Below are 57,671 nucleotides of genomic sequence, written 5' to 3' on the forward strand. Positions count from 1 at the left end.
ATACCCGAGCAGTCACGATCAATGATCCAGCCCCGTGCAGCGGCGCCATCGTACCGGTGTATACAACGGTGCCAGATGGCATATCCTGCCATAGCTCCGATCCTATAATTTATACATTGACCCTTTATCTTTTACAAGCTCGACGAGTCCGATCAACGTGGAGCGAGGGGTTTGCCTGCAGTGTGACAGACAGGGCATTTTTAAGCGCGTATCCCAGTCGATCTGGCGCGCGGGAAGCCCCTTGAGATCTACACTGCTCTAGAATGATCTGGGCTTGCGCTTCGGGTCGTTGGGCATGGATTTCGATCCGAGCTAAGCATCATCGCTCGCGCCATGTCGGACCGGTCATTGGCGCATTACAAAGAGGCTGAGTCTGCAAAGCCGGCGATCTGGCGGCGCTCAAACGCTGTTGCGAAGCCTTCAATGCTCAGCTTCCCGTTAGCGAAGGCTGATGCCACGTCGATCGCTATGGCTACGTAAGCGCCGACGCGATGTATCAGACCATCTTCCGCTGGGATGGACCATTCTGAAGATGACCAAGCATCGACAGCGTGCACGGAGATCAGCATCCTCGCGTGCTGGTCAGCCTCCGGCGCCGCCTCAATCCCCGATCGGGCTCTCACCGTGCTTGCGCAGCACGTCGTTGAACGCCTCGGCCATCAGCGCCTGCAGGCTGCGGCCCTGCCGCCGCGCCAGGGTATGCATCGCGAACGACATCTCGGGGCTGAAGAAGCCGGCGATCTGCTTGCGGCCCTGGCGGCTTGCCGGCCCCTGCCCTGCCGCGCCGACGGGCGGCGGGGGAGCGGCGACCGGTGCCGGCGCCGCGACGGTGGCAGGCGGCGCGCTGACGGTGCGCAGATTCGCGAAACTCGGCTTGCGGCTCATGCAGGTACCTTCTTGCGGGTCTTGATCTTAGCAACCGGCATGCCGACCTGTCGACATGTCCACGCGTAGAGCTGTCGAATATCCTCGGCAGCCTTGCCGTCAGGCTCATATTCCATGACGGTGCGCCCCTCCCCGCTCGCGTGGCGATAGGCGGCGCGGTCGGGGATCTGCACCGGGCAAGGCGGCGTGCCGAAGCCTTCGACCAGTTCGCCCGCCTCCTGGTAGACGCGCGGCGCATTGGGGGCGCCGGCGGTGAAGACGACATAGGCGGGCTTGCGCAGCAGCTGCACCAGCTTGGCGGTGGTCTGGATCGCCGACAGGTCGAAGGCGCTCGGCCGGCATGGGATCAGCACGAGATCGGCGACCTCGACCGCGGCGCGGGCGGCGCTGTCGGCATGGGGCGGCGTATCGATGACGATCAGCTCGGCCCCCTGCCCGCGCGCTGCCTCGACCTTGGCGGCGAGCCGTGGCGGCGGGCTGTCGATCACCTCGGGCGGCGCCTCCCCACGCCAGGCCGCCCATTGGCTGGCGGTCGCCTGCGGGTCGGTATCGATGATGAGCGCGACGCGGCCGGCATCCTGCGCGGCCGCGGCGAGGTGGAGCGCGAGCGTCGTCTTGCCCGCGCCGCCCTTCTGACTGATGATCGCGATGGTCGCCATGTCGTCCTCCCTACATGTCTACATGCCGACGTGGCAAGTCCTCGACGTATAGACATATAGACGCGTCGAGCCCCCTGCCCGACCGGACGATCAGCGGAATCGACGAGCACGATACGGCCGTCGATCCGTCGACACCTCGACAGATCGACGCACGCTGCCAAAGGTGAGGATTACCGCCCTGAACCGCTTGCTCCTTCTAGGGAGCATGTGACGGCGTAGCCGGCACTCCGGTCTTTTCGTCTTATCGTCGGGTCGTTTTGGTTCGTCGTTTGTCCTTCCTCGTCGTCAGACGGCTGTGTTGGCCGTCTAGGCCAACCCTCTTGTTCTCATTCAAATGGAATCCATGAGCGGTTGCGGATGTTTTTGAGACTCGCACGCTGACGCCATATCCCGATCGATCGCCGCGCCGAGCGAGGCGAGCACCTTGCCCAGCATGCCGCCGACGCTGGCCGTGGCGCGCTCCCGGCAGGACAGGCTGGCCAGCATCCTCTCATGTGCCTCCGCCTCGACCGCGCGATGCTGCTCGTGATCGACCGGCAGCGGCGCCGGACGCATCCAGCGCGGCAGATAGGCGAGCACCCGCGCCGGCAGCAGCGGGCGATAGGCGTTGGAGGTCTGGCGATAGCGCGGCCCCTCCCCTTCCACCCGCTTGAACCGGCGCTGGCGGACGAGGAAGCCGCAGCGTTCGAGCGCGTGCAGCGCGCGGGCGACGGTCGCCCGGCCGAGCGCGGTCGCCTCGGCGAGCCAGTCATAGCTCGGATAGACGCGGCCCTGGTTGAGCCGGGCGAGCGTGCACAATTCCTCGAACACGCGCACCGCGGCCGCGGTCAGCCCGGCGATGCTGCGCTCGGTGGCGCTCAGCGTGCGGGTACCGGCGCGTTCCTCGCGGCGCAGGCGCCGACCGGCGTCGAGCGTGCGGCGGCAGGCGCGCAGCAGCCGGTCGGTCTCGCCGGGGGCGGGCGTCGCGAAGAACAGCTCCTCGAACGTCCCCGCCTCGATACTGTCGCGCAGCACCGGCGCACCGGTGCGGTGGGGTGCGCGAGTACGTGCCGGGGCCCGCGATCCAGCACGCAGCCCGTCGCCCGCCCGCGCGAGCACGCGGGCGCTCGCCTCCCCGAGGGTAAACGCCGTCATCTTCCATCCCCTTGCGGGGCCGGGACCGAGGACAAAAAAGACCGTGGCGCGAAACGCGCATCCTTGAACCGGAACGGGTTCGGAGCTATTCGGGAGACGTGAGCTGTTGAAAAGTCACCGATCGACGTTTGGCGACGCCGGTCTCTCGAATATTTCCTTGGGATGCCCGGCCTTCGTGCCGGGCTTTCCTTTATGTGGTCACGGCCACTCCATGAACATCGCCGCGGTCGACATGACCGCGCGTCATTCTTGTTGCAGCAATGATCCAACAGCGGAAGCGCTTACGATTCGTGCTTTCGAGTATTTAACCTGAAAAAAGTTCGTGCTTTCGAGTAGAATAGGCGTTTCTATTCGTGCTTTCGAGTAACAATGGCGCGCTGCCATTCGTGCTTTCGAGTAGGAATGCACCGCATTCATTCGTGCTTTCGAGTAACAATTCGCAGCCGCCGGCGAATCACCCGGCCGGATTGGTTCCCTCTGCCGCGGCCGATTCGACGATGGTGCGATGCTCGCTCAGCACCGCCTGCCCCGGCTGCGGCCGCGGCGTGATCACCACCCGGTTCTGCGGCGCCTTACGGCCACGACGCGGGGCGGCGCCCTCCTCCTCGGCCGCCTCGCTCTCGACCAGTTCGAGATGGTAATCGGGGATGCCGTCGGTCGCGACGATCTGCTTGAGCGCCGCCTTGAAGTTCGACAGCGGGTTCTGATAGCCGATCTGCAGGCGGAAGGTGGCGAGATCGAGGTCGAGCCCGCCCTCCTCGCAGGTCGAGCGCGCCACCTCGTAGATGCGCCGCTCGATCGGCCCGAGCTGGAAGTAAGCGGCGGCATAATCGAGCACGTGGCGATCGAGCAGGATCGCGCGGAACAGCCAGTCGCACAGCCGCACCTTGACCGCCTTCAGCCGCCGCTCCCCACTTTTCGTCTTGGAATAATGGAGTTTTGCTTCGGAAAGCCATGAGAAGAAGCCCTCCTCCCCCTCCCCGCCCGCTTCGATATTGGTCTTGATCTGCGTGCCCTGCAGCCGTTCCAGCGCCTCCGACAGCCGGCCGTAGGAGCGCGCGCTGTGGTTGGAGCCGGTGACCGAGAACAGATCGTGCGCGGTGAAGATGAAATCCTGCTCGACATGCTCGCCCGCCTCGAGCTTCGCCGCCATCAGGCTGGCGATATAGAGGACGATCTCCTTGTCGTAGATCGTCGCGACGCCGCTCGCCGAGGGGCGCACCTCGATCGACACGGTGGCGTGATCGTAGGTCAGCGGCTTCATCCAGGCGTTCTTGGACAGCGCGAAGAAGGGAAAGGCCATCAGCGACCGCTCGCCGCGGATCTCGCCGTGCAGCGGGCTGTCGAGCGTGAACAGGTCGCGGTGCGGCACGGTACCGGCGCTGGCGGACGGGCGGGTCGGGGCAGGGGAACGGGCCATGTTCATTTCCTACTCGAAAGCACGAACTTTTGGCACCCCACACGGGATTCCCGAGGGAAAATGGGCTTGGACGCCGCCCCATTCGTGCTTTCGAGTAGGAAATGGCGCGCGAGCGGCGGGTCTCGCCGGCCCATGGCGGGCTCCGGCAGGCGCGGACGCCGCGCCCGGCATCCGCCGTACGACAAGTCGGATTGTCGACATGTCTATGCCTCGACCCGATGGTGCCAAGTCGTTCGAATCCCTGCAGTGCCAGACGCGACGAGGTCGATCTGTCGACATGTCGATAGCTCGACAGGATGGAACGGGCGCGTGCGGCGCCCTTGACCGGTAGCGGGGCGATGATACCGTCCGCGACGTCGATCAGGGAGAGACCGGGCTGGCCCCGGCGCCGAAGGAGCAACCGCCCCGGAAACTCTCAGGCAGAAGGACCGATCGACGACGACATCTGGAGAGTGGCGCCAGCCGGTGCCCGCCGACGGGATAATGATCTCAGGCGCAAGGGACAGATGGGGCATGCAGGCCGGCAGCGACCGGCGGAAGGACCGCATGCACACCGATCCCGTCACCGCGCCGCTCGACCGCAACCTCGATCGCCCGATCAGCGTCGCCGAATTGTTCACGATCGGCATCGGCCCGTCGAGCTCGCATACCGTCGGCCCGATGCGCGCCGCCTTCGACTTCGGGCAGCGCGCGCTCGGACAGGGCGCCGGGCAGGGGGCAAGGCAGGGGATAGGGCAGGGGGCTCCGGTCGGCGTCACCTGTAATCTCTACGGCAGCCTCGCGCTCACCGGGCGCGGCCACGCCACCGACACCGCGACGATCCTCGGCCTCGGCGGCTGGGAGCCCGAGCGGCTCGATCCCGATGCCGCGCCGGCGATCCTCGCCGATATCCGCGACAACCGGCGGCTGACGCTCGCCGGCCGCCACGCCATCGTCTTCGCGCCCGACGACGTCGTCTTCCACCCGCGCGACTTCCTGCCCGAACATCCCAACGGCATGACCTTCACCGCCCGCTATGCTGATGGCGCGACCTATGCCGAGACCTATTTCTCGATCGGGGGCGGCGCGATCCTGCGCAAGGGCGAACGGCTCGCCGCGGGCAATGTCGCGGTGCGCCACCCGTTCGGCTCGGGCGCCGATCTGCTCGTGCTCGGCGATGCCACCGGCCTGTCGATCGCCGAGCTCGTTCGCGCCAATGAGGAGGCGTGGCGCAGCCCCGCGGAGACCGACGCCTTCCTCGACGCGGTCCGCGCCGCGATGAGCGCGTGCATCGACCGCGGCATCGCGCAGGAGGGCATATTGCCCGGCGGCCTCAAGGTGCGGCGCCGCGCTCGCGTGATCCAGCAGGGCCTCACCGGCGACGCGCCCGGCCGCAACCCCGCCGAGGTGTTCGAATGGGTCAGCCTGTGGGCGCTCGCGGTCAACGAGGAGAATGCCGCCGGTGGCCGGGTGGTCACCGCGCCGACCAACGGCGCGGCCGGCGTGCTGCCCGCGGTGCTGCGCTTCTACGAGACGCTGATCGAGGGCGCCGACGACGAGGGCGCGCGCCGCTTCCTGCTCACCGCCGCGGCGATCGGCATGCTCTACAAGAAACGCGCGTCGATCTCGGCCGCGGAGATGGGGTGCCAGGGGGAGGTCGGGGTCGCCTGTTCGATGGCAGCGGGGGCGCTTGCCGCAGTGCTCGGCGGCAGCAACCGCCAGATCGAGAATGCCGCGGAGATCGGCATGGAGCACAATCTCGGCCTCACCTGCGACCCGATCGGCGGCCTGGTGCAGATCCCGTGCATCGAGCGCAACACGATGGGCGCGGTGAAGGCGATCAACGCCGCCTATCTCGCGCTGCGCGGCGACGGCAGCCACGTCGTCAGCCTCGACGCGGTGATCGAGACGATGCGCCAGACCGGCGAGGACATGCGCTCGAAATACAAGGAGACGAGCCTCGGCGGGCTGGCGGTCAACGTGGTGGAATGTTGACGTGTCGGGGTGTTGGGGTGTCGGCGTGTCGACAGCCCTATATTCAAGCGTGGCACGACTTGAGCAGAATGCACATCGACAAACCTAATCGTCGATTCCTATGCAATCCGACATGTCGACACGGCGACATGTCGTAGCCTAGATATGCCTGTTAACCCTTTGCAGCTAGGCACAAGCCATGCGTATTCTCGTCACCGGGGGAGCCGGCTTCATCGGCTCGGCGTTGGTCCGCCACCTGATCTGCAACACCGGGCACGAGGTGCTGAACCTCGATGCGCTGACCTATGCCGGTACGCTGACCGCCCTCGCGCCGATCGCCGACGATCCCCGCTATCGTTTCGTCCATGCCGACGTGTGCGATGCGGCGGCGGTCCGCACCGCGATCCACGACTTCCGCCCGGACGTGATCACCCATCTGGCCGCCGAGAGCCATGTCGACCGATCGATCGATGGCCCTGGCGCCTTCATACAAACCAACGTCGTCGGCACCTTCACGATGCTTACCGCCGCGCGTGCCTATTGGCAGGACCTGTCACAAACCGAGCGCGCGGCGTTCCGCTTTCATCACATTTCGACCGACGAGGTGTTCGGTTCGTTGGGGCCTAGCGGCGCATTCACCGAAGAGACGCCCTATGACCCGCGCTCGCCCTATTCGGCGTCAAAGGCGGCATCCGATCATCTGGTCAGTGCCTGGGGCCATACGTATGACCTGCCGGTGCTCGTCACCAATTGCTCGAACAACTACGGCCCCTATCATTTTCCCGAAAAGATGATCCCGTTGATGATCGTCAAGGCCTTGGCGGGAGAGACCTTGCCCGTCTACGGGCGCGGCGAGAATGTGCGCGACTGGCTGTTCGTCGAGGATCACGTCCGCGCATTGCAAGCGGTGTTCGAACGTGGCGTCCCGGGGCGCCGCTACAATATCGGCGGCAGCGCCGAGCGACGGAATATCGACGTGGTCGAAACACTCTGTGCGACGCTTGATCGACTGCGGCCGCGCGAGAAGGGGGGCTCCTACGCCGAACAGATCGGCTTCGTCGCCGATCGTCCGGGTCACGATCAGCGCTATGCGATCGACGCTACCCGCATCCACGCTGAACTGGGCTGGGTGCCACAGGAGAGTTTCGAAAGCGGCCTGGAGAAGACGATCCGCTGGTATCTCGACAACGCAGCTTGGTGGCAGCCACTGGTCGATAGGCAAGCGGCAGACGTGCGACGCGGGCTGAATGGACAAATGGAGCGTTCGGCATGAAGGGCATCATTCTCGCCGGCGGCACCGGCACGCGGCTCCATCCCGCAACGTTGGTCGTCAACAAGCAGTTGCTGCCGGTCTACGACAAGCCAATGATCTATTACCCGCTATCTGCGCTGATGCTCGCGGGCATCCGCGAGATCTTGATCATCTCGAGTCCCGAATATCTATCGCATTATCGAACACTGTTCGGTAATGGGTCTCGGCTTGGCCTACAGATTGCCTATGCCGAGCAGCAACGTCCCGAAGGCCTGCCCCAGGCGTTTACCATTGGCCGCGAGTGGATTGCAGGCAAGCCGGTTACACTGATTCTTGGCGACAATATCTTCTTCGGCAATGGTTTGGGACCAATGCTGCGGCGGGCGGTCGCCCGTGCGGAGGCAGGCAAGGGCGGTGCGACGATCTTTTCGTATCGGGTGGAGGATCCCCAACGCTACGGCGTCATCGCCTTCGACGCGGACGGTCGCGCTGTTTCCATCGAGGAGAAGCCGGAACGCCCGCGCTCCAACCATGCGATCACCGGGCTTTACGTCTTTGATGCCCAAGTTTGCGATCATACCGTCGGCCTAACCCCTTCACCACGCGGGGAGCTGGAAATCACCGATCTGGCGCGTCGCTATATGGAGGCCGGCACGCTCCATGTCGAACCGATGGGCAGAGGCTTCGCCTGGCTCGACACCGGCACCCACGACAGCCTGCTGGAGGCGGCCGAATTCGTCCGCACCATTCAGCATCGCCAAGGCATCCAGATCGCCTGCTTGGAGGAGATCGCTTTCCTGCAAGGATTCATCACGGCCGAGGCAGCCGCGGAACAGGGCAGGGCGCTTGCCAAAACAGCCTATGGTCGCGCGATCCTGACGGCGATCGAAGAGGAAGCGTACGCGCCGCTACCGTTTGGCGAACGCCGCGCCGATGACAGACGCAGAGGCTAAGCCGGAAAACACATGATCGACAGGCCGACATGTCTACACGTCGGCCTGTCGATCATCTTACTTGGCGAGCAGACCCTCGGCGAAGCTGCGCACGCTCGGACCGATGTCAGCGCGGGCGAGGGCGAGGGCGAGATTGGCCTGGATATAGCCCGCCTTGTCGCCGCAATCGTAGCGCTCGCCGTCGAAGGTGAAGCCGTGGAACGGCTGCTGGCCGATCAGCTGCGCCATCGCGTCGGTGAGCTGGATCTCGCCGCCCGCACCCTTTTCCTGGCTCTCGAGGATGCGCATCACCTCGGGCTGGAGGATGTAGCGGCCGGGGATCATCAGATTGGACGGCGCGCTGCCCTGCTTGGGCTTCTCGACCAGCGCCTTCACCTCGGTGAGGCGGCCATCGATCGCGCCGGGCGAGATGATGCCGTATTTGTCGGTCTCGCTGTCGGCGACCTCGAGCGCACCGACGATATTGCCGCCGACCTGATTATAGGCCTCGACCATCTGCGCGATGAAGCCGGGCTTGCCGACCATCAGCTCGTCGGGGAGCAGCACCGCGAACGGCTCGTCGCCGACGATCTCGCGCGCGCACCATACTGCATGGCCGAGGCCGAGCGGCTCCTGCTGGCGGACGTAGACCGGCGAGCCCGGCTTCTGGCGGATGCCCTCGATGACGCTGAGCGACTTGCCGCGCGCGCGCATCGTGTCCTCGAGCTCGTAGGAAATGTCGAAATGGTCCTCGAGCGCGCCCTTGCCGCGGCCGGTGACGAAGATGATCTGCTCTATCCCCGCCTCGAGCGCTTCCTCGACCGCATATTGGATCAGCGGCTTGTCGACGACGGTCAGCATCTCCTTGGGCATCGCCTTGGTCGCGGGAAGGAACCGCGTGCCGAGCCCGGCTACCGGAAACACCGCTTTGCGTACGCGCTTGATCGTCATGACTGGTCCCATCGATTGCTGTGGAGGCGGTCGAGACCACCCGTCGCCCGGGGGTCTAGAATGTTATGAAGACAGAAGAAATACAGTCATCCACCCATTCGTACCGGATCGGTCGCGACCCGGCGCCGGCGGGATGCCGGTTCAGCGCAGCCGGCCGGCGGCATCGTGCGCGAGCAGGCCGCGGACCTCCTCGGCATAGGCCGGGCGACGCATCCATTGATGGCGGATATGGTCGAAGGTGCGGCGGAACGCCCTGGGCGTCGGCGTCCGGAAGGGCAAGGTCAGCAGCGCCAAAACGCGCCAGGCAAGTCCCCAGCGGCCGACCCTTTGTCCCGCAGCGGTCACGCCCGAGGTAGCGACCAGGCTCGGCCAGGGCATCGTGAAATGGCCCAGCGCCGCGTCGATATCCGATTCATAGCCGCGGTTGATGAAGCCGTTCGCCTCCTTCAGCGCGCCGACCGGGCGGGTGTGGCGGATCGGGATGGCGTCGACGATCGCGAAGCGCCGGTCCTCGGGCGGCAGCGCGCTGCCCCAGACCAGGTCGATGCCGCTTTCCCAGCCGTAGTCGAACAGCGGCGCGACCTCACGCAGCGCGCGCGCGGCGAAAAAGGGCGCCATCATCTCGATGTAATTCACCTCGCGGAAGGTGAAGGACGGATTGCGCGCGGTGCCGGCATAGGTGAAATAGCTGTCCCAGGTCAGGCTCGGCTGGAAGATCGTGAACCCTTCCGCCGCGCCGAGCGCGAACAGCCGGCTGAGACTGTCGGCATCGGTGTCGATGTCGTCGTCGATCAGCGCGACATAGTCATATTGGGCGATGAAATCGCTGTTGTCGGACAGCGTCGCACGCCAGCCCTGGACCTTGGTGCCGGGGATGAAGCGGTGGAACGTGCCCGCCGCGTCGAGCGGGCGGCTGTTGGGATCGAAGGAGGCGACGAGCAGATCGAAGTCGCGCGCGGAAGCCGGCGCGAGCCAGCGCTCGTGCAGACTTTTCGGTCCCGCCCGCGTGATGACCAGATTTTTCGAATGTGCCGGGCCAAGCATCAATGGGCAGTCCTGGAATGCATGATGCTCCCGTGTCTCCGCAGGGCGTACGTCGCGGCAATTCCGCCGGGGTCGGGCGCTTTATCGGCGTCGGGTAGCGCATTTCATCGTATCAATCCAGCATCCTGACGCATGCCAACCGTCCCACTTAAGCATTCCGGCGGGACGATGGCCGCATTGCCACACTGCACGGCGAATTGTGTGATATGATTGCTGAACAGTCGCGTCTTCGCCATGGCCGCATCGTCTTGCCGGTGCGGCGATCAGACCGCGGCCTGCAATTCCAGCCGGCGGATATGATCCAGCAACTCAGGCTCGTTCCACAGCCGCCGTTCGAGATAGGATTTGGCGATCTGCTTGACTTTGTAGGCGGCGCGCCGGCGCAGATCTAGCGCCGCACAATATTCTCTGATCTCGGGGAACTCGCGGGCGATGGCGAGATAGGGCTTGTGCCACGACCGTCCCCACGGCGCATAAGCGCCCTGCCACGGGCGTGGATTAGACATGAAATGGACGATCGCCGGGGGCGCAATGGTGTCGATGCCGTAACCAAGTACGAACCCCGGGAAATTCCACCGGATCGAGGCGTAATCACGGCGCCCGTCGGTGACCCGGTTGATGATCGTCTGATCCTCGAAGTGCAGCGCGCTCGACGCTTCACCGATCTGCGCCAGCGCGTCGCGCGAGATTGCCGCCCAGCTCGCCCGGTTGACCCGGAACACGCCGCTGTTGACGTAATTCTCGCCAAATGCGGTGATCTCATCCTCGAAATCGCCGCGCAGCCGGGCGATGCCGCTGAGATAGATCATCGGGTCGCGCACCGCGCACAGCCCGCCGTCCTGCGGCTGGAAGTCGAGCAGCGGGGTCAGGTCGCCGACGACCTGCGTATCGCCGTCGAGATAGAGGATCTCCGCATAGTCGGCCGGCAGCAGCTGATCGAGGAACAGGCGTGCGTTCATGATGTGCAGATCGCCGAGGAAGGCCGGGTCCTCCCAGCGATACGCAATCCCCTTGGCGGCGCAGACATGCGCGATGCGGCGGCTTTCCTCACCCGGTTCGCGGGTCAGATCGTAGACGATGACGTCCCAATGCGCCGGCGAAAACTGCCGCGCCTGTATTGCGCTGACCAGCGATTGGAACAGATACCCCTGGTTCGCTATGTAGCAAATGCACGATCGCGGCGGGGAAGAATTGACAGTCACGTAAATTCCTTTGCGGCCACTCTGTGTGACGGACGACCGACCGCCGTCAATACGTTCGTGGAACCGATGTCCGTGCCGCGCCGCTGGTGACATTTTTCGCAGTCACTCAAGACGCTAGCCTCCTCCCTCAGTGCAACCGGCATAACGGATGTCGCGACCCGCGGTAAGGGAGGGAAGGGAACGACGTGGCTCATCGAGCCATCATATTGGCGTATTATTTTCCGCGGCCGGCGGGAGATAGCGGATAGGTCAATTCTCCTGTGCCAAAATCGGACGCGGGGCGCGATGGGTAGCGCCGGACCGCGGACTGGCTTAAAGAAAGTCTGACCGCTGCGTTAACCGTCGGATCGACTGGCGCGGTGGTGCGTAGACGCGCGGCGCACCGGACGGTGGCGCCGACCGCGACGACGATGCGGCGTATCGAGGTTGCCAGCCGGGCAAGAGACCCGGCGATGGCCCGCAAAGGGCCGGCACGCTGCTCCCCAACGATGGAAGGCAAAGGTGGCTATGATCCCATTCCTGCCCAGGACCCGCATCGACCGCACGCGTTCGGTCCGTACGCACGCCGAGCGCAGCCGCCTGCTGTCGGCCGGCATGACCGGCTGCGCGGCGCTGACGCTGGCCACCACCGCCGCCTGTACGCCGCTGCCCAGATGCGCCGCGACGATCGATTTGCGCCAGTATCGCCAGACCTTCGACGAACCGTTCGACACGCTCGACGTCTCCGCGCGCGGCCCGGGCACGCGCTGGACCGCGCATACGCCGTGGAACGGCGATTTCGGCTCCTCGACCTTCGTCGACCCGCAGCCGGGCTTCCCCTTCTCGGTCCGCGACGGTCTGCTGACCATCCACATGAAGCGCGACGCGCAGGGTAAATGGCATTCGGGACTGTTGTCGTCGAGCGACGCACAGGGCCGCGGCTTCCTGCAGCGCACCGGCTATTTCGAGATGCGCGCGATCCTGCCCAAGGGCGACGGAGTCTGGCCGGCGTTCTGGCTCGGCTCGCTCGGCAAGAAGGGCGAGACGACGCCGGAGATCGACGTGCTCGAACATTACGGCCGCGATCCCGCCACCTTCCTCGCCACCACGCATCTGTGGACCGACGGCAAGAGCCGCGACCAGGGCCCCAAGGTGGTGCGGGTGCCGCCGGATTCGCTGACCACGGGGATGCATCGCTATGGCGTCAGCGTCGAGAAGGATGCGATCAACGTCTTCCTCGACGGCCGCTCGGTCGCGTGTTTCGCGTCGGCCCCCGAGTATCTGAAACCCAAGATGCTGCTCCTCAACCTGGGCGCGGGTGGCGGCTGGCCGATCGACAAGATGCCCGACGATCGCGCGATGACGGTCGATTACGTGCGCGCCTACGTCAAACGCCCCCGCCCGTGAGCTCCGTCAGTGATTTGCAATGTCGCGATGGTAAGTTCGCTGCCAAGAGATTGAGATAGGACGATGATCATGAAGGTTCATGTCCACCTGGCCTATGGCTTCGGCGAGGATCGGTGGGGTCGCAGGTTCGACAGCGGTGAGCTGATCGGCGTCAACGAACGCGACCCTTATGGCTATCGCCATGCCATGCCGATGGTCGAGGCGATGACCAAGTCGGTCGATCATCCCGAAGGCCGATTGGGCCGGCTGGTGCGGCTCGGGCTGCGCGCCGTGCTCGGCTTCGATATCCTGCACGCCTGGCGCAACCGCCGGGCGATGCGCGCGGCCGATGTCGTCTGGACGCACACTGAATCGCAGCATCTCGCGGTCAGCCAGGTGTTCGCGCTGCAGCGGCTCACGCCGGCGGAGCGGCCCAAGCTGCTCGCGCAGAGCGTCTGGCTGATGGATGGCTGGGACCGGTTGTCGGGTCTGCGCCGTGCCTATTACCGCCGGCTGATGCGCAGTGCCGACATGCTCACCTTCCATTCGCAGGAAAATCTCGAAATGGCGCGCCAGCGCCTCGCCGACCGGCCGAGCGAATTGGTGCTGTTCGGGATCAACGCGAGCGAGCAGACGCCGCCCGTGCGCGGTCAGGCGGGCGATCCGCAGCGGATCATCGCGGTCGGCAACGACGTGCATCGCGACTGGCCGACACTGATCCAGGCGGTGGCGCGCCATCCCGACTGGCGGCTGCGCATCGTCTCGACCAAATGTCCCGCGGCGCTCGCCGAGGGGATCGCCAACGTCGAGATCGCCGGGGTCGACAATAACGACGACCTCAAGGCGCTGTATCGTCAGGCGACGATCGCGATCGTGCCGCTGTCGCCCAACGCCCATGCCTCGGGGATCACCGTCCTGCAGGAGGCGGCGCTCAACGGCGTCGCCGCGATCGCCAGCGACGTCGGCGGGCTGCGCGATTATTTCGATGCAGATGCGGTCACTTATTATGCCAGCGGCGATGTCGACGGGCTCGAGCAGGCGATCGACAAGCTCTTGTCGGACCCCGAGAAGCGCTACGCCCAGGCGGTCGCCGCGCAGCGCCGGATGGGACCGGACGGGCTCAGTTCCTACGCCTTCGCACGCCGCCATGTCGAGATTTCCCAATCACTTGTCGGTGAGACTCGATCGCCTGCCGGGCGTCGGCAAGCGGCGGTCGCATGATTGGGCACGGGACCGCGCATTTCCCGACATGAGACGGGCCGCATCGGCCATCTGTGCCGATCTGGGCACACTTGTGATGGAATTATCTACCGTTATCAGGATGGTATGATGTAGCGCCGGCAAAACCGGCCATGATGCCGAGTGGCGCGCGAATTATTTCGGCGGTATTAACCTTACCGCAACGGGCGCGGTGCGATTGGGCTGGTGAAGGGGTTGTCGTTATGTATCTAACCCAGGAAAGGGGCGGTGAACCGCGCGTGTCCGATCGCCCATCCGAAAATCACGTCAACGAATTGATCCTGCGTCTGCTGGATCTTGTCGTTGGCATCATCGCCATCATCGTCTTCGCTCCTTTGCTGATCGGTCTGGCGATCGCGATCTATGCTAGCGATCCCGGACCGCTGATCTTCGCGCAGCCGCGGATCGGGCGGAACGGGCGCGAATTCCGCTGCCTCAAGTTCCGCACCATGGTGGTCGACGCGACCGACCGGCTCGAGCAATTGCTCGCCAACGATCCCGCCGCGCGCGCCGAATGGGCGCGCGACCACAAATTGCGCAACGACCCGCGCATCACCCCGCTCGGCCGCTTCCTGCGCAAGAGCAGCCTCGACGAGCTGCCGCAGTTCTTCAACCTGATCAACGGCACGATGAGCATCGTCGGACCGCGGCCGATCGTGAACGCCGAAGTGGTCCGCTACGGCCGCCGCTTCCAGGATTATTGCCGGGTGCGGCCGGGCATCACCGGCCTGTGGCAGGTCAGCGGGCGCAGCGACACGACCTACCGGCGCCGCGTCGCGCTCGACGTCGCTTATTCGAAACATCGTTCGCTCGGGCTTAATATCAAGATCATGATGATGACGGTGCCTGCGGTGCTGGCGGCCAAGGGCAGCCGCTAGAGCCGCGACGGACGCGAAAAGGGGGAACGGATTGCGCAAGGACATGACCGGCGGACCCGCGGGGGCGGGGCGGCTGCTCGTCAACGGGCGGTTCCTCTATGCCCGGCCGACCGGCGTCCAGCGCGTCGCCACCGCCTTGCTCCACCAATTGGGCGCGCGCCGCGACGAGCTGCTGCGCCTGTTCCCCGCCGGGGTGCAGGTCGAGGCGCCGCGCGGCGATGCCGCGGCGACGATCGCGGGCCTGCCGGTGCATCAGGCCGGTCGTCGCGGCGGCCAGATCTGGGAACAGTTCACGCTGCCGCGGCAGGGGAGGGGCGACGTCATCCTGTCGCTCTCCAACGTCGGGCCGCTCGCCGCGGCGCGCGGCATCACGATGATCCACGACGCGCAGGTCTATACCGCGCCGCAATCCTATTCGTCCGCCTTCGTGCGCTGGTATCGCTTCCTGCTGCCGCGGCTCGGCCGCCGCAACCTGCAGATCCTGACCGTCTCGCATTTCTCCAAGCAGCAGCTCGTCGATCACAAGGTCGCGCGCGCCGAGACGATCACGGTGATCCCCAACGGCGTCGACCATATCCTCGGCTTCGCCAGCGATGCCGGCGCCGTCCGCCGCCTCGGTCTCACCGAGCGCCGCTATGTCGTCGCGCTGGCGACGACGCAGCCGCACAAGAACATCGCGGTGCTGCTGCGCGCCTTCGCCGACGGCGCGATGGGCGACGTCCGGCTGGTGCTGCTCGGCAAGGCGAGCGCCGACGAGATGCGCGCTGCCTATCCCTTCCTGCCCGACGACGTGCTGTTCACCGGCATGATCGACGACGGCGAGCTGCGCGGCTTGCTCGAGACCGCTTTGTGCTTCGCGATGCCCTCGACGACCGAGGGCTTCGGCCTGCCGCCGCTCGAAGCGATGATCCTCGGCACCCCGGCGGTCGTCGCGCCATGCGGCGCGCTGCCCGAGGCCTGCGGGGAGGGGGCGCTCTACGCCGACCCCGACCAGCCCGACGCATGGCGGACGCAGATCCGCAGCCTGCGCGACGATCCCGCGTTGCGCGCGCGGATGAGCGAGGCCGGCGCGGCGCAGGCCGCCACCTTCACCTGGGCGCGCGCAGGCGACCTGCTGGTCGACGCGCTGCGCCGCTGCCTGCCGGGGCAGCGCGCATGAGCCCGCACACCCTGTTTGGCCAGTCAAGGAACGCCCGATGAAGGTCGCCATCGTCATCGCCAGCGTCGGCCGCCCGGTCGAGCTCGCCCGCTGGGTCGACCACGCCCGCCGCCAGACGCTGACGCCGAGCGAGATCATCTTCTCGATCGCCTCGGACGCCGACATTCCGGCGGGCTTCGCCGATCCGTCGGTCAAGGTGCTGCGCGGGCCGAAGGGCTCGTGCCACCAGCGCAATTCGGGGCTCGATGCGCTGACCAGCGCGCCAGACGTGGTCGCCTTCTTCGACGACGATTACGTGCCGAGCCGGCGCTGCATCGAGGGGATCGCCGCGGTGTTTACGGCGCATCCCGATCTGGTCGGCACCAGCGGGCAGCTGCTCGCCGACGGCATCCATAGCGCCGGCGTCGACTACGAGACGGCGACGACGATGGTCGAGGCCTATGATGCCGAGAATCCGCCGATCGATACCACGCTGATCAAGGCCATGGGCACCTATGGCTGCAACATGGCGTTCCGCTGCGCGGCGATCGGCGACGTCCGCTTCGACGAGAAGCTGCCGCTCTATGCGTGGCAGGAGGATGTCGACTTCTCACGGCGGTTGCGCAGCCGCGGCCGCGTGGAACGCACGCATGGCTTCGTCGGGGTGCACCAGGGGGTCAAGGGCGGTCGCAGCCCGGGTATGCGCCTCGGCTATTCGCAGGTCGCCAACCCGCTCTATCTCATCCGCAAGGGGACCATGGCGCCAAGCGACGCCTTGTGGCTGATGATGCGCAACGTCGGCAGCAACCACGTCAAGGCGTTCACCCCCGAGCCGTGGGTCGATCGCAAGGGCCGCGTCGCGGGCAATTGGCGCGCGGTGAAGGACCTGCTGACCGGCAAGCTGCGCCCGGACCGGATCCTCGACTTCTAGGGACGGCGAGCGGCGGCTCAGTCGCTGCGGATGGCCGTGCCGCTCTGCGGGAAAGCGAGGCTGGCCGGGGCGAGGGCGCAGGGCTCGGCGCGTCGTGCCGCCGCGACCATGGTCATGCCGCCCCGCGTCGTCCGCTTCAGCCTGTACAGGACCAGCGCGGTTACCGAAAACCAGCCCAGAGCGATCACCGCGAAGGCGATGAGCAAGATGTCGGTGAGCCCCGCGACGATCATCAGCGCACAGGCCGCGGCGAAGAAATCCCGCATCGTCAGATGAATGAAGAATTCGGTAAGCCGCGACGTGCGTCGGCCGTTGCGCAGCTGGCGTTTGATGACGTCGAAGTTCATCGCCTCGCCCATCGCGCTCGCATGTCTGCCGATCAGCAGGAGGCCGGCGGCCAGCGTGACCAGTGCGATGCCGCCCGCAACCGCGCTCGTCACGTCGCCGGCCATGGCGACATTGACGGTCACGCCGGTGATGAACGCCAGGTTGGTGAAGGCATCGATGACGCTGTCCAGCGTCGCGCCGAGTTCCGACGTGCGATAGGTCGCGCGCGCGATCTCGCCGTCGACGCCGTCGAAGATCGAGGCGGCCTGGAACAGCAAGGCCCCCAGGATCAGCCCGGTACCGTCGCCGAGGAACAGGGCGAACGCCATCGCCAGACCCAGCAGAGCGGTGCCGAGGCTGGCATGGAACGGGGTGACGGCCGGGATACGCAGTAACTGATGACTGATCGCCCGCGAGATCGGGCGGTTGATGTAGCGGGACACGATGCCGTCGCCGCCCTTGCCGGTCGCGGCGAGCACGTCGCGGCTCGCGCGGCGGAGCAGCCTGAAGGCCGCCGCCTGCGGCAGGAGCGCGGACGACAGCGATACCCGGTCCTTGACGCAGGCGTCGAACAGCGCCGGGAGCACGTTCTCGCGCCCGGGACCGCTATGCCGTTGCGCCAATGCAGCGACGAACGTCTCGCCGCGCACCGTCAGCCTCTCGTCGTCCGAAGGTACGATCGCGAAACCGAGCCGGAGATCCGGCGCCAGACGCCGGCATTCCGCCAGCAGCGCGTCGCCGGGCACCCATGGTTCGTCGACGACGATCGAACACCGGCGGATGCCGTCCTGCTGCGCGATCCCGGCGATCGCCTGCGCGGCGCGGGCCGCGGCGGGAATGCCGGCGACGCGATATTCCGCGGTCGCCGCACTCGAAAAGACAAGGATGATCTGGGGCAAATCGCTCGTTCCCGCTGGTGCGTCGCTGGGTTGACGGAACGGCGGCAGCAAAACCTTGGTCAAAAGCGCCGGACCGGGGCGTCTGCCAGCAATTGGCGGTAGAGCGTCAGATTGGCCGCGGCGAAATTACGCCAGCGCAGCGCCCGCGCCCGCGTCAGGCCGGCGGCCCGCATCCGTTCGGCGCGAGCGGGCGAACGCACCACCGCCAGCAGCCGGTCGGCGATCGACCCGATGTCGTGCGGATCGGCAAGCAGCGCCGCACCCCCCGCGACCTCCGGCATCGACGAAGTCATGCTGGTGACGACCGGGCAGCCGCTCGCCATCGCCTCGGCGACGGGATTGCCGAAGCCTTCGGCGAAGGAGGGATGCAGCAGCACCCGTGCGGCGCCGTACAGCGTCACCAGCGCATCGCTGTCGACGACGGGGAGGAAGTGGACCCGCTCGCCGATACCGAGCGCCCGCGCCAGGCTTTCGAGCCGTACCCGCCCCGCACCACGCCGCTGCACCATGACAAGATCGATGCCGCGATCGTCGGCGAAGGCGGCGGCAAAGCCGCGCATCGCGCCTTCGTGGTTCTTGTACGGCGCGTCCTGTCCGACGGTCAGCACGAAGGGGCGCCCGGGTACCAAGCCCAGCGCCGCCAGCGCCGCAGGGTCCGGTGCGACCGGCCGGAAATGATCGGAGACGCCCGACAGCGTCACCGTCGTTCGCGCCGCCACGTCCGGATCATAAGCGGCGAGCTGCGTCGCGGTCGCCGTGCTGATCGCCGCGATCGCATCGGCAGTGCGGATCGCGCGGCGCAGGCCGTGGCCGTAGAAGAGCCGCTCCACTTCGCCGCGCAGGCCGGTACGGCACCAGGCGGGATGCGTCAGCCGCATGATGTCGTGGATCGTCACGAGGCAGGGCATCGGCAGGCCCGCCGGCATGATGTTGAAGGTGGCGTGGAACAGGTCGACCTGCGACAGATCGACCACCTCGGGCAGCCACCACATCGTCGCCGGACCATTGGCCGCCTGCCACACCCGCTGCTCGACCACGTTGGGCGCGTCGCTCAGCCGGCCGCGATGCGCGGGGTGGCGCAGCAGCAGGAAGCGCAGGTCCGGCGCCAGCGCCGGCACGTGGTCGATCAGGCCGCGCACCACCTCGGCGATGCCGCTCGGCCGGGGACCGATATAGCGGCAGTCGATACAGATCGTCGGCATCGGCACGGGGCGGCGCTCATTGCACCGCGTTGTTGATGCCGGTGACCGAGAAGGCGGCGCTCGACACGATGTTGAGGAATTTCTGGAGATCGGCGATCGGCGCGTTCGAGACGTAGAGCACGTCGCGGTCGCGGATGCCGAAATCCTGCGCGGTGAAGAAGGACGCGCCCTGACCGAGGTCGAGCCGGTAGACGACCGGCACCAGCCCCTCGGCGGTGCGCCGCGCCGTCCGCGCCATCTCGGGATCGAGCACCTCGGGATGTTCGAGGCGGAAGACGAAGACGCTGCGCACGTCGGCGCGATCGTCGCGCAGCCCGCCGATCCGGCCGAGCGCCTGCGCCAGCGAGATACCGCCGCCCTCGAACGGCACTTCGGCATTCTGGCCGACCGCCCCCAGCGCGATGAAACTATAGGGCTGGAAGATCGCGGTGATGACGTCGCCGGCCTGCAACATGACGTTCTGCGTCGGATCGCGGACGATCGCGTCGAGCGGCATCGCCGCGGTGCGGCCGGCGCGGGTGAGCTGGATGGTCGTCTTGGCGACGGGCTGGCGCGACCCGCCCGAGGCGGCGAGCGCGTCGAGAAGGCGTTCGCCGCGCGGGGTCAGCGGCATGCGGCGGGTCGCGCCGACCTCGCCCATCACCGTCACCGCACGACTGTCGTTCTGCGCCAGCCGCACGATCGCCTGCGGGCTGTGCGCGCGCCCCGCCAGCCGCGCGACGATCGTACGCGCGACCGCCTGCGGGGTCGATCCGCGCACCGCGACGCTGCCGACGAACGGGATGGTGATCGTGCCGTCCTCGCCGACCACCTGTTGCGGGATGCCGGCGCTCTGCGCGATGGCGCTGCCGATATTGGCGCCGGGGGGCGTCGCGCCGAACAGCACCGCGGGCGGCGCCTCCCAGATCGCGATGTCGAGGACGTCGCCGACGCCGATCACCGTGCTGGTCGGCGCGACCACGCCGAACACGTCGGCGAACCGCTGCGCGCGGGCGAAGGCGGCCGCGCGTCGCGCCGTCGCCTCGTCGAGCGGCACGACGCTGATGCCGCGGTCCGCCGCGGTGCCGGGCCGGGCGGCACGGCCGATCGCCTTGGCGGAGGGGCCGGAGCCGCCGATCGTCGAACAGCCGGTCGCGAGCAGCAGGAGGAACGCGGCCGACAGGCGCGGCGTGATGGGCATCAGAGGAACCTCTCGTAGAGCGCGGCGAGGCGCGCCCGGTAACGGTCGGGAGAGAAGAGCGCGGCCTGGACGAGGCCGCGGCGCGCGAGATCGGCACGCAGATCGGCATCGGCGTCGAGCGCGCGCAGCCCGGCACCGATCGCTGCGGTGTCATAGGGATCGACCGCGAGCGCGGCCTCGCCCGCCACCTCGGGCAGCGACGAGGTGTTCGAGCAGAGCACCGGCGTGCCGAGCAGCATCGCCTCGAGCACCGGCAGGCCGAACCCTTCGTAGAGCGAGGGGAAGAGCGCCGCCTTGGCGCCGCGGATCAGGCTGACGAGCAGGCCGAACGGCGCATAGGGAAGCTGGATGATGCGGCCGCGGCGCACGTCGCCCTTGGCGGGCCTGCCGTTGGCGAGCGCGTCGAGCAGGCGCAATTCGCCCTCGGCGCGCCAGGCGCGGGCACCGACGATGACGAGCGGCGTCGTCAGTCCGCTCGCCATATAGGCCTCGACGATGCGGCCGATGTTCTTCTTGGGCTCGATCGAGCCCCAGAACAGGAAATAGTCCTTGTAGCCCGCGCCGATCGCGCCCTCGACCTCGCGCGCGACCTGCTCTTCCGGCGTGTCGAGATAGCGGGCGGGGATGTCGACCGCCTGATAGGTGTTGGTGATCCGCTCGGGCGCGATGCCGGTCAGCTCGATGATGTCGCGGCGCGAGCATTCGGAAACGGTGACGAGATGATCCGCGGTGCGCGCGATCGTCCGCAGCAGCGCGAGATAGCGGCGCTTGTCGTCGAGCGTCGTATAGGGCAGCCGCAGCGGCACGAGATCGTGCAGCGTGAACAGATTGGCCGCACCCGGCACGCGCAGCGGCAAGGGATAGGTCCAATGCGCGAGGTCGGGCTGCACCGGCAGGCGGACCGCGGTGGTCCGCCCCCAGGCGTGGAAGCGCCCGTTGGCGCGGCGGAACACGTCGGTGGCATTGTAGAGCGTGTCGTAATGCGGCAGCCGCGCGCCGAACTGGCGCGTCACCACCCGCCCGGTCACCGGCACCGCCGCGGCGCGCGAGGCCAGCGGCGACAACAGGCCGGCAAGGTCGCGCAGGCGGCCCTGCCGCTTGGCGGTGCCGCTGTCGAAGAAGCCGATCTCGCGCAGCAGGGGCTCGCGCGCCGCCAGCCCCTGATGGCCGTAGAGCACCGAGGTGCGATGCCCGAGCCGCCCGACCTCGTAGCTGAGGTTGCGCGCATAGGTGGCGACGCCGGTGCCCTTCTCCAGCCCGAGATTGTAGCCGTCGATCAGGACGTGTTTCATGCGAATGCCCGTTGGGTGGCGGGCCAGTCGCGGAACGCGCCCGCCGCGGCCGCGGCCGGCCATAACGGCGCGTCGGTCGGCAGCGTCGCGACGACGGTCGCGCCGTCGGCCGGGGAAAGATGTGCGAAGGCGAGGACGCGGATCGTCTCGATGTCGATATCGGCCGCATCCGGAACGGCGTCGGCGGCATCGGCGAAGCGCGGATCGGCGATCATCGCCGCGGCGAGCGCGTCGCAGCTGGCGTAACGGCGCAGCAGTGCGACCATCTCGGTGTCCGCGACCGTCGCGCCGGGCCACAGCAGCCATGTCAATGCGTCGACGTCGGGACGGCCGGGCACCTGCGTAGCCGCCGCGCCCTTGCGATAGGGATGGATCGGCCAGGCGGCGGGCTCGGCGCCGCCCTGCGCGACGACGAAGCGGAGATGCTCGACGACGTCCGCGGCGGGTTCGCCGAGCGCGCAGGCGGTGCGGTACGAGGCTTCGGCGCGCGCGAAATGCCCGCCCTCCTTGGCGACATGCGCATGCTGCACCCAATAGGAGCGCTGATAGGGATGGAGCGCGAGCGCGGCGGCATAACGCTCCTCCGCCGCGGCCCAGTCGCGCGCGTCGCGGCGCCAGTCGCCCTCGCGCACGAGCAGCCGGAAACGGTCGTCGGCGAGCGCGCGATGCTGCGCGACCTCGATCAGCGCGGTGCGGTCGACCGCCGCGGCGCGATCGATCGCCGGCGCGGCGACGAGGCCGATCGCCTCGCGGAACCGGTCGTAGGCCTCGTCGAAATCGTCGAACAGCGCGAGCCGGCCGCCGTGCAGCAGCGCGAAGCGGTTGCAATGGTCGCGCAGATAGCCGGGATCGTGGCTGATCAGCACCATCGCGCGATCGCCGCGCTTGCCGAACAATTCGTGGTTGCAGCGATCGTGGAAGCGCGCGTCGCCGACCGCGCCGATCTCGTCGATCAGGAAACAGTCGAACTCGATGATCATCGAGATGGCGAAGGCGAGCCGCGCCCGCATGCCCGAGGAATAGCTGCGCACCGGTTCGTGCAGATAGGCGCCGAGTTCCGAAAAATCGGCGACGAAGGCGAGGTTGCGCTGGAAATCCTGCGCGTAGATGCGGCTGATAAAGCGGATGTTGTCGATCCCCGACAGCGTCGGCTGGAACGCCCCGCCAAAGGCGAGCGGCCACGACACCGACATGCCACGCTCGACGCGCCCCGAGGTCGGCCGCTCGGCGCCGCTGATGAGGCGGACCATCGTCGACTTGCCCGCGCCGTTGCGCCCCAGCACGCCGAGCCGTTCGCCCATCGCCAGCTCGAAGCCGACGCCGTCGAGCACGACATTGTCGCCCGAGCGGGTGTGGTAGACCTTGCGGACGTCGGTCAGCCGGATCATTCGGGCACCACGCGGCGCGCCACCCATTGCGTGGTGAACAGCGCGACGAAGGTCAGCACCAGGCAGAACGGCAGCACGTAGCCGAGGTCGTAATGGGCGTGGACGCGCGACCCGAAATAGCCCTCGCGGACGATCTCGGTGCCGTGCACCATCGGAATGTAGAGCACGTATTTCTGCGCCGCGGCGGGCAGGGCATCGACGAGGAACGCCGAACCCGACAACGGGAAGATCAGATATGAGGCGGGGTGCCAGAGCTTGTCGACGAGCTCGCTCTCGTGGCTGAGCGCACCCAGCGTGATCGCCAGCGCCGCGCCGAACCAGGCGATGAGCAGCCAGCCGCCGACCACCTCGAGGATGTTCTTGGGCGGATCGATCCAGCCGAGCACGATGAACAATACGCTCAAGCCGGCAAAGGACATCGACGCCCCGCCGAATTCGAGCGCGACGCGCGCGACATAGATGTCGAGCACGCGGATGTTGCGGTGGTAGAGCAGCGACAAATTGCTCCACAGCGCGCCGATGCAGCGGCCCGGCATGTTGCGCCAGAGGAGCACGCTGGAATAGCCGGTCAGCGCGAAGGCGACGATCGGCAGGTTGCTGCCGTGATAGGCCTTGGCCGCGGTCCACAAGGCGGCGACGCCGAGCGTGAACAGCATCGGTTCGACGAACAGCCACAGGAAGCCGATATTGTGCCGGCCATAGCGGGTCAGCATCTCGCGCAGCAGCAGCGCGACGAGGACGCGGCCCTGAACGCGCAGGCTGTCGCGCAGCGGCGGACGGGCGAGAGGGGCGGCGGGGGTCATCCCTCGCGATGCTCGCGCACGCCGGCGAGCAGGATGGTGAGGATGCCCCAGGCGAGCAGGCCGAGCACCAGCACCGCCAGAATTCCGCCCAGCCGCCGCGGCCGGATCGGATAATCGGGCAGGCTGGGCGGCGCGATCCGCTCGACATAGGCGCGTTTGCGGCGGGCCTCGGCATGCGCGTCCTGCAACGAGATCAGCGTCGCGGCGAGCTGTTTGGCGGCCAGTTCGCTGTCGAGCTGCAGCACCTGGTAACGGGCGGCCGCGGCGGACAGCGAATTGCGACCGCCGGCGACCCCCGAGCGGCGCTGCGCAATCTCCTTCTGCAACCCTTCGATCTGGGTGCGCAGATAGGGGATCTGCGGCGCGGCCGGGGTGAACGCCTCCATCTGCTGCAATTGCGTGCGGGCGGAGACGAGCTCGTCGTCGAGCTTGGCGATGCCCTGAAGCCGCGCCTCGGCCTCCTTCTCGGGATCGATGATGCCGGCGCGGTTGCGATAGGCGGCGAGCCGCACCGCGGCGGTGCGCGCGCGCTCCTGCGCGTCGCGCGCGTCGGTTTCGGCGACGGTCAGCGCGTCGGACCGCGCCCGGGTGGAGAGGCGGTTGACCAACGCCTCCGAGCGTTCGAGCAGGCGTTCGTTGATCGCCCGCGCCGCGACCGGATCGAAGGCGCTGACGCTGAGGTGGAGGACCTGCGTCGTGGTGTCGGGCTCGACCTCGACCTTGCCGAGATAATAATCGAAGAAGCGTTCGCGATTGGCGGGCAGCAGGCCGCCGAACCGGTCGAACAGGAATACCGACCCCGCGGTATAGGCGCGGGTCAGCAGACCGTCGCGATCGGCATCGGCCAGCGCGCCGCGCGATTCCAGATACTCCACCACCGCATTGCTTTCCTCGGTGGCGCCGCTGAGGCCGCTGCCGCTGAGCACCTGGCCGAGCGAGGTGACCGCCGCCTTGCTCGGGCTGCGCACGACAAAGCGCGCCTCCGAGACGAAGACGTCGCTGGCGAACAGCGCGAAGTACAGCGTCGCCAGGACCGTCGGCACCACCACCAGCGCGAGGAACAACGGCGACGGGCGCGTGAATGTGGACGACACTAGTTGGCGGTTCCCAGATTGATGTGACAGCCGGCGGGCACCGGACGGCCGGTCCCGGGGCGAAGGTCGGCGGCCGGGCGGGCGAGGGCCGTCATCCAGGGCGCGACCTGGTCGAAATGATCGTCCCAGCTCGGCGGGCAATAGCCGCGCAGCGCATCGATCCGGCGCTGCCGCTGCGCCGCGGCGCGATCGAAGGCGACGATCCGCGCCGCCCAGCCGGCGACATCGTGCGGATCGAGCAGGCACGGAATGCCCTGGCCGACTTCGCGGAAACACGGCAGGTCGCTGGCGATCACCGGCACGCCCATCGCCAGCGCCTCGGCCATCGGCAGGCCAAACCCTTCCGCCAGCGAAGGCATCAGGACCGCACGCGCGCCGCGCATCAGTGAGGCGAGCGTGGCGTCGTCGCAATCCTCGACGATCTCGATCAGGCCGCCGGCCATCTGCGACGCGGCGAGGGCGTCGCGCAGTGCGGCGACCCCGGTGCCCCATCGCCCGACGATGACCAGCCGTGGCGGCATGCTGCCGGCGGTCGCGCGCATGCGGTCCCAGACCCTGCGCAGCAGATCGTGGTTCTTGCGGCTCTCGATCGTGCCGACGCACAGGAAATAATCACCGTCGGCCGGTGGCGGCGCATCGCGGGGCAGCGCGGCCCCCGCCAGCGGCGCGAGCGCGACGGGCGGGCAGGGGAGGCGCAGCCGCGCCGCATGCGCGTGCAGGTCGCGCGCCACCGCGGCGCTGCCGACGATGATCCCGGCGCCGTGGCGCAGCGCCGCGGCGACGCGATCCGTATGCCGCCTGACGGCGTGGGGCCGGCAATGGTCCGGGTGCAGGATCGGGATGAGGTCGTGGACGAGGTAGACGGCGCGCAGGCCGTGGCGCGCGATCCAGCGGACATGCGCCGGCAGGTCATAGTCGGTATGGGAGACGTTGAGGTAGAGGCCGCCCGGACGGGGCCGACGCGGCCGTGCCAGTGCCGCGGCGAGATGCAGCGCCAGCCGATGCCGGATGCCGCGGCGACGACCGCCGGCCAGCAGCGCGAACAGCCGGCGCGACGCCGATCGGCCGAACACGCGGATGACGCCGCGATGCTGCACCACCGCGCGGGCCTGCGGCGCGAAATAGTGCAGATAGGCAAGGCAGATCCGGTCGATCCCGTTGGCCGGGCGCCCGGTCCAGCGCAGCGCCACCAGACGCGTCACGTCGAGCAGGACGGGCGCCTCGCCTGTCGCCGCGCTGGGGAAGCCTGGAGTGACCGCATTCATCCTGAGACAGACGGAGGCGCCGCGTCCCGACCTTGGTGGCCCCGCGAATTTTTCCGGAGCATGCCGGCCGCGCCGGTGACGCCAGGTCTAGAAACGCGTGTCGAGGCCGATCCGGAAGGTGCGTGGCCGCAGCGGCGTGACCTGATCGCGGCCGGTGGCGAACGGCGTGCCGAGCGCGAAGCGGTTGCCGCGCGTGTCGAGCAGGTTGCTCACCCCCGCGGTCACGCCGAAGCGCGCGAAAGCAAGCCGCGCGGTGACCTCGGTATCAAGATAGCTGCCCTGCCGCTGGCCGAGCACCGGGCCGACGCCGAGCCGCGATGACCCGACGTAGCGCAGCCAGCCGTCGACCGTCAGCCCCGCCGCGCCGAGATCATGATGGTAGGTGGCCCCGGCCCGCGCGGTCACCTTCGCGATATTGGGAATCTGTTCGAGCCGGGCGGAGGCCTGCGCGCGCGTGGCCGCCGCCCCCGGCGGTAGTTCCGGCGTCGCGATCAGCGCGAGCAGCCGGCTCGACGGCTCTTCGATGCGACCGTCGTTGTACGACACCGCGCCTTCAAGGCGCAGGCCGCCGACCGGGCGCAGCGTGCCGGTCGCCTCCACCGTCCACAACCGGCCGTTGCCGATATTGGCGGTACTCGGCAGGCCGAGGCCGTCGATGAAATCGGCCTGGATGTCGCGCCACGACGCCCGCGCGACCGTCACGCTGAGATCGGCGAGCGGCGAGCCATGGCGCACCCCGGCCTCGATCGTCGCCACCCGGTCGTTGCGGAACTGGCGCACATAGTCGCTTTCGATCGCCAGCCCGCCCGGACGGAATCCCTGCTGGTAGCGCAGGAACAGCTTGGTGCGCCGGGCGACGTCGACGAGCGCCGAGGCCCCCGGCAGGACGATCGTCTGCGACCGCTGCGCCGTCTCGCCGTCGCGCGCCGTGGTGGCGACGTCCTCGGGACTGCCGTCCAGCGTCGACCGCGTCGCGCGCAGGCCGCCGGTGAGCAGCAGGCCGGGCAGCGGACGGATGCTGCCCTCGCCATAAGCGGTCCATTCGCGTACGCTGTTGACGACGCCGGTGGTCGGCGCGGGCGCGTCGGGGGCGCCGAGCAGGCGGCGCAACCGGGTCTGATTGTGGACGTAGCTGATGCCGGCGAGCCAGCCCGATCCGTCCGGGGCGCTCTGCCAGGCGCGGGTCTCGTTCGCCTGCATCCGCGTCCGATTGGCCTGGACGAACAGGCGGGGCGGGCCGCCGGGCGGCGTCGCGTCGTAGCGTTCGAGCAGGTCGTGCGCGGTGAGGCCGCTGGTCGAGCGGAACCGGACCGCGCCGATCTGACCGGCGATCACCGCCTGTGCCTGACCGTAATCGGCGCGGAAGCCCTCAGTCACCGGGGCGAGGCGGGTCAGCGGCGCGCCGTCGCGATCGGCATATTGGCTGTCCGCACCATGGATCCGCTGGCCGATGCCGATCAGCTCGGCGCTCCAGCCGGACCCGATCTCGAGGTGCGCGGTCGCCCGCCCGCCCTCGATGCGGGTGCGATTGACGTCGGCGCGGCCGAGCAGCGGCTTGTCGATATAGCCGCCCTCGATCGCGTCGGTGGCGACGAGGCGCACGCCCAGCCGGTCGGTGACGATAGGCACGTTCAGCACCGCCTGTGCGTCCAGCCCCGGACCGCCATGCATCGTCGCCGACGTGCCGACCACCACCGATCCCGCGGCATGGTCCAGTGCGACCGGATTGGGCACCAGCCGGATGAGCCCACCGAGCGATCCGGCGCCGTAGAGCGTGCCCTGCGGGCCTTCCAATACCTCCACCGCCGCAAGATCGGCGAGGCGCAGATCGGGGTCGGGTGCGTTGTAGCTGAGGCGCAGGTCGCCGTAATATTGGCCGACCGTCGCCTGGGTCGGGCCGGTGAAGCTCGAATCGGCGATGCCGCGGATGAACAGCTTGTTCCGGCCGGCGCCGAGATAGGTCGAGGTCACGCTGGTCAGCCGCTGTACGAGGCGATCCGTGCCGCCGGCACCGCCGCGCTCCAGTTCGCCGCCCGGGATGCTCGAGACCTGGCCGGCGAAATTGTCCTGGGTCGTATCGCGCTTGCTGGCGGTGACGACGATGTCGCCGTCGGGCTGCGGCGCGGGGGGTGGCGGCGACGGGGGCTTCAGTCGGGGCAACGGACGGGGCGCGGCGGGCGGCGCGGGGCGCAGCCGCCAGCTCTGCGCGCCGATCGGCTCGACCTGCGCATGCGCGCGCGCGGCGATCGCGGCGAGCGCCGCCTTGGCCGACAGCCGTCCGCGCAATGCGGGGACCGCGCGCGACCAGAGCGATGCGTCGGGCACGACGATGCTGATCCGGGCCTGACGGCCGAGCGCGGTCACCTGTTGCCCGACGGTGCCGCCGGGCAGGTTGATCGACAGGGTCTCGGCGCGAACCGCGGGCGAGACGAGGAGCAGCGCGCAGGCGGCGATGCCGCTCGTCCCGCGCCTCACCGAGGCAGATCCAGCGTCCAACCGTCGCCGTTGCGCCGCACGCTGACGTCCAGAAGCGCCGCGAGCAGCATCGGGTCGTTGCGGAACGCGTGCGTCTCCAGCGTGCCGTTGAAGATCCGGGTGGCGACCGCCGGGGCGGCGGTGATGCGCCAGCCGAGCTGCCGCGACAGGTCTTCGGCGACCTCCGCCATCGTCGCGCCGTCATAGGCGAGGCGGCCGTCGCGCCAGGCGCCGACATCGGCGACGTCCGTCCGCGTCCGCCGCAACGTGTCGCCATCGGCGACGACCCCCTGACCGGGGTCGAGGCGGAGCGCAGCGCCTTTGGGGTCGACCATCACCGCGCCTTCGCCGACCGCGACCTGCTTGCGCGCGCCCAGCACCCGCACGTCGAACACGGTGCCGAGATCGGTCAGCGCAAGACCGCCGACATCGACGTGGAACGGCGCGCCAGCGTCGTGGCGCACCCGGAACAGCGCCTCGCCCGCCTCGACGGTGGCGCGACGCGGCCGGGCCCGATCGAGCCGGACGCGCGACCCGCCGGCCAGTTCGATGCTGCTGCCTTCGGCAAGCGCGATGCTGCGCCGTTCACCCGCCATGGTGGCGATCGTATAGGATCGATCCTGTTCGCGCCAAAGACCGAAACCGAACAAGCCGACCAGCACGACGGCGACGGCGAGCCAGATGCCGCGCGCCGGCCGCTGCACAGGCTCGGCAATGACCGGCTCGGGATCATTCGCGGCGCGTGGCGGCGTCGGGACGGTCCGGGCGACGCTTTCGGTCGCGGCGGTCAGAGCGACGACCGCGCGATCGTACAACTCCGCATGCCCCGCATCCGCTTCGAGCCAGTGCGTGAAGGCGTCCCAATCGGCATCGGGCTCGGCCATCCGCAGCGCCCAGTCCAGGGCGACGCCGTCGACGGCATGTCCCGCGGCGCCCGGTCCGAACGCGCTCATCGTATCTCACCCTTCAGCTTGACCAAGGCCCTGGTCACGTCGCGCAAATCGCTCTCCACCGTACTCAGGCTGATGCCCAGCTCCGCAGCGATCACCCGTTGCGGCACCCCTTCGACGCGCGCCCGATGGAAGATCGTCGTCTTGCGATCGCCGAGGCTGCGCAGGAGCTGCGTGACCTTCGCCGCCTCCTGCCGCGCGCCTACCTCGCGTTCCGGGGTCGGGGCGGTCGCGGGATGATCCTGCTGTCCGTCGTGCCACGCCTGGTCGCGCCGTTCCGCCTGCCGCAGCGAGCGATAGCGGTCGATCATCAGCAGATCGGCGGCCCGATAGAGATAAGCGACGGGATTGGCGATCGGTCCGTCGCTGCGCCCCGCCACCTTGAGCCAGAGGTCATGGACGAGATCCTCGGCAGCCTCGCCCGCACCACGTGCCCGGAGGAAACGAAGCAGCTTGTCACGATTGTCCAGATAGACTGCTTCGAGGCCGTTCGGCGGCATGGTGTGACGGGTCGTCCGCGTTGGAAGATGCCGCTGTCTAATCGGAGAGGCGTGGCAGGAGAAGCCATGTTTGCCGTGGTCCGCTCCGGTACGCGGTGGAGAGGCGTCATCGGCGGTCTCGTCCAGCGGGGGAACGCACCTGTCCGCCGCGCAAGCCGCGATCGGCCGCGTATCGTCCCATCCATCCGTTCTGTCTTGCAGACCCTCGTCGAGGCGCATAGTCGGTCTTTCCCGGTCTTTAGCAACCGAGACGGAGTCGGACGGGCAAAGCCTTGGAACCGCCGGCCTTGCCCCCTTGCAGAAGGCGGCGGTCAGGTCCCGGATGCGACGCGCGGTCCGCAATAGATGATCGCTGCGCCGGCAAGGCACACGCAGGCCCCCAGGACGTCCCAGCGATCCGGCTTCGTACCTTCGGCGAGCCATAGCCAGACGACCGCCAATGCGATGTAGACGCCGCCATAAGCAGCATAGGCGCGCCCCGCCTGCGCTACGGCCGGCAGCGTGAGCAGAGAGGCGAACAGGCATAGCGACAGCAGGCCCGGGACGACCCACCACATCGATTTGCCGAGGCGCAACCAGGCCCAGAAGGCGAAGCATCCGGCGATTTCGGCGAGCGCTGCCGCAAGGAATGCAAAGGCCGTCATCGTTGCGTTCGCGCTCATGGCAAAGGCCTCCGGTGGCCTATGCGGGGCCGCGCCGCCCGAACCGCCGCCCGATCTGCGACAGCCGGTCGACCACCATGCTCTCCGGCCCCTCGGGACGGCCGACCGCCGCCCAGGAGCCGAGCAGGATCGCGCCGTAGACCGATGCGCCGAGCACGACGGTGCCGATCACCGCGACCAGCGACAGCGACTGGCGCATCGCGTCGGGCAGCAGCAGGATCGCCGCGGCCATGCCGGCGGTGGCGAGCGCGATCCGCCACGGCGCGAGCACTTGCGCGACGATGCCGAGGCCGACGAGCTTGCGGACATAGCCCATCGTCACCAGCATCATCGTCGCATTGGTGAGGACCCGGCCGATCACCGCGCCCATCACGCCATAATACCAGATCAGCGCCACCAGCACCGGCAGCTTGATGACGATCTCGACGAGGCGCTGGCGCAGGAAGATCGAGGTACGGCCCATCGCCATCGCCATCGGATCGAGCGGCGAGACCCAGACGACGAACACCGGCGCGAGCGCGAGCCAGCGCAGCATCGGGATCGACGAGATCCAGTTGCCGCCGAGCACCACCGGCACGACCTGGTCGGCGACGAGGCTGAGCCCGATCATGCCCGGCGCGGCGATGGTCAGCAGCGTCTGCGAGATGCGCAGATAGGCGCGCGCCATCCGCTCGCGCGAATCCTTGAGCGTCACGAAGCCGGCCATCAGCGGCCGCATCGCCGGCGTTACCAATACCTGTTCGGGCACCGACGACAGATCCGCCGCCATCGAGAAATGGCCGAGGTCGCCTTTGCTGATGAAGCGGCCGAGGATCAGCTTGTCCGACTGCCAGCTCAGCGCGGCGAGCGCCTGCGCGAGGCTCGCCCAGCCGAGGAAGCCGGCGAAGCTGCGCCATTGCGACAGGCCGAGCCGCGGCCGGAACGGCGCGAAGCAATAGGATTGCACCATGCTGGCGAGCGGCGTGACGACGGTGCCCGCGGCGATCGCCCAATAGCTGTGGGTGGTGATCGCGAGCACGACCGCGACCGAGAAGCCGAACACCTTGCTGACGATCTCGATCACGAGATCGCGGCGGAAGTCGATGCGGCGGGCATATTGCACCATCGCCGGGCTTTGCAGCCCCCGCGCGATCGGCGACAGCGCGAGGAACAGGATCAGCGGCACCAGTCGCGGATCGGCATAGGCCCAGGAGAAGGGAAAGGCGGCGCCGGCGATGACGATGGCGAGGATCGCGCCGCGGAGCACGCCGATGGTGAAGGCGGTATCGAGATGGCTGCGGCCGATCTGGTCGAGCCGGACCAAGGACTGGACGATCGGCAGTTCGGACACCGCCTCGACGATGAAGATCAGTGTCATCGCGACCGAGATCAGGCCGAAATCCTGCGGCGACAGCGTCCGCGCGAGCACGATCAGCGTGGTGAAATCGATGCCGCGCGCCATCAGCCGCGAGGCCATCAGCCACGCCACGCTGCCCGCCGTCCGGCTGCCGACCCCCGGCCCACCCTCTGGTCCGGCCCCTGGACCGCCCCCTGACTTGTCCGTCATCGCCGCAATGCCACCCTTATCATCCAGTGCCGGCCCGCTCCCCGCAGCCCCGGCGACCGCCCGGCGATCGGGGCGGCGCACATCGCCATGCCCTACTCAATCGCGTGGCACGAAAAAAGTCCTGTGCAGGAAGCGCTTGAGCAGCACCGCCTGCCAGCGGTGCTCGGCCGCCTCCTTGGCCGCCTTGGCCATTCGCCGCGCCCGCATCGTCAGCGAGTTGGTGAGATATTTGGGATCGATGTTCCGGCTGGCGTCGACCTTGAGGTATTTGGAGAAATACGGATAGGCTTTCAGGAAATCGACGTAGACCTGACGGTGGCTCGGGTCCCACGGTCCGTTGGTGGTGTTCCACGGTTTGACCGGCCCGGTGAAATGGACGATCCGCGGGCCGACCGAGCGATCGAGATCGGCGAGCCGGAACCAGGTCGTGTAATTGTAGCGCGGATGCATCATCTGGCGCTGCGCTGCGACCACCGCGTTGAGCGCGCTCTGGTCGTGATGCTTGCAGCGTTCGGGGTTCTCGGCGAGGAAGCGCAACGCCCGGGTGGTGAACGTCCGCCACGCCTCGCGCCGCGCCATCATCACGCCGGCATTGAAATAATCCGCGACCCGGTCGATGCCGATGCCCTTCAGATAGGATTGCGGATTGGCGTAGCGGCCACCGTTGTCGAGCCGGTCGCTTCCCGCCAGCACCGTGCCGGGCGGGCAGTCGTATGCGATCAGCGGCGCGACCGGGCCGACGATCTGGACGTCGCCGTCGATATAGATGACCGTCTCATATTGCGCCGGGATCTCCGCCTCGACCGCGAGCCGGCCCAATGTCGAGCTCGGGCAGTGCAGGTCGGGCAGGCGGTCGACGCTGTCGGGGATGAAGCGGCGGCTGTCGAGGAAGCGGAAGTTGAACCGCGCCCCGCCGAGTGCCGCCTGGATCGCGCCCTGTTCCTCGTCCGGAATGTCGATCAGATAGATGATGATGTCGGCGATCGCGACGACGTCCGGCTGGGCGGCGAGCTGCGATGCCGCGATCAGCGCCTGGCCGACATAGCCGCGGTCGCTCACGAAGGTGATGACCCGGGTGATCCCCGGCCTGTCACACTCGGGTGTCCCCAGGATTAGCTTGTTCACCGGTACACTCCTGACTGCGCATCTGGGCGGACATTGGCCGGCGGCCACGTCGCGACCATAACCACACGCGACAGGCGTCCCGATGTACGCCGGGGTCGTGTCCCCCTATGACCAGCACGGGTCAATATTTAGTAACCGTCCGTTTTGGCACGGGTTACGCGGGCAAGGATAGCGTTGCGCGACAGGCGATGCTACGCTTTTGTTATGCCTGGGATCAGGTCGACGGATGGTGCGTGCCCATCACGCGAGACTGCACCGCCACCTTTCGGGGCCGGGGGATGCAGGCGATGTCACACGCGCCCCGATAAGGGTCTGTAATGGTCGTTCTAGCAATCTTCTGGCTGTTGTTCTTCGCTGCGGCGGTGTCGGGTATCCGCTGGACGCTGTATCTGTTCTTCGTCAGCCTCGCCTTCGGCTCGCTCGCCATCCTGCCCGTCAACCTGACCGGCGGCACCACCTTCCTGCCGCACACCGCCTGTTCGGCGTTGCTCTGCGTCCGCTCGTTCATCGCCTGCCGCAAACCGCACCTGCTGATCGACGGGCTGCTCGACTATAACAAGCTCGGCCTGCTCACCGCCTTCATCGTCTACGCGCTGATGGTCACCTATACCGCGCCGTTCCTGTTCCACGGTGCGCCGATCATGGGGCTCAACAACATCACGCGCAGCCCGCTGGGCTTCGGTTCGGGCAACATCACCCAGCCGCTCTACCTGCTCGCCGCCTTCGCGATCACCATCTCCATCTACCAGCTGCTGCTGCAGACCGACACGCGGCGCATGGTCTATCAGGCGATCTTCGTCGGTGGCGTGATGGCCGTGGTCGCCGGGATGATCGACATGGCGACCGCAGGCTCCGGCCTGCTCGCGCCGCTGCGCACCGCGACCTATGTCATCATGGACGGCGACGACGTCGGCGGCATGCGCCGCGTCATCGGCTTCAACACCGAAGCCTCAGCCTATGGCACATTGGTGCTGTCGTTCGGTGCGATCATCTATTTCACGCGGATCGGCGACGCATTGGGCGGCGTCTATGCGAAGCTCCAGACACCCCTGGCGCTCGCGCTGGTTGCTTTCACCGTCCTGTCGACCTCCTCGGCGGCCTTCCTTGGCATCGCCGTCCTCGGCGTCGTCGCGGTCTTCGCCAACGTCATGGCGCTGCGCCACCCTGCCGACGAGAAGCGCGCGCTGGTCCAGCTGCTCGTCATCGGTGCGGCGATCCTGATCATTGCGGCGCTGGTGGTCGTGACGCCCAGCCTGTTCAACGGCGTCATCGATCTGGTCGACAGCCTGATCTTCAAGAAGACGTCGAGCAGCTCCTATTCGGAACGCAGCAGCTGGAACCTCGTCAGTCTCGAAGGCCTGGTCGCTACCGGCGGCTATGGCGTCGGCGTCGGATCGACCCGCGCATCGAGCTGGCCGGTCGCGGTGCTGAGCAGCACCGGCGTCATCGGCGGCCTGCTGATGGTGCTGTTCTTCCTGCGCATCTCGACGCTGAGCCTGCGCGGTGCCAGTGACGAGATCCGACGCGTGGTGACGGGCGCGCGCTACAGCTTTCTGGTCTGCCTCGTTCCCGGCGCGGTGGCAGGAACGCTGGTCGACTTCGGCGCCTTCAACGCGACGCTGTTCGCGATCACCGCCGCGCTGCCGACGCTGATCCCGGTAGCACCGCGACGGCGACGGCGCCCCGCCGGACTGCCGAGCCAGGCTCGCCGTACAACGCTGACGTCATGACGGTAGCCGTCGCGCGGTATCGTGCCAGCTGTATCATGCTGGTGCGCCTTCGGCCCATCGGCATACCTGTTATCAATACCTGGCGGTTAAGCCTTTTGCGGATCTGGGGTAATTTACCTTTGATTCCACGGGCGTGACACAGGACGATCGGACGCATGAGCAGGCGCATTCTGGTAACCGGCGGGGCGGGATATATCGGTAGCCACACCTGCAAGGCGCTCGCGGCGGAGGGGTTCCTGCCGGTCACCTACGACAATCTCAGCCTGGGCGATCCGGCGCGCGTGCGCTGGGGACCGTTGGTCGAGGGCGACGTCCGCGATGCCGCTGCGGTCGCGCGTGCGATCGCCGATCACGACGCCGAGGGCGTGATCCATTTCGCCGCGGACGCCTATGTCGGTGAATCCGTCGCCGACCCCGCGCGCTATTACGACAATAACGTCGGCGGCATGATCGGCCTGCTCGCCGGCATGCGCACGGCGGGATGCGGCCGGATCGTCTTCTCGAGCACCTGCGCGGTCTATGGCGACCCGACGACGCTGCCGATCTCCGAGGACACGGTGCCGGCACCGGTCAATCCCTATGGCCGGACCAAGCTCATCGGCGAAGGGATGCTCACCGATTATGCCGCCGCCTACGGGCTCGACTTCGTCGCGTTGCGCTATTTCAACGCGAGCGGCGCCGACCTCGACGGCGAGCTGGGCGAGGACCGCGAGTACGAACCGCATCTCATCCCGCGCGCGATCCTTCACCTGCTCGGCCATCTCCCCGATTTCCAGGTGTTCGGCAGCGACTTCCCGACCCCCGACGGCACCGCGATCCGCGACTATATCCACGTCGCCGACCTCGCCCGCGCACACGTGCTGGCGGTGCAGCGGCTGCTCGCCGGCACCGGCGGCCGGCGCATCTTCAATCTCGGCTCGGGCGTCGGCCATTCGGTCGCCGAGGTGCTCGCCGCGATCGCCGCGGTGTCCGGCCGGCCGCTCGCCACGCCGACCGGCAACCGCCGCCCCGGCGACCCGCCGCAGCTCGTCGCCGACGTCGCGGTCGCGCGCGACGACCTCGGCTTCACCGCGCGCCATTCGGCCTTGCGCGACATCATCGCCTCGGCCTGGCAATGGCACGTAAAGACCCATCGCGAGGCCGTGTCATCCTGACGCCGGCCGCCTCCATCCGCTCCTCGGGGACCGATCATGCATCTTGAGAAACGCATCCTGATCACGGGCGGCGCCGGCTTCCTAGGCTCGCATCTGTGCGACATGATGCTCGCCCGCGGCCATCGCGTCCTGTGCGTCGACAATTTCTTCACCGGCACGCAGCGCAACGTCGACCATCTGCGCGACAATTCGCGCTTCGAGCTGATGCGCCACGACGTCAGCTTCCCGCTGTTCGTCGAGGTCGACGAGATCTACAATCTCGCCTGCCCGGCCAGTCCGATCCACTATCAGCGCGATCCGGTGCAGACCACCAAGGTCAGCGTCGTCGGCGCGATCAACATGCTCGGCCTCGCCAAGCGCACCAAGGCCAAGATCTTCCAGGCCTCGACCTCGGAAGTCTATGGCGACCCCAGCGTCCACCCGCAGACCGAGGATTATTGGGGCAACGTCAACCCGATCGGCATCCGCTCCTGCTACGACGAGGGCAAGCGCTGCGCCGAGACCTTGTTCTTCGACTATCGCCGCCAGCACGGCCTGGCGATCAAGGTCGCGCGGATCTTCAACACCTACGGGCCGCGCATGCACCCCAATGACGGGCGCGTCGTGTCGAGCTTCATCGTTCAGGCGCTGCGCGGGCAGGACATCACCATCTTCGGCTCGGGCGAGCAGACCCGGTCGTTCTGCTATGTCAGCGACCTGCTCGCCGGCTTCGTCACGCTGATGGACACGCCGAACGACGTCACCGGCCCGATCAACATCGGCAATCCGGTCGAGTTCACGATGCTGGAGCTGGCGACGCTGGTGATCGAGCTGACCGGCTCGCGCTCCAGGATCGTCCACATGCCGCTGCCCGCCGACGACCCGCGCCAGCGCCGCCCCGACATCACGCTGGCGCGCCAACAGCTCGACTGGGAACCCAAGATCCAGTTGCGCGAGGGTCTCGAGAAGACGATCGCCTATTTCGACGCTCAGCTCGCCGGATACGCCCAGCACCAGCGGGCCGATCCATGATAGGACGAAATCACCGTCGCCATGACGGCGTGACGCTTGCAAATCCCGCGCCGGCCATGCCATGGATCATCGCTTAGTCAGGCGATTTGAAGGTGTTGGTAATCATAGCATTACCACAACAAGCAAGTTGCCGCGATCCAGCGAGCTAAACGGTTAGGACCAAAACGGGCGTGCGCACGATAGACCAGTATGTATTGTGCCGGCCGCATGACGCGGGACTACATATCCGTCAGGAACGGGATCGCCGGCATGACTGAGGGGATGCCGTCGATCCGGGCCAGCGTCGTCGTCATCAACCACAATTACGGCGAATTCCTCGCCACCGCGATCGACAGCGCGCTGGCGCAGGATCATCCCGATGTCGAAGTGGTCGTGGTCGACGACGGCTCCACCGACCATTCGGCCGCGATCATCGCGGGCTATAGCGACCGCATCCGGGCGGTGATGAAGGCACAGGGCGGCCATGTCGAGGCGGTCAACGCCGGCTACGCCGCCTCGTCTGGCGAGGTGGTGCTGTTCCTCGACGCCGACGACCTGATCCATCCCGACTGCCTGCGCCGCGCGCTGGCGATGCTCCAGCCGGGCGATTCCAAGGTGCAGTTCCGGCTGGCGACGCTGGACCGCACCGGCGCCGACCAGAACATGCCGTTCCCGCATTTCCCGCCCAATTTCTCCGCCGACGACGTGTTGCGCGGCGCGGCGCGCTCGGGCTGGTATCCCTGGACGGTGTCGACCGGCAACGTCTTCGTCCGCGGTTTCCTCGACCGGGTGATGCCGATCGATGCCAAGACGGTCTATCGGTCGCCGGACGGCTATCTCAGCAAGCTCGCGCCGCTCTACGGGCCGGTGCGCTCGCTGCGCGAAGTGCTTGGCGGCTATCGCGTCCACGGCCAGAACGCCTGGGCGAGTTCGCAGAAGACGTGGAGCGCGGATACCGCGCTGCGCTGGCTCGCGTTCGACCGGGTGCTCGAACGCGCCTTCGTCAGCGCGGCGCAGACGCAGGGCGTCGTGGTCCGCCAGCCGCTGCTGCGCTCGTTCCAGGCGCTCGAATATCGCATGCAGGCGCTGCGCTTCGCCGATCCGGACAAGCGCCCGCCCGACAGCCGCCAGACGGTGATGACCGACGCCGTCCACTGGCTGGTCGAGCTCCACCCGTTCGGCTGGCCGGGCAGCGTCGCGCGATTCGGCTGGCTGGCGTTCCTCGGCTATGCGCCGCGCCGGCTGGTCGAACGCCAGGTGCGCAAGGCGCGCACCCAGACCAACCGCTCGCTGTTCTGGCGCTCGATGCTGTCGCTGACCCGCAAGTTCGAATAATCCGGCAATATTGTCGCCTCGGCACGCGACATGCATCTTGAAGCGATTGTCCCATTATCCGTCAGATCCGGATATCGGCCCGCCCGGGCCAATTTGTTTTGATCGCCCCGTTCGATATACATTCTCCGCTGCACGCGCGGTCCAGCCGAGCAGCGCCCGGCGCAGGCTTCTCCTGCAAGGATACCGCCATGGATACCCGGAGTTTCAAGCCCGAACTGCAAGGACTGAGGGCGGTCGCGGTTCTGCTCGTGCTGTTCTTCCATCTCGACGCCCGCTTCCTGAGCGGGGGATATGTCGGCGTCGATGCGTTCTTCGTGCTGTCCGGCTATTTCATCACCACGTCGCTGGTCACCGAGATCGACAAGACCGGCAGGATCGCCTTTCTCACATTCTACGAGCGGCGCTTTCGCCGACTGCTGCCGGCAGCGACACTCGTGCTCGCCGCGATGCTCGTCTTCATCGCCGCGTTTCCACGCGACCAATGGCCACATATCGCCCGCGAGGTCGCTGCCGCGTCGCTCTATGTCGAGAATTTGCTCCTCGCCCACCATTCCGTCGATTATCTGGCGTTCGACCGCGTCGCCAGTCCGGTGCAGCATTATTGGTCGCTCTCGGTCGAGGAACAATTCTACTTCTTCTGGCCGGTCTTCCTGATCGGTGCGGCGGCATGCCGCCGTCTCGTCGACTGGCCCGTCCGCAGGATTTGCCTCGTCGCGATCGCGCTCATCCTCGTCGCATCGCTGGGCCTGTCCATCATGGCGGCGCGCGCACCGCAACCGAGCCATTATTTCTATACGCATCTGCGCGTGTGGGAGCTGGCGCTCGGCGGTTTCATCGCCTGCCTGTCCACCCGTTCGCTGCACTTCGTATCCGGCCGTCTCGCCCCGCTGATCCAGTGGAGCGGGCTCGCGATGTTGATCGGCGCGAGCCTGCTCTATTCAGCCAAGACGACCTTTCCCGGCTATGCGGCGCTCTTGCCGACCGTCGGCACCGCACTCGTCATCCTCGTTGCGGGAAGAGCGTCGTCGTGGTGGCACAACGCATTCCTCGACAACAAAGTGATGCGGTGGATCGGCGACATATCCTATTCGATCTACCTTTGGCATTGGCCGATCATCGTCTGCATCAAGGATCACCGCGGCGGGTCGCTTAGCACGCTCGACGCGGCCGGGATCATCGTTCTGGTCCTGCTGCTCGCGCATCTGACCAAGATCTTCGTCGAAGACCGGTTCCGGGTCGGTGGCGCCCGGGCGGGCACGGTTCGGAAGTCGCGCTGGCGGTCCTTCGCGCCCGTCGCAGTGGCGGTCGCGGTGCCGCTACTCTTGTCGGGCGTCCTGCTCGGCTACGTCGCCTATGACCAACACCGGTTCGAAACGGCGCGGCTCGACCCGCGCGACTATCCGGGGGCAAGGGCGCTGCTCGCCGGGGCACCGTCGGCGTTGCCCGCGCGCCCCTTCTTTCCTGCCGCGCATCTCGCGCCCCTGGATATTCCCAAGGTCTACGCCAACGACTGCAGTCTTCCGTTCGGCGCCAGTACGATCCGCGCCTGTCCATCGGGGCGGCTCGACAGTGCCGTGACGATGGCGGTCGTCGGGGATTCCCACGCCGCCCAATGGCTGCCTGCCTTCGATGTCGCCGGGCAGAAGCGCGGCTGGAAGATCGTTCCGCTCACCAAATCGTCCTGCCCGCTGGTCGCGATCACGCTCAATCACGGCGACGCGGACTCCTGCGCGCGATGGGCGCAGAACGTGATGGCGTCGCTGCGCGCCGCTCCGCCGCAGATCATCGTATACACGCTGTATCTCGACGGCGAGATCGCCCAACTCCCCTCAGATGCGAGGCGTCTCGCCGCGGTGCAGCCGATGCTGGAGCAACTGACGCGGCTCGGCTCGCGCGTGATCGTGCTGCGCGATACGCCGCATCTCGCCGCGGATCCGATCCCGTCGCTGGACGATGCCGTCGGGCAACCGGCCGCCCTGCCGAGGCGCGCGCGAGGCCCGGATATCGTCGCGCGCGCGGCGGCTGCCGTTCCCGGCGTGACGTTGCTCGATATGGACGACCTCGTCTGCCCGCATGGCCGATGTCTCAACGTCATCGGCAACATCGTCGTGTGGCGCGACGAACATCACATCACGGCGCATTATGCGGAAACATTGGGGGTGCCGTTATCCGACCGGCTCGACCGATTGCTCGCCACCGGGCGCGCCACCCGATCGATCCCGCCGGCGCCCTGATCACCGGCCGCCAACGCCATGACGGGCCGTCTCCGGGGACGGCTTTTCAAGGTAGATTACGTCAGCTAGGCTTGATTATTCTTTTCGGGGGAAAGCTGCATGCCTGGCCAAGCGAGCCATCCTGCCCCGCGCTTCGAAACGCTCGATCTGATGCGCGGGATCGCAGCGCTGTCGGTATTGCTGCTGCATTGTTCGCCCCCGTTCGTTTCCTTGGCTGCACATGGCCATCTCGCGGTCGATCTGTTCTTCGCACTCAGCGGTTTCGTCGTCGCTTCGGCTTATACGCCCAAATTGCTGTCGACGATGACGTTCAAGGAATTCATGCAGGTCCGCTTAAAGCGGCTGTACCCGCTGATCGTCCTGGGTGCACTGATCGGATTTGCCGGTTACTTTCGGGCGTACAGCCTGAAAGACCTGATGCTTCTGCTGCTGTTCGGCCTATTGCTGCTGCCCAGCCCGTTCGCCAGCGAGGAAGAAGGCTCGTCGGCGATGGGCATCAACCCGCCGAGCTGGAGCCTGTTCTGGGAATTGGCGATCAACGCGCTATTCGCGCGATGGGCCGTTCGCTGGTCGCTGCGCCTGCTGACGCTCATTCTGGTGGTCAGCGGCATTGGCCTCTGCGTGCAGGCTTTGCATTATGGTCAGCTCTCCCAGGGGTTCACCTGGTCCAACTGGTGGGGGGGGGCGGTTCGCGTCACCTTCTCCTTCACGCTCGGCGTCGTGCTCTATCGGATCAGGCCGGTGCTGACCTGGCGCCTGCCGGTTCCGCTCATCGCCTTCGTAACGCTCGTCGTTCTGGTGATGCCGTTGCTCGGCCGGTGGAATGGACTCTACGATATCCTCTGTGTGGTCGTCCTATTCCCGATCCTGCTCGTCGCCGGCATCAACAGTCACGCGCCGCGGCTGACCCGCCTGTCGCTGATCCTCGGCGAGGCGTCCTATCCCGCCTACATTCTGCAGGGCGGCATCTATCCCCATTTCAAGGGGCTATGGCACCATATCACGCTGCCCGAACCCGTCGTGGCGGTCCTGTCGGTTCTGCTGGCGATCGCGTTCTTCTTCGGGTCGCTGCTCATCAGCAGGCCCTATGAGCGGCTGATGAAGAGGATATTGCCCAAGGTGCGGCGGGTGACGCTGCCCGCGCAGGCCGCCCCGTAACTGCCGCTTGGCGGCGGTTACGCAGGTGCCCCGCTGATCTTTACGGCTCGTTCCGGCGCATCACCGCCCGATCGAGCTATAGGCGAAGCCGAGCGCGGCGATCTCGGCGGGGCGGTAGACGTTGCGCAGGTCGACCAGCACCGGGGCCGCCATCGTCCGCTTCAGCCGCTCGAAGTCGAGCGCGCGGAACGCATCCCATTCGGTGACGATCACCACCGCGTCGCTGCCCGTCGCGGCGTCATAGGCGTCGCTGCAATAAGTGATGTCGGGCAGCGTCGCGCGTGCCGCGGCCATGCCCTCTGGATCGTAGGCGCGTACCGTCACGCCGGCATCGTGCAGTGCCTGGACGATCGCGATCGACGGCGCATCGCGCATGTCGTCCGTATTGGGTTTGAACGTCAGGCCGAGCAGCGCGACCGTCTTGCCGCGCGGTGCATCGCCGAGCATCGCGATCACCTTGCGGCCCATCGCGCGCTTGCGGCTGTCGTTGACCTTGACCACCGCCTCGACGATCTGGATCGGGCTGTCGTGATCCTCGGCGGTCTTGAGCAGCGCGAGCGTGTCCTTGGGGAAGCACGAGCCGCCATAGCCGGGGCCGGCGTGCAGGAACTTCTTGCCGATGCGGTTGTCGAGGCCGATGCCGCGGCTGACGTCCTGGACGTCGGCACCGACCGCCTCGCACAGATTGGCGATCTCGTTGATGAAGGTGATCTTGGTCGCGAGGAAGGCATTCGCCGCATATTTGATCAGTTCGGACGTGCGTCGGCCGGTGAACAGGATCGGGCTCTCGTTGAGGTAGAGCGGGCGGTAGACCTCGCGCATCACCTTGCGCGCGACCTCGTCGTCGGTGCCGATGACGATCCGGTCGGGGCGGGTGAAATCGCCGATCGCGGCGCCCTCGCGCAGGAATTCGGGGTTGGAGACGACCGCCACCGCGACGTCGGGGCGCTTCTCGCGCAGGATCGCCTCGACCTTGTCGCCGGTGCCGACGGGCACGGTCGATTTGGTCACGACGACGGTCGGACCGGTCACCGCCGCGGCGATCTCCTCGGTCGCGGCGAAGACGTAGCTAAGGTCGGCATGGCCGTCGCCGTGTCGCGCCGGCGTGCCGACCGCGATGAAGATCGCATCGGCGCCCGCCACCGCCGCGGCGAGATCGGTGGTGAAGCGCAGCCGGCCGGCCGCGACGTTGGCGGCGACCAGCGCGTCCAGTCCGGGCTCGAAGATCGGCATCCGCCCCGCCTCGAGCGCGGCGATCTTGTCGGCCGCCTTGTCGACGCAGATCACATCATGACCGAAGTTGGACAGGCAGGCACCCGAGACGAGGCCGACATAGCCCGAACCGATCATGGTAATACGCATAGAGCCTCATCGTCTGGGGGACCGCCGCAGCAACGATGCGGCGTGCAACGACCTCTAACAAAAGGGGAAAGCTTAGAGAACGCGCGATTGCTGTCCTATTTTGGGCAGGGATCAGCGGATCAGGCGACGCATCGGCGGGATTCGGTCGAGGATCAATACGCACAGCGCCGACGCCAGCACCGCGAGCAGCGCATTGCCGAGGCAGGCGGCGAGCGTCGCCTGACCCAGCAGGCGCGCCGCGAGGTCGAGGAACAGCAGGTGCACGACATAGAGGCCGAGGCTGAGCCGCGCGAGCCGCGCGAACAGCGGCGACAGGCGGAACGTCGACGGGATCGCCAGCGCGACGAGGAAGGCGGCGATGCCATAAGGGATCGTCATCAGCGTGTCGTCGGTGAAACGCGGGAAGGGGATGGTGCCGACCGCGACCAGCGCCGCGACCTCGGCGAGTTGCAGCAGCGCGGCGACGGCGAACACCGCCAGCGCAATGCGGAGCGGAATATGACGGCCGCGATCGCGCAGCCACGCGCCCGCGGTGACGAACAGCAGGCCGAAGAAGGGGCCGTTGCGCGTGTTGAACGGCGGTTTCGGCAAATGGAGCAGCAGGCGCAACGGCCCGAAGGCGAACGCCAGCGCATAGAAGACGAGCGCCAGCGCGAGCACCGCGCCCCAGCCGAGCCGGCTGCGCACGACGGCGAACAGCACGCCGGCGACGCCCAGCGCGGGCAGGAACCAGAGATGCTGGCCGTCGAGCCCGGTGATCAGCAGCCGCACGATCATCGCCGGCGCGCGCAATTCGGCGAGCGAGCCCTGGAAATAGAGGATGTAGACCAGCGCCCACACCAGGAAGGGCGGCGCGAGCCTGACGAGCAGACGCAATGCGGTCCGCTCGGGCGAGCGCTGCGGCATGAAATAGCCGAAGGCGACGAAGAAGAAGGGCACGGCGAAGCGCGACAGCAATGCGATCACGTCGGCTGCGACCGGCGCGTCCTGGGCGCCGTTGGACACCGCATGGATCAGCACCACCGCGACGAAGGCGACCAGCCGCATCAGGTCGATGCCGGCGAGGCGGATCGTGCCGTCTGGCGGCGTCACCGGGGAAGCGTCGATTGCCGTCGCGATGGCCGATCCCTTTCCGCTCAAGCCTCGCATCGACCGGCGGCCGGACCGGCCCGACAGGGTGTCGGCACGATCTGGACGGGGAGATGCCAAGCACTGCCAACAGGTTGGCGGCAAAGGTTAGCATAACCCGGCGACGGACCGGCAAGCTTTTGCGAAAGGTGGCGCGATAAACGGTTAAGCGACTGGGATCGCCTCGGTAATTTTACCGGGCAGCGTCAGTCCTTGTAATAATTGCGATACGCGCGCCGCCTTCTGCGCCGCGACCGTCGGTTGAGCAAAACCACGATCAGACTTAATCCGACCAGCGCCGCGATTATGATGAGGGTAGGAACCGACATGCTCACGATTAATCAAAGGCTCCCTCGTGAACGCGTTGCCGCATCTAACAATGATGCGCTGCGATATGCAACGCCAAATCGCCTCGCACCGTGTTCAACAATGGGAAAGCATTGGACCTGATAACGGCCAATAGCGACACTTGACCAGGCCAGTTTTGGTAAATACAAAATAAACGCGAGGCGGGCATCAAGGTCGCCACGCCATTCAAACAGCATGAGCCGGTCGAGACCATTATAGCGCGATCGCGATCCGCGCCTTGAGCAATGCACGATCAATATTCGCGGTGACAGGCTATGGGCAGACCCGATCCGGGATTAATGCTCATGTACGGCACTGCGGCATTTCGAGGGATCATGGCCGTTTCGGATAGGGTCGGGCGACTTGGCGCGACGGGGTCGGGCAGCGTACACAATGTCCGTCGACCTCGATCGTCTTGGCGGTCATGCGAAACCCTGCGGCGCCGGCGGCAACGCTGATGATATTCGCCGCGGTATGGCCCCTGATCGGCGTGGATTGCCCGCACCTCTGGCAGACCAGGGTGATACGCGGCTGATATTGCTCGCCTTCTATCGCCCGATTGTCGGTCGGCTGGACGAGGTTGGCCTGCATCAGGATATCGAGGATGCGATAGACGCTCGCCGCGGCGGGTTCGGCGTTCACCTTGGTCGAGGCGGTGGCGAGCGCGAAGATCTGGTCGCGCGCATCGGCATGTGCCGCCTCCTGCGCAGGCGACACCATGGCGCCGTCGCCCGCCGCGGCACCGCCACGCCGACGGCGCAGCTTGGCGGCGATGCCGAGCACCATCGATTCACCGCCTTGCGGCCGGCCGGCGACCTGCCAGAGCAGCAGCACCGTCGCGCCGAACGCCAGTGCGCCGAGCGCGGCGAGCGCAGCGAGCGCCACCGTCAGCCACGGCCGCGACAGATCGGTCGGGAGCAGCTGCGCCACCGGGAAGACGACCGCGCCCATCACCAGGCAACCGAGGATCGGACGCAGGATCGCCTTGAGCTGCGCCCAGACCGGCAGGTCGATCGCGTCGCGCGCGGCGCGCACCGCCATCCCGGCCAGCACCAGCGCGGCGGCCGCCCGCGCGGCCGCGATCCCCGGGATCAGGAAGAACCAGGCGCCGGCGATGACCAACGGCACCTTGACGAGGAAGTCGGTGAGCTGGCGGTTGAAGATCAGCGTCGAGCGGCGCAGCGCCAGCGCCAGCGCGTTGAGCGGCGTCCACAACAGGCCGGGGATGCCGGCGAGCGCCAGCCATTGCAGGATCGGCGCGACCATGTCCCATTTCGCGCCGAGCGCGAGGCTGACGACGGGATGGGCGAGCAGGGCGGTGCCGGCGAGGATCGGAAAGCCGAGCAGTGCGACCGCCGCGAAGGTCTTGAGATAGGCCTGGCGCAGCCGCTCGGGATCGTCGCGCACCGCGACCAGCCCCGCCGACAGCGGCCCGAGGATCGGCGTCAGCAGCACCTGGCCGGGGATCGACGCCAGACTGTCCGCCATGGTGAAGCGGCCGACCGTCGCGGTCGGCGCGAGCCGGCCGAGCACCAGCCGGTCCATCTGCCAGGCGAAGGCGGAAAACAATTGCGCGCCGCTCAGCCAGCTCAGGAAGTTGCGGAACAGCCGCCAGTCCTTGAGCGAGAAGGTGGGACGATAGGGGGCGAGGACGAACGACATCAGCGACGCCGTCACCGGCGACAGGATGGTGCCGAGCGCCAGCGCCCAATAGCTGCCCGTCGCCACCGCGACGCCGATCGACACGCACAGCGACACGACCTTGCCGAGCAATTCGGTGGCGACGGTCCGGCGGAAGTCGAGATCGCGATTGTACAGCGCCAGCCGCGGGTTGCTGATGCCGCGGAACGCCGGCGCCAGCGCCAGCGCGGCGATCAGCGGCAGCAATCGTGCGTCGCCATAGACCATCGCGAAGGGCCAGGCCGCCGCGCCGATCAGGATCGCGAGGACGACGCCGCGCAGCACGCTGAGCGTGAAGGCGGTGTCCATCATCGTCCGGGTGATGTCGCGCTCGACGAGCAACACCTGCGACACCGGCAGTTCCATCACCGCCTCGACGATGAAGATCAGGCTCATCGCGATGCTGATCAGGCCGAAGTCAGCGGGCTGCAACAGCCGCGCCAGCACGATCAGCGCGACGAGATCGATCAGCCGCGACAGCAATCGCCCGCCGACCGCGAGGATCGAGGCGAGCGCGGTGCGATGCGAGGCGGTCGCCGCGACGGCGGTGGTGCGGGTGGCGGCGGCCGGGGCGGGGACGCCCGCCGATCCTAGCGCCACGTCAGGACCGCGCCGCAAGAGAAAGGGCCGCAAGAGAAAGGGGTGTCCCGGGGACGGGGCGCACGGCCGCAACGAACGCCAATACTCTCTGCTCCGATGATGACATCGACGGACCGGGACCGACGTGATCCTGGACCGCAAGCCGCGCCGCAGCCGCTTAGCGCATTGATTAGCGGTTCCTTCATCGTCTGTCACCCGCATTGAACCATTGCTTTCGGCGCGTCGCTGGTTTGATATGGGTCATCAGCACGATGCAGGTGCGCGCCGCGCCGCGGCCGACGGGAGAGGAATGCAGACGACGGCCGAGCAACAGCACCCGACCCGCCGCCTCTGGTATAGTTAACGCCTGTTGACCAAGAACAGATCGGCAAGACACATGCGCTGCAATAGCGCGATCGCAGTCCCGGCAGGGTCCAGACGCGCGGGATCGGCCATGAGTGTTATCGCCGCGGTCTTTCTGTTCATCACTGTTGCCACAACGGTTGTGAATAAGCTGGTACGGCCGGTGAACATCGTTCACACTGTCTTTACCTTTTTTGGCTTAGAGCTATATCCAGACGATTAGGGTGCGATATGGCGATTACTGCTCAGATCATCAGTGACGACCGCAGCTCGGAACGGTTCCCGGCCGGGCTCAACGCAACGCTGCGCGACCAGGTGACGCGTCCCCACGACGTGATGATCGACGATCTGTCGCTGACCGGCTTCCGCCTGTCGGGCGGTCCGGCGATGGCGCTGGGCAGCGAGGCGTCGATCGGCTTCGCCGGCATCGGCGTGCATCAGGCGCGGGTGACGCGGCAGGACGGCGACGTCTACGGCTGCGAGTTCGTCACGCCGATCACGCAGGAGATGCTGACCCGCGCGCTCACCGCCGGCCCGGTCGCGCCGATCGCCTTCCCGACCGCGGCGGGCCCGTCGCTGCTCGACCACGTTCCCGAACCCTATGTCGAACCCTATTCGGGCCGCACCAAGCTGGCGATCGCGACGGTCGCGGCCGCCGCAGGCTGGGCGGTCGCAGCCGGCCTGTATTTCGCGCTGACCTGAGCGGCAGATACAATAAGGCTTCACGACGCATCATCTCCGACCTGCTCGTGATCGCGCTATAGCTGCTCGGTTTGTTACGCCGGTCCCTCGTCAGCGAAGTACAGGCGCAAGTGATCGCGCAACGGTCGATGCCGTCCCTCAAGCCGCCTTCCGGGGGCGATCTGGCGCGTCAGGACGAACTGGTGCTTCGCGACCATGTCCTTCGGTGGTACGGGCTCCGCCCTACCGATCGTGGGACCGACCTTGCCAATCATCCAAGAGCATAAGCAGCATTTTCTCACGCTCGACGGCATGCGCGGGATTGCCGCCCTCATCGTGGCAGGATTACATGCCAGAGAACTGATGATCGGCGGCCCAACGCTCGATCATTCGTACCTCGCAGTAGATTTCTTTTTCTGCCTCAGCGGTTTCGTCATCGCCTATGCCTATGATGGCCGGTTATCGACCACCATGCGCTTCTCGACATTCGTCAAAGCACGAATGATCCGCCTGTATCCGATGATCTTCATCGGGGCATTGCTTGGCGGCATAGTCCTGATCGCCGGACGCAAGGATGGCATTGTGGTGCCGGCAATTGTCACCATCGGGACCATGCTGCTCGTCCCCGCCGGCTTTTTCTTCGGGAAACAAGCTTATCCCAGCGACAATCCGATCTGGTCACTGTTCTTCGAGGTCGTTGCAAACATCGTCTACGCATTGTCGCCGCGACTGTCGATGCGCTTGTACGTCGGCTGCCTGGTGCTATCGGGGCTGGGCTATGTCGCGATTTGCTATATGTTCAACGGCATGCAGTTCGTCGGGTTTGATTCCTGGCTGAGCTTTGCGGCTGGTCTTGTGCGGGTAGCCTTTCCCTTTGCGGCGGGCGTGGTCATTTTCCGACTAGGGCTGCATCGGCATAGCGGCGTCCCCGCATGGCTGCCGCTGCTCGCATTGCCGGGGCTCTTGCTCTTCCCAATCGGATCGCAGGCAATCACCGATGCCGTGATCGCGATGGTTTGCCTCCCCGCGCTCGTCGTGCTTGGCGCACGAACGGAACCCGCCGTCGTCATACTGCCGTGGCTCAAAGCATCCGGCGAATTATCCTATCCGCTGTACCTGTTGCACCAGCCAATCCTGCGGATCGTCAAAAATGCACCGCATATCGATATGCTGCGCTCGATTCATCCGCTGCTTCCGCCGATCCTCGGCCTGAGCATTGCGGTGGTCGCTTCCGCTGCCGCCCTACGCGTTTATGATCGTCCGATACGCAAGCTGCTGACGTCGCGTTTGATCCGAGCTGCCGAGCGCCGTTAAGCCGCGGGCGATCGGCGCAGCAGGGTGATGATCATGTCGGCCGCGCTCAGTGCGATCAGCACCGGAATGCCGACGACCATGCTGGCGGTCTCGATCACATAGCCCTTCACGTCGCCTCTCCCACCCTCGCCGGTATCGTCCGGTCGCCGTCGCGCGGTTGGGTCTCGCGCATGCGTGCGGCCCGCCGTCCCGATCGTGCATCGAATAGCACGGCGATGGCGAAGGTGGCCAGCAGCGAAAACAGTACCGACGCAAGATACGTCAAGTAACCGCCGCCCAGGCGGCTCCATGCGATCGCAAGAATATAGGTCAGCCAAACACTCCCAATATAGCAATACAGGGTCTGCCGGCCGACGCAGGCGAGGGCGCGCATCGGTGCCCATTCCGGCAGCCGGCGGCTGAGCGTCAGCAATCCGCAGTAGAACAGGATCACGACCGGTGCGTGGACGAGCCGCAAGGTGCCCAGATTACCCTTGGACGTCAGCAGCCAATAGCGGGGGATCGCCTCTTCGACGTGGAGCAGCTTGGCGACCGCGAAGGCGGCGGCAGCAACGCCGACGACGACGGTGATCCATCTACGCGCCTCGAGCAGCCTGAACAGGGGGACATGGGCGCGGGCAGAGCCCAGAATCAGCGGTATGAAGAACAGAAGCTGCCAGGCGGCCGGATTGAACTTCCACTCGACAAGCTTGGGGTCGAGGAGAAGGGTGGCGGTCGCGAGCTGCGAGAGCAGCCACAGCGTCACGGACAGCACGGCCAAAGCGGCCGGCGAGCGACGATGGAGCCACAAGGCGGCCGGCGTGAGCAGCATGAAGATCACGTAGAGCTGCAGCACGTCGAGCAGCGCCGGCGCCCTGAGCAGGGCGACGAACATCAGCAGCCCTGAGAGGGGGGCGTCGAACAGGAAACCGGCGTCCCAGGCGACCGCCTCCCACCGCTGCATGAGCAGCAGGACGGGGGCGACCCCGACGAGCAGCAGCAGATTGTCGATGTAGAGGGTGCGGGCACGCGCCAGGACCGCATGCGACGGCCGCGGTTTCCGCTGATACACCATCCCGACCATATAGCCGGACATGATCACGAAGATCGACGCCGACGACGAATATCCGAGCGCGGTCGGCGTCGGAATACCAAATCCCTTGAGGCCGTAGATCCGGAAAGCGACGGTGATGTGGTTGATGGCGATGATCAGCATCGCCGCGCCGCGTACGATATCAATACGCGTTTCGCGCGGGACGCCGTTCGCCTGCATGCTTATTGCCCCCCGACGATGGATGACCGCGCGACATCCATCCGCGGCTTTCGCATTATTGCATTTTAACGCACGGTTGCGCGATCGTCACCCATCAACGTCGACCGACATGCCGCCGGTGTCCCGATCGGGGGCGGCACGGCCTTCCGTCACCGGCAGGCGTCCGGCCGGCGAGAGGCGATCGGTGTCCGCCCGCTCCCGGTCCGACGCCAGCACGCTGTCGGCCGCGACCAGCCGTTCGGCGCGCGCGACCTCCGCGGCGAAGTCGCGCAGGAAATGGGCGCGGGCGAAGCGGCTGGCATTGGCGATCGCCGCCTCGGGGTCGAAACCGGGCAGCCAGGCGTCGAACCGCTCCATCGCCGCGATCAGCGACTCCGCGCTCTGTTCGTGGAAGTGGATGCCGGTCTCGCCGTCGATCACCGTCTCGGTGCCACCGCCGCGGCCGAACACCACCACCGGCCGCCCGGCGGCCTGGGATTCGACCGGGATGATGCCGAAATCCTCCTCGGCGGTGAAGATCAGCGCGCGCGCCTGCGCATAGGCCGCGCGCAATTCGTCGAAGCGCATCCGCGTGGTGAAGCGGACGTTGGGGCCGGCGCGTGCCTTCAGCGTCTCGAGCATCGGGCCGTCGCCGATGACGTGCAGCTTGCGGCCGCTGCGGGTGAAGGCGTCGACCGCGATATCGGGGCGCTTGTAGGGGACGAGCTGGCTGATCCAGACGCATTCGTCGCTGACCGCGTCGCTGCGCTGGAAGATGTCGACGTCGACCGGCGGATAGACGACGCTCGCCTCGCGGCCCCAGAATTTGCCGATGCGCCGGCGGACGAACTGGCTGTTGGCCATGATGACGTCGGGCCGCGACGCGCTCATCCGGTCCCAGGCGCGCATCCGCGGCGCGACCAGCCGCAGGTAGAGGCCAGCGAGCTTGCCGCTCGCCTTGCGATAGGCGTGATATTGATCCCAGATGTAGCGCATCGGCGAGTGGCAATAGGTGACGTGGACCGCATCGGGGCGGGTGATGACGCCCTTGGCCGGCCCGGCCTCGCAACTGATGACGAGGTCGTAGGCGCTGAGGTCGAGCGCCTCGAGCGCGGCGGGCATCAGCGGCAGGTATTTCTGATATTGCGTCTTCGCCAGCGGCAGCTTGCTGATGAAGGTGCTGAAGATGCGATGGCGCTTGAGCGTCTGCGACAGCGCATTCTCGTCGACGACATGAGTGAAGATGTCGGCGTCGGGGTAGAGATCGCAGATCCGCTCGAGCACGCGCTCGCCGCCCCGCATCGTCACCAGCCAGTAATGGACGATCGCCACCTTGCGCGGGCGGGCCGGGATGCTCTCGCCGGGCGTGGGGTCTACGGTCATCGAATAGGGTCCTGTTGCAAAAGCAGCGCCATGCCGCGAACTTACTGGGGCAGCGGCAGATGGGAACGCGTGTCGCGGCGATCGGGAAAATAATTGCGTGGCGTCGCTTTGGCGGCCGGGGTCGGCGTCGCGGCGGGGGCCGGCTGGCCGGCGGTCGCGCCGCTGCCCAGGCTCGCGCCGCTGTCCGACGTGGTGCCGGTGACGGTCGGGCCGGGATAGGCGGGCAGCGCGAGCGGCACGCCGACGACCGCGCGCGTGTCGACGTCGCTCGCCGGCAGCGTCGGATCGGGCAGCGTCGGCGCGAGCAGCGCCGGGTCGGTGGGCAGCGCCGCGGCCGCGGTGCGGAAGGCGGTGTAATCGTGGGGCTGGCCGGGCAGGCGGTAGAAGATATGGTGACCGAGGATGCCGAGCTTGAGCAGCTCGGGCGCCCATTTCGGGAAGACGTAGAGCGTGTGGTAATGCGTCGCCTGCCCGGCCTCGGCCGAGGTCCAGCCGTCGAGCGCGGCGGTGGCGACGCCCATCGCGACCTTGAAGCGCGCCGGATTGGGCGCCCGCGCGAGCGAACCGTCGCAGGTGAAGCTGAACTGGCAGCCCGTCGGCCGGTCGGAGCCCTGGTTGACCACCTCGCAGATCGTCTTGGGATAGCGCGGATGGCGCAGCCGGTTGAGCACGACCTGCGCGACCGCGCGCTGGCCGCTCAGCGGCTCGCCGTTCGCCTCGTAATAGACCGCATTGGCGAGGCAGACGGTCTGGCGTTCGAGATCGGCGCCGAGCCAGGCGGCGACGAAGGGCGGCGCCAGCGGGTTGCTGGCATGGCTGAGCGGCAGCGCGAGATTGCGGGCGAGCGCATCCTGCGGCGACAGTTTGAGGATCGCGCTCGGCACGAAGGTGTCGAGCGGCAGCTCGTCCTCGGCCAGCGGCGCGGGCGCTTCGACCTTGGTGCGCGCCGGGCCGAAGGGAATGGCGTCGAGGAAGGTGCTGTCGTCGTCCATCGTCAGCAGCGCGGTCACCAGCCCGATGACGAGCAGCACCGCGGCGAGGCCCCAGAGCGTCGATCGTTGGGAATGGGAAAGCGACACGGGCGGTCCTCGGGCAATCGGGGCGGCCGCACCCTTATGCCGATCGTTCGGCGGGTGTCCTGCGCGGGATCGGATCGATCCCCGCCGCATCGTGTGTTTTCGGGACATTTGCAAGCTGGCAGAGGCGATTGCATTGGCTAGGGTCGTCGCGAACCGGCGGTTGGCACGGCTCGGTCGGACAGGGGAGGGATATGAGCGTGTTGCCCGATCGCGAGCGTGCCTCGCCCGCACCACCGACATCGGCGCCGCGTCCGCTCGGCTGGGCGGCGCCGGCGCTTGCCGGGCTGGTCGTCGTGCAGATCCTTGCGGGTGGCGCCAACCAGGGCCTCGCCAGCGCGATCGCCGCCTTCGCCGATGCCTTGCTCGCGATCGCGGTGATCGCGCTGTCGCCGGCCGCGTCGCGCTTCTGGCGGCTGGCGCGGCTGCCGCTCGCGCTGCTCGCCGTGGCGCTGGCGTGGGCCACGCTGCCCGGTTTGCTGCCGCAAGGGCTGGGCAGCGCGCTCGGCGTGCCTGCCAATCCGGCCGCCGACCTGTTCGGCCTCGCGCTCGCCAAGGCGCTGGCGACGACGCTGCTGACCCTCGTCGCCGCGCTGCTCGCCTATCGCGCCGGCTCGGCGCGCGGCGTCATACGGGTGCTGACGCTGATCGGGCTGGTCTATCTCGCCTGGGCGGCGGTCGATGCGATCGACTGGCTGTACGACAGCGCGCGCGCGTCGCGCTACAGCGGCACGATCGGCAATCCCAATGCCGCCGGCATCACCTTCGCGGCGCTCGCCCTGCTCGCCGGCGGACTGGCGCTCGCCCCCGACGAGGAAGCGATGCAGCTGCGCCTCGCCGCGCTGGCGGGGAGCGCGGTGGCGCTGGTGCTGTGCGCGCTGACCGGCAGCCGCAGCGCGGTGCTGCTCGCGATGCTGGGCGGCGCCCTGCTGCTGGTGCGGCGCTGGCGGCGCTGGCAGGACGGCCGGCCACCGCTGCGGCTGCTCGGCCCCGCTGCGCTGGCGCTGATCGTGCTGCTGGTGCTGGTCGCGGTCTTCACCCCGGTCGCCGACCGCTCGGCCTATCTGCCCGAGGATGCCGGATCGCGCTGGGCGGTGATCGATCATTATACCGGCGTGGCCAACCAGAGCCCGCTGTGGGGCCATGGCCTCGGCAGCTTCTACGAGGTCAACCAGCGCACGCTGACCGCGGAGGTGGCACCGCTCTACTGGAATTTCGGCGCCGCGCACAATGCGCCGGTACAGCTCGCGATCGAGGCGGGCTGGCCGGGGCTGGCGCTGTTGCTGATCGCGCTGGCGGCGATCGCCTTCCAGATCGCGCGGGCGCGGCGCGACTGGTGGTCGGTCGCGCCGCTGTGCGCGCTGCTCGCGATCGCCGGCAGCGCGATGGTCGACATCGCGCTCAACGTACCGGCGGTGGCGGCAGTGTTCGCGGTGCTGCTCGGCTCGGTATGGGGCGCGGCGCTGGCGAGCGGCGCGACGCGGCGGCCGGTGGCGGCGCGACGGCCCGTGACGGCGCGGAAGCGACCGCGGCGCACGAAGGCCTCGACGACCTGACATCCTTCTGTTGGTGCGAATATCCATCCGTTGGTGCTGAGCCTGTCGAAGCACCTTGAGACCCACCTACCCTTCGACAAGCTCAGGGCGAACGGACGGGGAAGTGGGAAGGTAGGGAGGCGCAAGCAGACAGCCTCCCGTCGTCACGCCTCAAGGCTTGGGCTGCACCCGCAGCGCGAAGCGGACCGACATCGGCGAGCCGCCCATGATGTCGACCAGCCGGTCGTTGAAGCGGCCGTCGAGCGCCGCGAGCCACGCCGCCTCGGCGACCGCCGCCTCCTGCGTCGCGGCGGGCAGGTCGCGCCAGTAGCGTGCCGCATAGGCTGCGCGCCAGAAGCCCTCGGCGGTGAGGAAGGGCGCGGCGGCATAACTGGCGATGAAGGCCCGCAGGCTTGCCGGGGTCGGGTGATCGCCGGGGGCGATCGCGAGCTGGCTATGGAGCAGCAAGGTCGCCGCGGCGTCCGGCCGGCCGACATCGGCGACCGCGAGCATCGCGCGGGCATGAGCGAGGCTGGCGCGATCCGAGCCGGGCGGCACCGCGGCGCCGGCCTGCCGCAACCATAAAGCGGCAAGCCCGATCGCGGCGCGCGGCGGCACGTCGGCGGGCCGCCAGCCCGCCGCCTCGGCGAGTAGCGCGGCGCGGACCGGCGGTTCGGCGTCGCGCGCCGCAGCGACCGCGGCGACGCGTCGTTCGCTGCCGATCGCCATCCCCGACAGGACGAGCGTCACCCCCGCAGCCGCCAGCCACGCCGGCCTCAGGCGGGAGCGGGTCACGCGCCCTTATTCGTTGTAGTAGGAGGAGTAGCGCGCCGAATAATAGAGGCCGCCCATCGCTTCCGAGCGGTGATCGACCATCGTCAGCACCGCGCCGAGCACCTCGCCCTGGCTCTGTTCGAGCCCGGCGAGCGCGGCGTCGACCGCGGCGATCGGCGTCGTGTTCCACTTGATGACCAGCATCACCGCATCGGCGAGACCGACCAAAGTGCGGGCATCGGCGATGCCGAGCAGCGGCGGGGTGTCGAGGATGATGAAATCGTAGCGGCCGCGCGCCTCGGCGAGCATCGCCTCCATCCGGCCCCCGCCGAACAGGTCGATCGGGGTGAACAGCGAGCCCTGGACGAGCAGCAGGTCGAGCCCGTCGACCTCGTCGGGGATCACCGCCTGCGCCATCGACGCACGGCCTTCGAGCACGTCGGCAAGACCGGTGTCAACCGAACGGTTGAGCGCGCGCAGCACGCCGGCACGGCGCACGTCGCAATCGATCAGCAGCACGCGGTCGCCGCTCAGCGCCATGATCCGCGCCAGCGACAGCGCGCTGGTCGTCTTGCCCTCGCCCGGCAACGTCGAGGCGAGCGCGATGACCTGGGTCGGCTGGCTCTGGTTGCGCGACACGATGAACGAGCGGATCGCGCGATAGGCCTCGGCATAGACCGTCATCGGCTTGGCGACGAGCGTCGTCGCCGGATTGGCGACGCGGCGCGACCGCAGCTTCCACGGCGTCGGCAGACGCGGCACCGAAGCGACGAACGGCAGGCCGAGCATCGTCTCGATGTCCTCGGGCTTGCGGATCGTCGAGCTCAGCCCCTCGAACAGCAGCACGCCGGCGAGACCGAAGACGAGGCCGATCAGTAGGCCGGCCGCGGCGAACGCCTTGACCTGCGGGAAGGTCGGCTTGGTCGGGATCGTCGCATTCTCGATGATGTTCGCCTGCGGCGTCGAGACGCGCTGCGCCTGCGTCGACTGCTGCGCCGCCTGCGCGAGGCGGGTGTAGGCGGTACGCTTGGCCTCGGCGTCGCGCTCGAGGCTGCCGGCCATCACCGACGCCTGATCGTCGCGGGCGACGCCGCGCTGGAGCGTGTTGAGGCGGTTGCGCAGGCTTGCGGCGCGGGCCTCGGCGGACAGCGCCTGGCTGCGCAGGCCGCCGACGACGCGCTGCGCCTCCTGACGGATCTGCGCGTCGAGCGATTCGATCTGCTGCGCGACCTGGATCGACAGCGGATAGCGCGGGCCGTAGCGCGAGCTGAGCTCGGCGCGACGCTTCTCCGCCTCGGTGCGCTGGCGGCGCAGGTCGGCGATGACCCCCGACGACAGCACCGCGGAGATCGCGTCGGTACCGCCGGTGGCATTCTGCCGTTCCGCCACCGACACCGCCGAGCGCGCCGCGGCGGCTTCGGATTCGGCGGTGGCGAGCTGCATCGACAAAGGCGCGATCTGCTGGTCGGTGATCGTGCCGCCTTCGCCGCTCTGGCTGATGCCGCTCTGCGCGCGATAGGAGGCGAGGCGCGCGTCAGCGGTCTGCACCTCGGCGCCGAGCTCGCGCAGCCGGTTCTGGATCGACTGCGACTGTTTCGCCGCGGTGCCCATCAGATTGTCGGCGGTGCCGGCGACATAGGTGCTGGCATAGGTGTTGGCGATCCGCGCCGCCTTGGCGCCGTCGATCGAGCGGATGCCGATGAGGACGAGATAGCTCTTGTCGTCGCGGTTGATCTTGAGGTGCTCGAGCACGCCGCTGGTCGCGCGTTCGATCGCGGTGTTGGCGGGGCCCTTGCCGGTGAATTCGGGATCGCGATCGAGGCCGAGCTGGGTGACGACCTTGCGCGCGGTGGCGCGCGAGCCGATCACCTGCACCTCGGTGTTGACCGCGGTCTGGTCGGCGGGCTGGTCGGTGCCGTTGCCGA

General features: G+C 67.5%; 48 protein-coding genes and 1 riboswitch (2 of these 49 cut by a window edge). Of the genes, 17 read left to right on the top strand and 31 right to left on the bottom strand.

Annotation, left to right across the window (positions count from 1 at the left end; genetic code table 11):
• The 6 genes from AC07UH_RS18180 to AC07UH_RS18205 form a co-directional block, all read right to left on the bottom strand.
• Window positions 1–49 carry the start of a hypothetical protein gene (locus tag AC07UH_RS18180; RefSeq protein ID WP_495181417.1) on the bottom strand. The gene continues 560 nt to the left of window position 1, outside the view, so 49 of the gene's 609 nt are visible here — the first part of the coding sequence; its start codon is at window positions 47–49; its stop codon lies off the left edge, out of view.
• 307 nt (window positions 50–356) lie between these two features.
• Window positions 357–569: a hypothetical protein gene (locus tag AC07UH_RS18185; protein WP_495181418.1), complete on the bottom strand. Its 213-nt coding sequence runs from the start codon at window positions 567–569 to the stop codon at window positions 357–359.
• Between the two features lie 31 nt (window positions 570–600).
• Complete coding sequence (locus tag AC07UH_RS18190; protein ID WP_495181419.1) at window positions 601–885, bottom strand: ribbon-helix-helix domain-containing protein; 285 nt, start codon at window positions 883–885, stop codon at window positions 601–603.
• Complete coding sequence (gene parA / locus AC07UH_RS18195; RefSeq protein ID WP_495181420.1) at window positions 882–1,544, bottom strand: ParA family partition ATPase; 663 nt, start codon at window positions 1,542–1,544, stop codon at window positions 882–884. Before parA ends, AC07UH_RS18190 begins: the two co-directional genes overlap by 4 nt.
• Before the next feature lie 330 nt (window positions 1,545–1,874).
• Window positions 1,875–2,678 (bottom strand): helix-turn-helix domain-containing protein, encoded by an 804-nt coding sequence (locus tag AC07UH_RS18200; protein WP_495181421.1) that lies wholly within the window; start codon window positions 2,676–2,678, stop codon window positions 1,875–1,877.
• 454 nt (window positions 2,679–3,132) lie between these two features.
• Entirely contained in the window at window positions 3,133–4,098 is a 966-nt protein-coding gene (locus AC07UH_RS18205; protein ID WP_052075875.1) for a replication initiator protein A, read from the bottom strand.
• Window positions 4,099–4,449: 351 nt separating this feature from the next.
• Window positions 4,450–4,539: riboswitch (glycine riboswitch) on the top strand.
• 105 nt (window positions 4,540–4,644) lie between these two features.
• Here AC07UH_RS18205 and AC07UH_RS18210 point away from each other — a divergent pair.
• The 3 genes from AC07UH_RS18210 to rfbA all read left to right on the top strand — a co-directional run bounded on the left by AC07UH_RS18210 (window position 4,645) and on the right by rfbA (window position 8,256).
• The gene (locus tag AC07UH_RS18210) at window positions 4,645–6,072 is read left to right on the top strand and encodes an L-serine ammonia-lyase (protein ID WP_495181422.1); all 1,428 of its coding nucleotides are present in this window, start codon (window positions 4,645–4,647) and stop codon (window positions 6,070–6,072) included.
• A 178-nt stretch (window positions 6,073–6,250) separates the two neighbouring features.
• On the top strand, window positions 6,251–7,324 hold the full coding sequence (gene rfbB, locus AC07UH_RS18215; protein WP_495181423.1) for a dTDP-glucose 4,6-dehydratase: 1,074 nt from the start codon (window positions 6,251–6,253) through the stop codon (window positions 7,322–7,324).
• Window positions 7,321–8,256, top strand: a complete 936-nt coding sequence (gene rfbA, locus AC07UH_RS18220) for a glucose-1-phosphate thymidylyltransferase RfbA (protein WP_495181424.1) — start codon at window positions 7,321–7,323, stop codon at window positions 8,254–8,256. The genes rfbB and rfbA overlap by 4 nt, the downstream gene beginning before the upstream one ends.
• A gap of 57 nt (window positions 8,257–8,313) precedes the next feature.
• On the opposite strand, the gene galU is transcribed toward rfbA, so the two are convergent.
• From galU to AC07UH_RS18235, 3 genes are all read right to left on the bottom strand, one after another.
• A complete protein-coding gene (gene galU, locus AC07UH_RS18225; RefSeq protein ID WP_041394046.1) occupies window positions 8,314–9,186 on the bottom strand; it encodes a UTP--glucose-1-phosphate uridylyltransferase GalU in 873 nt (290 codons plus the stop codon).
• A 141-nt stretch (window positions 9,187–9,327) separates the two neighbouring features.
• Window positions 9,328–10,230 carry a hypothetical protein gene (locus AC07UH_RS18230; protein WP_495181425.1) on the bottom strand — a complete coding sequence of 301 codons (903 nt, stop codon included), beginning with the start codon at window positions 10,228–10,230 and terminating at the stop codon, window positions 9,328–9,330.
• Window positions 10,231–10,493: 263 nt separating this feature from the next.
• Window positions 10,494–11,432, bottom strand: coding sequence for a glycosyltransferase family 8 protein (locus AC07UH_RS18235; protein WP_495181426.1), 939 nt, complete (start codon window positions 11,430–11,432; stop codon window positions 10,494–10,496).
• A 507-nt stretch (window positions 11,433–11,939) separates the two neighbouring features.
• On the opposite strand from AC07UH_RS18235, the gene AC07UH_RS18240 reads away from it, so the two are divergent.
• The 5 genes from AC07UH_RS18240 to AC07UH_RS18260 all read left to right on the top strand — a co-directional run bounded on the left by AC07UH_RS18240 (window position 11,940) and on the right by AC07UH_RS18260 (window position 16,983).
• On the top strand, window positions 11,940–12,818 hold the full coding sequence (locus tag AC07UH_RS18240) for a glycoside hydrolase family 16 protein (protein ID WP_495181462.1): 879 nt from the start codon (window positions 11,940–11,942) through the stop codon (window positions 12,816–12,818).
• Window positions 12,819–12,887: 69 nt separating this feature from the next.
• Complete coding sequence (locus AC07UH_RS18245) at window positions 12,888–14,018, top strand: glycosyltransferase family 4 protein (RefSeq protein WP_495181427.1); 1,131 nt, start codon at window positions 12,888–12,890, stop codon at window positions 14,016–14,018.
• A gap of 257 nt (window positions 14,019–14,275) precedes the next feature.
• Complete coding sequence (locus AC07UH_RS18250; RefSeq protein ID WP_495181428.1) at window positions 14,276–14,914, top strand: sugar transferase; 639 nt, start codon at window positions 14,276–14,278, stop codon at window positions 14,912–14,914.
• Window positions 14,915–14,957: 43 nt separating this feature from the next.
• Window positions 14,958–16,073 (top strand): glycosyltransferase family 4 protein, encoded by a 1,116-nt coding sequence (locus tag AC07UH_RS18255; RefSeq protein WP_495181429.1) that lies wholly within the window; start codon window positions 14,958–14,960, stop codon window positions 16,071–16,073.
• A gap of 37 nt (window positions 16,074–16,110) precedes the next feature.
• Window positions 16,111–16,983 carry a glycosyltransferase family 2 protein gene (locus AC07UH_RS18260; RefSeq protein ID WP_495181430.1) on the top strand — a complete coding sequence of 291 codons (873 nt, stop codon included), beginning with the start codon at window positions 16,111–16,113 and terminating at the stop codon, window positions 16,981–16,983.
• 17 nt (window positions 16,984–17,000) lie between these two features.
• Here AC07UH_RS18260 and AC07UH_RS18265 read toward each other — a convergent pair whose 3' ends face one another.
• From AC07UH_RS18265 to AC07UH_RS18330, 14 genes are all read right to left on the bottom strand, one after another.
• The gene (locus AC07UH_RS18265; RefSeq protein WP_495181431.1) at window positions 17,001–18,209 is read right to left on the bottom strand and encodes a CDP-alcohol phosphatidyltransferase family protein; all 1,209 of its coding nucleotides are present in this window, start codon (window positions 18,207–18,209) and stop codon (window positions 17,001–17,003) included.
• Between the two features lie 59 nt (window positions 18,210–18,268).
• The gene (locus AC07UH_RS18270; RefSeq protein ID WP_495181463.1) at window positions 18,269–19,411 is read right to left on the bottom strand and encodes a glycosyltransferase family 4 protein; all 1,143 of its coding nucleotides are present in this window, start codon (window positions 19,409–19,411) and stop codon (window positions 18,269–18,271) included.
• Window positions 19,412–19,427: 16 nt separating this feature from the next.
• Window positions 19,428–20,591, bottom strand: coding sequence for a polysaccharide biosynthesis/export family protein (locus tag AC07UH_RS18275; RefSeq protein ID WP_495181432.1), 1,164 nt, complete (start codon window positions 20,589–20,591; stop codon window positions 19,428–19,430).
• The gene (locus AC07UH_RS18280) at window positions 20,591–21,883 is read right to left on the bottom strand and encodes a glycosyltransferase family 4 protein (RefSeq protein ID WP_495181433.1); all 1,293 of its coding nucleotides are present in this window, start codon (window positions 21,881–21,883) and stop codon (window positions 20,591–20,593) included. The genes AC07UH_RS18275 and AC07UH_RS18280 overlap by 1 nt, the downstream gene beginning before the upstream one ends.
• Complete coding sequence (locus AC07UH_RS18285) at window positions 21,880–23,271, bottom strand: ABC transporter ATP-binding protein (protein ID WP_495181434.1); 1,392 nt, start codon at window positions 23,269–23,271, stop codon at window positions 21,880–21,882. Before AC07UH_RS18285 ends, AC07UH_RS18280 begins: the two co-directional genes overlap by 4 nt.
• Window positions 23,268–24,074: an ABC transporter permease gene (locus AC07UH_RS18290; protein WP_495181435.1), complete on the bottom strand. Its 807-nt coding sequence runs from the start codon at window positions 24,072–24,074 to the stop codon at window positions 23,268–23,270. The genes AC07UH_RS18285 and AC07UH_RS18290 overlap by 4 nt, the downstream gene beginning before the upstream one ends.
• Window positions 24,071–25,168 (bottom strand): KpsE/RkpR family capsule polysaccharide export protein, encoded by a 1,098-nt coding sequence (locus tag AC07UH_RS18295; protein WP_495181436.1) that lies wholly within the window; start codon window positions 25,166–25,168, stop codon window positions 24,071–24,073. Before AC07UH_RS18295 ends, AC07UH_RS18290 begins: the two co-directional genes overlap by 4 nt.
• Entirely contained in the window at window positions 25,168–26,433 is a 1,266-nt protein-coding gene (locus tag AC07UH_RS18300) for a glycosyltransferase family 4 protein (RefSeq protein ID WP_495181437.1), read from the bottom strand. Before AC07UH_RS18300 ends, AC07UH_RS18295 begins: the two co-directional genes overlap by 1 nt.
• Before the next feature lie 87 nt (window positions 26,434–26,520).
• Window positions 26,521–28,908 (bottom strand): TonB-dependent receptor, encoded by a 2,388-nt coding sequence (locus AC07UH_RS18305; protein WP_495181438.1) that lies wholly within the window; start codon window positions 28,906–28,908, stop codon window positions 26,521–26,523.
• On the bottom strand, window positions 28,905–29,861 hold the full coding sequence (locus AC07UH_RS18310; protein WP_495181439.1) for a FecR family protein: 957 nt from the start codon (window positions 29,859–29,861) through the stop codon (window positions 28,905–28,907). The genes AC07UH_RS18305 and AC07UH_RS18310 overlap by 4 nt, the downstream gene beginning before the upstream one ends.
• On the bottom strand, window positions 29,858–30,358 hold the full coding sequence (locus AC07UH_RS18315) for an RNA polymerase sigma factor (protein ID WP_041394062.1): 501 nt from the start codon (window positions 30,356–30,358) through the stop codon (window positions 29,858–29,860). The genes AC07UH_RS18310 and AC07UH_RS18315 overlap by 4 nt, the downstream gene beginning before the upstream one ends.
• A gap of 311 nt (window positions 30,359–30,669) precedes the next feature.
• Window positions 30,670–31,002: a YnfA family protein gene (locus AC07UH_RS18320; RefSeq protein WP_495181464.1), complete on the bottom strand. Its 333-nt coding sequence runs from the start codon at window positions 31,000–31,002 to the stop codon at window positions 30,670–30,672.
• A gap of 37 nt (window positions 31,003–31,039) precedes the next feature.
• Window positions 31,040–32,488, bottom strand: coding sequence for a lipopolysaccharide biosynthesis protein (locus tag AC07UH_RS18325; RefSeq protein ID WP_495181441.1), 1,449 nt, complete (start codon window positions 32,486–32,488; stop codon window positions 31,040–31,042).
• A 174-nt stretch (window positions 32,489–32,662) separates the two neighbouring features.
• Window positions 32,663–33,691, bottom strand: a complete 1,029-nt coding sequence (locus AC07UH_RS18330) for a glycosyltransferase family 8 protein (protein ID WP_495181442.1) — start codon at window positions 33,689–33,691, stop codon at window positions 32,663–32,665.
• Window positions 33,692–34,008: 317 nt separating this feature from the next.
• On the opposite strand from AC07UH_RS18330, the gene AC07UH_RS18335 reads away from it, so the two are divergent.
• The 6 genes from AC07UH_RS18335 (at window position 34,009) to AC07UH_RS18360 (ending at window position 42,292) form a co-directional block, all read left to right on the top strand.
• The gene (locus AC07UH_RS18335; protein ID WP_495181443.1) at window positions 34,009–35,421 is read left to right on the top strand and encodes a hypothetical protein; all 1,413 of its coding nucleotides are present in this window, start codon (window positions 34,009–34,011) and stop codon (window positions 35,419–35,421) included.
• 155 nt (window positions 35,422–35,576) lie between these two features.
• A complete protein-coding gene (gene galE, locus AC07UH_RS18340; protein WP_495181444.1) occupies window positions 35,577–36,575 on the top strand; it encodes a UDP-glucose 4-epimerase GalE in 999 nt (332 codons plus the stop codon).
• 36 nt (window positions 36,576–36,611) lie between these two features.
• Window positions 36,612–37,586, top strand: coding sequence for a UDP-glucuronic acid decarboxylase family protein (locus tag AC07UH_RS18345; RefSeq protein WP_495181445.1), 975 nt, complete (start codon window positions 36,612–36,614; stop codon window positions 37,584–37,586).
• 249 nt (window positions 37,587–37,835) lie between these two features.
• The gene (locus tag AC07UH_RS18350; protein ID WP_495181446.1) at window positions 37,836–38,900 is read left to right on the top strand and encodes a glycosyltransferase family 2 protein; all 1,065 of its coding nucleotides are present in this window, start codon (window positions 37,836–37,838) and stop codon (window positions 38,898–38,900) included.
• Window positions 38,901–39,088: 188 nt separating this feature from the next.
• Complete coding sequence (locus AC07UH_RS18355; RefSeq protein WP_495181447.1) at window positions 39,089–41,134, top strand: acyltransferase family protein; 2,046 nt, start codon at window positions 39,089–39,091, stop codon at window positions 41,132–41,134.
• A 99-nt stretch (window positions 41,135–41,233) separates the two neighbouring features.
• Complete coding sequence (locus AC07UH_RS18360; protein ID WP_495181448.1) at window positions 41,234–42,292, top strand: acyltransferase family protein; 1,059 nt, start codon at window positions 41,234–41,236, stop codon at window positions 42,290–42,292.
• Between the two features lie 60 nt (window positions 42,293–42,352).
• Here AC07UH_RS18360 and AC07UH_RS18365 read toward each other — a convergent pair whose 3' ends face one another.
• The 3 genes from AC07UH_RS18365 to AC07UH_RS18375 form a co-directional block, all read right to left on the bottom strand.
• Complete coding sequence (locus AC07UH_RS18365; RefSeq protein WP_495181449.1) at window positions 42,353–43,654, bottom strand: UDP-glucose dehydrogenase family protein; 1,302 nt, start codon at window positions 43,652–43,654, stop codon at window positions 42,353–42,355.
• Between the two features lie 111 nt (window positions 43,655–43,765).
• The gene (locus AC07UH_RS18370) at window positions 43,766–44,794 is read right to left on the bottom strand and encodes an acyltransferase family protein (protein ID WP_495189885.1); all 1,029 of its coding nucleotides are present in this window, start codon (window positions 44,792–44,794) and stop codon (window positions 43,766–43,768) included.
• Between the two features lie 669 nt (window positions 44,795–45,463).
• Window positions 45,464–47,410, bottom strand: coding sequence for an oligosaccharide flippase family protein (locus tag AC07UH_RS18375; protein ID WP_495181451.1), 1,947 nt, complete (start codon window positions 47,408–47,410; stop codon window positions 45,464–45,466).
• Between the two features lie 573 nt (window positions 47,411–47,983).
• Here AC07UH_RS18375 and AC07UH_RS18380 point away from each other — a divergent pair.
• Complete coding sequence (locus AC07UH_RS18380; RefSeq protein WP_052075860.1) at window positions 47,984–48,454, top strand: PilZ domain-containing protein; 471 nt, start codon at window positions 47,984–47,986, stop codon at window positions 48,452–48,454.
• A gap of 243 nt (window positions 48,455–48,697) precedes the next feature.
• Window positions 48,698–49,747 (top strand): acyltransferase family protein, encoded by a 1,050-nt coding sequence (locus AC07UH_RS18385; RefSeq protein WP_495189884.1) that lies wholly within the window; start codon window positions 48,698–48,700, stop codon window positions 49,745–49,747.
• Between the two features lie 106 nt (window positions 49,748–49,853).
• On the opposite strand, the gene opgC is transcribed toward AC07UH_RS18385, so the two are convergent.
• The 3 genes from opgC to AC07UH_RS18400 form a co-directional block, all read right to left on the bottom strand.
• The gene (gene opgC, locus AC07UH_RS18390; protein ID WP_495181453.1) at window positions 49,854–50,999 is read right to left on the bottom strand and encodes an OpgC domain-containing protein; all 1,146 of its coding nucleotides are present in this window, start codon (window positions 50,997–50,999) and stop codon (window positions 49,854–49,856) included.
• A gap of 87 nt (window positions 51,000–51,086) precedes the next feature.
• Window positions 51,087–52,361 carry a glycosyltransferase gene (locus tag AC07UH_RS18395; protein ID WP_495181454.1) on the bottom strand — a complete coding sequence of 425 codons (1,275 nt, stop codon included), beginning with the start codon at window positions 52,359–52,361 and terminating at the stop codon, window positions 51,087–51,089.
• A gap of 41 nt (window positions 52,362–52,402) precedes the next feature.
• The gene (locus tag AC07UH_RS18400; RefSeq protein WP_495181455.1) at window positions 52,403–53,440 is read right to left on the bottom strand and encodes a cell wall hydrolase; all 1,038 of its coding nucleotides are present in this window, start codon (window positions 53,438–53,440) and stop codon (window positions 52,403–52,405) included.
• A 191-nt stretch (window positions 53,441–53,631) separates the two neighbouring features.
• Here AC07UH_RS18400 and AC07UH_RS18405 point away from each other — a divergent pair, with 191 nt between their 5' ends.
• On the top strand, window positions 53,632–54,993 hold the full coding sequence (locus AC07UH_RS18405) for an O-antigen ligase family protein (RefSeq protein ID WP_495181456.1): 1,362 nt from the start codon (window positions 53,632–53,634) through the stop codon (window positions 54,991–54,993).
• 150 nt (window positions 54,994–55,143) lie between these two features.
• On the opposite strand, the gene AC07UH_RS18410 is transcribed toward AC07UH_RS18405, so the two are convergent.
• Window positions 55,144–55,767 (bottom strand): hypothetical protein, encoded by a 624-nt coding sequence (locus AC07UH_RS18410; RefSeq protein WP_495181457.1) that lies wholly within the window; start codon window positions 55,765–55,767, stop codon window positions 55,144–55,146.
• Between the two features lie 6 nt (window positions 55,768–55,773).
• Window positions 55,774–57,671: the 3' portion of a GumC family protein gene (locus AC07UH_RS18415; RefSeq protein ID WP_495181458.1), read on the bottom strand. The gene runs 247 nt beyond the window's last position; the window shows 1,898 of its 2,145 coding nt (coding positions 248–2,145); its start codon lies beyond the right edge, outside the window; it ends in the stop codon at window positions 55,774–55,776.

This window comes from Sphingomonas sp. GW821-FHT04B01, from assembly GCF_059420425.1.

Coding starts and splice junctions, on each gene's coding strand:
- AC07UH_RS18185 (WP_495181418.1), bottom strand. CDS start 569: ATGCTGATCTCCGTGCACGCTGTCGATGCTTGGTCATCTTCAGAATGG.
- AC07UH_RS18190 (WP_495181419.1), bottom strand. CDS start 885: ATGAGCCGCAAGCCGAGTTTCGCGAATCTGCGCACCGTCAGCGCGCCG.
- parA (WP_495181420.1), bottom strand. CDS start 1,544: ATGGCGACCATCGCGATCATCAGTCAGAAGGGCGGCGCGGGCAAGACG.
- AC07UH_RS18200 (WP_495181421.1), bottom strand. CDS start 2,678: ATGACGGCGTTTACCCTCGGGGAGGCGAGCGCCCGCGTGCTCGCGCGG.
- AC07UH_RS18205 (WP_052075875.1), bottom strand. CDS start 4,098: ATGGCCCGTTCCCCTGCCCCGACCCGCCCGTCCGCCAGCGCCGGTACC.
- AC07UH_RS18210 (WP_495181422.1), top strand. CDS start 4,645: ATGCACACCGATCCCGTCACCGCGCCGCTCGACCGCAACCTCGATCGC.
- rfbB (WP_495181423.1), top strand. CDS start 6,251: ATGCGTATTCTCGTCACCGGGGGAGCCGGCTTCATCGGCTCGGCGTTG.
- rfbA (WP_495181424.1), top strand. CDS start 7,321: ATGAAGGGCATCATTCTCGCCGGCGGCACCGGCACGCGGCTCCATCCC.
- galU (WP_041394046.1), bottom strand. CDS start 9,186: ATGACGATCAAGCGCGTACGCAAAGCGGTGTTTCCGGTAGCCGGGCTC.
- AC07UH_RS18230 (WP_495181425.1), bottom strand. CDS start 10,230: ATGCTTGGCCCGGCACATTCGAAAAATCTGGTCATCACGCGGGCGGGA.
- AC07UH_RS18240 (WP_495181462.1), top strand. CDS start 11,940: ATGATCCCATTCCTGCCCAGGACCCGCATCGACCGCACGCGTTCGGTC.
- AC07UH_RS18245 (WP_495181427.1), top strand. CDS start 12,888: ATGAAGGTTCATGTCCACCTGGCCTATGGCTTCGGCGAGGATCGGTGG.
- AC07UH_RS18255 (WP_495181429.1), top strand. CDS start 14,958: ATGACCGGCGGACCCGCGGGGGCGGGGCGGCTGCTCGTCAACGGGCGG.
- AC07UH_RS18260 (WP_495181430.1), top strand. CDS start 16,111: ATGAAGGTCGCCATCGTCATCGCCAGCGTCGGCCGCCCGGTCGAGCTC.
- AC07UH_RS18270 (WP_495181463.1), bottom strand. CDS start 19,411: ATGCCGACGATCTGTATCGACTGCCGCTATATCGGTCCCCGGCCGAGC.
- AC07UH_RS18275 (WP_495181432.1), bottom strand. CDS start 20,591: ATGCCCATCACGCCGCGCCTGTCGGCCGCGTTCCTCCTGCTGCTCGCG.
- AC07UH_RS18280 (WP_495181433.1), bottom strand. CDS start 21,883: ATGAAACACGTCCTGATCGACGGCTACAATCTCGGGCTGGAGAAGGGC.
- AC07UH_RS18285 (WP_495181434.1), bottom strand. CDS start 23,271: ATGATCCGGCTGACCGACGTCCGCAAGGTCTACCACACCCGCTCGGGC.
- AC07UH_RS18290 (WP_495181435.1), bottom strand. CDS start 24,074: ATGACCCCCGCCGCCCCTCTCGCCCGTCCGCCGCTGCGCGACAGCCTG.
- AC07UH_RS18300 (WP_495181437.1), bottom strand. CDS start 26,433: ATGAATGCGGTCACTCCAGGCTTCCCCAGCGCGGCGACAGGCGAGGCG.
- AC07UH_RS18310 (WP_495181439.1), bottom strand. CDS start 29,861: ATGAGCGCGTTCGGACCGGGCGCCGCGGGACATGCCGTCGACGGCGTC.
- AC07UH_RS18315 (WP_041394062.1), bottom strand. CDS start 30,358: ATGCCGCCGAACGGCCTCGAAGCAGTCTATCTGGACAATCGTGACAAG.
- AC07UH_RS18320 (WP_495181464.1), bottom strand. CDS start 31,002: ATGACGGCCTTTGCATTCCTTGCGGCAGCGCTCGCCGAAATCGCCGGA.
- AC07UH_RS18335 (WP_495181443.1), top strand. CDS start 34,009: ATGGTCGTTCTAGCAATCTTCTGGCTGTTGTTCTTCGCTGCGGCGGTG.
- galE (WP_495181444.1), top strand. CDS start 35,577: ATGAGCAGGCGCATTCTGGTAACCGGCGGGGCGGGATATATCGGTAGC.
- AC07UH_RS18345 (WP_495181445.1), top strand. CDS start 36,612: ATGCATCTTGAGAAACGCATCCTGATCACGGGCGGCGCCGGCTTCCTA.
- AC07UH_RS18350 (WP_495181446.1), top strand. CDS start 37,836: ATGACTGAGGGGATGCCGTCGATCCGGGCCAGCGTCGTCGTCATCAAC.
- AC07UH_RS18355 (WP_495181447.1), top strand. CDS start 39,089: ATGGATACCCGGAGTTTCAAGCCCGAACTGCAAGGACTGAGGGCGGTC.
- AC07UH_RS18360 (WP_495181448.1), top strand. CDS start 41,234: ATGCCTGGCCAAGCGAGCCATCCTGCCCCGCGCTTCGAAACGCTCGAT.
- AC07UH_RS18365 (WP_495181449.1), bottom strand. CDS start 43,654: ATGCGTATTACCATGATCGGTTCGGGCTATGTCGGCCTCGTCTCGGGT.
- AC07UH_RS18380 (WP_052075860.1), top strand. CDS start 47,984: ATGGCGATTACTGCTCAGATCATCAGTGACGACCGCAGCTCGGAACGG.
- opgC (WP_495181453.1), bottom strand. CDS start 50,999: ATGCAGGCGAACGGCGTCCCGCGCGAAACGCGTATTGATATCGTACGC.
- AC07UH_RS18395 (WP_495181454.1), bottom strand. CDS start 52,361: ATGACCGTAGACCCCACGCCCGGCGAGAGCATCCCGGCCCGCCCGCGC.
- AC07UH_RS18405 (WP_495181456.1), top strand. CDS start 53,632: ATGAGCGTGTTGCCCGATCGCGAGCGTGCCTCGCCCGCACCACCGACA.